38 protein-coding genes (1 of these 38 running past the window's edge) are annotated in these 57,671 nt (G+C 46.8%); 20 read left to right on the plus strand and 18 right to left on the minus strand.

Features of this window, described 5'->3' with window-relative positions:
- Nucleotides 1-638: 638 nt before the first annotated feature.
- Nucleotides 639-1,916: a pitrilysin family protein gene (locus tag H6F63_RS07855; protein ID WP_190636336.1), complete on the minus strand. Its 1,278-nt coding sequence runs from the start codon at nucleotides 1,914-1,916 to the stop codon at nucleotides 639-641.
- A 369-nt stretch (nucleotides 1,917-2,285) separates the two neighbouring features.
- Between H6F63_RS07855 and H6F63_RS07860 the strand changes: the two genes are divergently transcribed.
- From H6F63_RS07860 to H6F63_RS07875, 4 genes are all read left to right on the plus strand, one after another.
- Entirely contained in the window at nucleotides 2,286-4,151 is a 1,866-nt protein-coding gene (locus tag H6F63_RS07860; protein ID WP_190636337.1) for an ATP-binding protein, read from the plus strand.
- A gap of 205 nt (nucleotides 4,152-4,356) precedes the next feature.
- On the plus strand, nucleotides 4,357-5,907 hold the full coding sequence (gene crtD / locus H6F63_RS07865; protein WP_190636339.1) for a C-3',4' desaturase CrtD: 1,551 nt from the start codon (nucleotides 4,357-4,359) through the stop codon (nucleotides 5,905-5,907).
- A 216-nt stretch (nucleotides 5,908-6,123) separates the two neighbouring features.
- Entirely contained in the window at nucleotides 6,124-10,248 is a 4,125-nt protein-coding gene (locus H6F63_RS07870) for a PAS domain S-box protein (RefSeq protein WP_190636341.1), read from the plus strand.
- A gap of 4 nt (nucleotides 10,249-10,252) precedes the next feature.
- Entirely contained in the window at nucleotides 10,253-11,371 is a 1,119-nt protein-coding gene (locus tag H6F63_RS07875; RefSeq protein WP_190636343.1) for a response regulator, read from the plus strand.
- 69 nt (nucleotides 11,372-11,440) lie between these two features.
- Here H6F63_RS07875 and H6F63_RS07880 read toward each other — a convergent pair whose 3' ends face one another.
- Nucleotides 11,441-13,660, minus strand: coding sequence for a chromosome segregation ATPase (locus H6F63_RS07880; protein ID WP_190636345.1), 2,220 nt, complete (start codon nucleotides 13,658-13,660; stop codon nucleotides 11,441-11,443).
- Nucleotides 13,661-13,823: 163 nt separating this feature from the next.
- The gene (gene hslO / locus H6F63_RS07885; RefSeq protein WP_190636347.1) at nucleotides 13,824-14,723 is read right to left on the minus strand and encodes an Hsp33 family molecular chaperone HslO; all 900 of its coding nucleotides are present in this window, start codon (nucleotides 14,721-14,723) and stop codon (nucleotides 13,824-13,826) included.
- A 292-nt stretch (nucleotides 14,724-15,015) separates the two neighbouring features.
- Between hslO and H6F63_RS07890 the strand changes: the two genes are divergently transcribed.
- The gene (locus tag H6F63_RS07890) at nucleotides 15,016-15,405 is read left to right on the plus strand and encodes a hypothetical protein (protein ID WP_190443629.1); all 390 of its coding nucleotides are present in this window, start codon (nucleotides 15,016-15,018) and stop codon (nucleotides 15,403-15,405) included.
- A 388-nt stretch (nucleotides 15,406-15,793) separates the two neighbouring features.
- Here the strand turns inward: H6F63_RS07890 and H6F63_RS07895 are convergent, their stop codons facing one another.
- From H6F63_RS07895 to H6F63_RS07910, 4 genes are all read right to left on the minus strand, one after another.
- Nucleotides 15,794-16,654, minus strand: a complete 861-nt coding sequence (locus H6F63_RS07895) for a DUF928 domain-containing protein (protein WP_190636348.1) — start codon at nucleotides 16,652-16,654, stop codon at nucleotides 15,794-15,796.
- A gap of 39 nt (nucleotides 16,655-16,693) precedes the next feature.
- The gene (locus H6F63_RS07900) at nucleotides 16,694-16,882 is read right to left on the minus strand and encodes a hypothetical protein (RefSeq protein WP_190636350.1); all 189 of its coding nucleotides are present in this window, start codon (nucleotides 16,880-16,882) and stop codon (nucleotides 16,694-16,696) included.
- A gap of 71 nt (nucleotides 16,883-16,953) precedes the next feature.
- Entirely contained in the window at nucleotides 16,954-19,707 is a 2,754-nt protein-coding gene (locus H6F63_RS07905) for a filamentous hemagglutinin N-terminal domain-containing protein (protein ID WP_190636352.1), read from the minus strand.
- A gap of 58 nt (nucleotides 19,708-19,765) precedes the next feature.
- A complete protein-coding gene (locus H6F63_RS07910; protein WP_190636354.1) occupies nucleotides 19,766-22,492 on the minus strand; it encodes a CHAT domain-containing protein in 2,727 nt (908 codons plus the stop codon).
- A 224-nt stretch (nucleotides 22,493-22,716) separates the two neighbouring features.
- On the opposite strand from H6F63_RS07910, the gene H6F63_RS07915 reads away from it, so the two are divergent.
- The 3 genes from H6F63_RS07915 (at nucleotide 22,717) to H6F63_RS29935 (ending at nucleotide 25,117) form a co-directional block, all read left to right on the plus strand.
- On the plus strand, nucleotides 22,717-24,792 hold the full coding sequence (locus H6F63_RS07915; protein WP_199297877.1) for a ShlB/FhaC/HecB family hemolysin secretion/activation protein: 2,076 nt from the start codon (nucleotides 22,717-22,719) through the stop codon (nucleotides 24,790-24,792).
- Between the two features lie 82 nt (nucleotides 24,793-24,874).
- A complete protein-coding gene (locus H6F63_RS29930; protein WP_242019598.1) occupies nucleotides 24,875-25,003 on the plus strand; it encodes a DUF4351 domain-containing protein in 129 nt (42 codons plus the stop codon).
- A gap of 6 nt (nucleotides 25,004-25,009) precedes the next feature.
- Nucleotides 25,010-25,117 carry a DUF4351 domain-containing protein gene (locus H6F63_RS29935; RefSeq protein WP_347276781.1) on the plus strand — a complete coding sequence of 36 codons (108 nt, stop codon included), beginning with the start codon at nucleotides 25,010-25,012 and terminating at the stop codon, nucleotides 25,115-25,117.
- A gap of 176 nt (nucleotides 25,118-25,293) precedes the next feature.
- Here H6F63_RS29935 and H6F63_RS07925 read toward each other — a convergent pair whose 3' ends face one another.
- Complete coding sequence (locus H6F63_RS07925; RefSeq protein WP_190636356.1) at nucleotides 25,294-28,260, minus strand: NACHT domain-containing protein; 2,967 nt, start codon at nucleotides 28,258-28,260, stop codon at nucleotides 25,294-25,296.
- A 191-nt stretch (nucleotides 28,261-28,451) separates the two neighbouring features.
- Between H6F63_RS07925 and H6F63_RS07930 the strand changes: the two genes are divergently transcribed.
- Nucleotides 28,452-28,616, plus strand: coding sequence for a hypothetical protein (locus H6F63_RS07930; RefSeq protein WP_190636358.1), 165 nt, complete (start codon nucleotides 28,452-28,454; stop codon nucleotides 28,614-28,616).
- Between the two features lie 338 nt (nucleotides 28,617-28,954).
- Here the strand turns inward: H6F63_RS07930 and H6F63_RS07935 are convergent, their stop codons facing one another.
- Both H6F63_RS07935 and hisD read right to left on the minus strand, forming a co-directional pair.
- The gene (locus H6F63_RS07935; RefSeq protein WP_190636360.1) at nucleotides 28,955-29,380 is read right to left on the minus strand and encodes a universal stress protein; all 426 of its coding nucleotides are present in this window, start codon (nucleotides 29,378-29,380) and stop codon (nucleotides 28,955-28,957) included.
- A 12-nt stretch (nucleotides 29,381-29,392) separates the two neighbouring features.
- Complete coding sequence (gene hisD / locus H6F63_RS07940) at nucleotides 29,393-30,700, minus strand: histidinol dehydrogenase (protein ID WP_190636362.1); 1,308 nt, start codon at nucleotides 30,698-30,700, stop codon at nucleotides 29,393-29,395.
- Nucleotides 30,701-30,904: 204 nt separating this feature from the next.
- Between hisD and rpsT the strand changes: the two genes are divergently transcribed.
- From rpsT to H6F63_RS07965, 5 genes are all read left to right on the plus strand, one after another.
- Nucleotides 30,905-31,249 (plus strand): 30S ribosomal protein S20, encoded by a 345-nt coding sequence (gene rpsT / locus H6F63_RS07945; protein WP_190636364.1) that lies wholly within the window; start codon nucleotides 30,905-30,907, stop codon nucleotides 31,247-31,249.
- A gap of 120 nt (nucleotides 31,250-31,369) precedes the next feature.
- Complete coding sequence (locus tag H6F63_RS07950) at nucleotides 31,370-32,164, plus strand: TatD family hydrolase (protein WP_190636579.1); 795 nt, start codon at nucleotides 31,370-31,372, stop codon at nucleotides 32,162-32,164.
- Nucleotides 32,165-32,706: 542 nt separating this feature from the next.
- Nucleotides 32,707-36,027: a DNA-directed RNA polymerase subunit beta gene (gene rpoB / locus H6F63_RS07955; protein ID WP_190418868.1), complete on the plus strand. Its 3,321-nt coding sequence runs from the start codon at nucleotides 32,707-32,709 to the stop codon at nucleotides 36,025-36,027.
- 126 nt (nucleotides 36,028-36,153) lie between these two features.
- Nucleotides 36,154-38,031, plus strand: coding sequence for a DNA-directed RNA polymerase subunit gamma (locus H6F63_RS07960; RefSeq protein WP_190418870.1), 1,878 nt, complete (start codon nucleotides 36,154-36,156; stop codon nucleotides 38,029-38,031).
- Between the two features lie 162 nt (nucleotides 38,032-38,193).
- Nucleotides 38,194-42,279, plus strand: coding sequence for a DNA-directed RNA polymerase subunit beta' (locus H6F63_RS07965; RefSeq protein WP_190636366.1), 4,086 nt, complete (start codon nucleotides 38,194-38,196; stop codon nucleotides 42,277-42,279).
- A 128-nt stretch (nucleotides 42,280-42,407) separates the two neighbouring features.
- On the opposite strand, the gene H6F63_RS07970 is transcribed toward H6F63_RS07965, so the two are convergent.
- On the minus strand, nucleotides 42,408-43,625 hold the full coding sequence (locus H6F63_RS07970; RefSeq protein WP_190636368.1) for an HhoA/HhoB/HtrA family serine endopeptidase: 1,218 nt from the start codon (nucleotides 43,623-43,625) through the stop codon (nucleotides 42,408-42,410).
- 200 nt (nucleotides 43,626-43,825) lie between these two features.
- Here H6F63_RS07970 and H6F63_RS07975 point away from each other — a divergent pair, with 200 nt between their 5' ends.
- The 4 genes from H6F63_RS07975 (at nucleotide 43,826) to H6F63_RS07990 (ending at nucleotide 46,389) form a co-directional block, all read left to right on the plus strand.
- Nucleotides 43,826-44,191, plus strand: a complete 366-nt coding sequence (locus H6F63_RS07975) for a metal-sensitive transcriptional regulator (protein ID WP_190418876.1) — start codon at nucleotides 43,826-43,828, stop codon at nucleotides 44,189-44,191.
- 240 nt (nucleotides 44,192-44,431) lie between these two features.
- Entirely contained in the window at nucleotides 44,432-44,992 is a 561-nt protein-coding gene (locus H6F63_RS07980; RefSeq protein ID WP_190636370.1) for a Uma2 family endonuclease, read from the plus strand.
- 132 nt (nucleotides 44,993-45,124) lie between these two features.
- Nucleotides 45,125-45,922, plus strand: a complete 798-nt coding sequence (gene menH, locus H6F63_RS07985) for a 2-succinyl-6-hydroxy-2,4-cyclohexadiene-1-carboxylate synthase (protein ID WP_190636372.1) — start codon at nucleotides 45,125-45,127, stop codon at nucleotides 45,920-45,922.
- An 80-nt stretch (nucleotides 45,923-46,002) separates the two neighbouring features.
- Nucleotides 46,003-46,389, plus strand: coding sequence for a VOC family protein (locus H6F63_RS07990; protein ID WP_190636374.1), 387 nt, complete (start codon nucleotides 46,003-46,005; stop codon nucleotides 46,387-46,389).
- Between the two features lie 274 nt (nucleotides 46,390-46,663).
- Here the strand turns inward: H6F63_RS07990 and H6F63_RS07995 are convergent, their stop codons facing one another.
- Nucleotides 46,664-47,326: a glycoside hydrolase family protein gene (locus H6F63_RS07995; RefSeq protein WP_190636376.1), complete on the minus strand. Its 663-nt coding sequence runs from the start codon at nucleotides 47,324-47,326 to the stop codon at nucleotides 46,664-46,666.
- Nucleotides 47,323-47,985, minus strand: a complete 663-nt coding sequence (locus H6F63_RS08000) for an SDR family oxidoreductase (protein WP_190636378.1) — start codon at nucleotides 47,983-47,985, stop codon at nucleotides 47,323-47,325. The genes H6F63_RS07995 and H6F63_RS08000 overlap by 4 nt, the downstream gene beginning before the upstream one ends.
- A 219-nt stretch (nucleotides 47,986-48,204) precedes the next feature.
- Between H6F63_RS08000 and H6F63_RS08005 the strand changes: the two genes are divergently transcribed.
- Complete coding sequence (locus H6F63_RS08005) at nucleotides 48,205-48,876, plus strand: DUF1997 domain-containing protein (protein WP_190636381.1); 672 nt, start codon at nucleotides 48,205-48,207, stop codon at nucleotides 48,874-48,876.
- A 48-nt stretch (nucleotides 48,877-48,924) separates the two neighbouring features.
- On the opposite strand, the gene H6F63_RS08010 is transcribed toward H6F63_RS08005, so the two are convergent.
- The 3 genes from H6F63_RS08010 to H6F63_RS08020 form a co-directional block, all read right to left on the minus strand.
- On the minus strand, nucleotides 48,925-49,395 hold the full coding sequence (locus H6F63_RS08010) for a DUF4079 domain-containing protein (RefSeq protein ID WP_190418891.1): 471 nt from the start codon (nucleotides 49,393-49,395) through the stop codon (nucleotides 48,925-48,927).
- A gap of 236 nt (nucleotides 49,396-49,631) precedes the next feature.
- Nucleotides 49,632-52,907 carry an efflux RND transporter permease subunit gene (locus tag H6F63_RS08015; protein WP_190636383.1) on the minus strand — a complete coding sequence of 1,092 codons (3,276 nt, stop codon included), beginning with the start codon at nucleotides 52,905-52,907 and terminating at the stop codon, nucleotides 49,632-49,634.
- Nucleotides 52,908-52,947: 40 nt separating this feature from the next.
- Nucleotides 52,948-54,402, minus strand: a complete 1,455-nt coding sequence (locus H6F63_RS08020) for an efflux RND transporter periplasmic adaptor subunit (RefSeq protein ID WP_199297878.1) — start codon at nucleotides 54,400-54,402, stop codon at nucleotides 52,948-52,950.
- A 253-nt stretch (nucleotides 54,403-54,655) separates the two neighbouring features.
- Here H6F63_RS08020 and H6F63_RS08025 point away from each other — a divergent pair, with 253 nt between their 5' ends.
- Nucleotides 54,656-55,264, plus strand: a complete 609-nt coding sequence (locus tag H6F63_RS08025; protein WP_190636385.1) for a hypothetical protein — start codon at nucleotides 54,656-54,658, stop codon at nucleotides 55,262-55,264.
- A 316-nt stretch (nucleotides 55,265-55,580) separates the two neighbouring features.
- Here H6F63_RS08025 and H6F63_RS08030 read toward each other — a convergent pair whose 3' ends face one another.
- Both H6F63_RS08030 and H6F63_RS08035 read right to left on the minus strand, forming a co-directional pair.
- The gene (locus H6F63_RS08030) at nucleotides 55,581-56,309 is read right to left on the minus strand and encodes a tyrosine-protein phosphatase (RefSeq protein WP_190636387.1); all 729 of its coding nucleotides are present in this window, start codon (nucleotides 56,307-56,309) and stop codon (nucleotides 55,581-55,583) included.
- A 14-nt stretch (nucleotides 56,310-56,323) separates the two neighbouring features.
- Nucleotides 56,324-57,671, minus strand: partial view of a serine/threonine-protein kinase gene (locus H6F63_RS08035; RefSeq protein WP_190636389.1) — the 3' portion only. It continues 788 nt past the right edge of the window; the window shows 1,348 of its 2,136 coding nt (coding positions 789-2,136); the start codon falls outside the window, past its right edge; its stop codon occupies nucleotides 56,324-56,326.

The following is a 57,671-nucleotide window of genomic DNA, read 5'->3' on the forward strand; positions in this document are numbered from 1 at the left end:
CTTAATATTTTAAAAAATTATAGCATTTAATATGAGACGAGCTTTAAAAATTGATTTCAATTGAAGATTATGCCAATTGTCAAAGTAACCCCTTGCCGAGGCAAGTGAATAACCACCACAAAGTCTAAAAATGGAATTATTTTTAGTTTATATATTTACCCTTTCACTACATATTTACCACCACCCATAGTATTTGCCTTGGTAGCTGCTATTCTCTGTCTTCAGAAGAATCTATAAGAAATTCTTTAGAGGGACTTATAGCAACAATCAAGTGTATACGTCACTACTTGAAAAACAGCCGATTTGAGTTTCAGTAATTGGCTAACAAGACTTAAAGGGAAACTAAGAGCCAAAGAAAGTATAGTCTTGGCACAGCAAGCATTTCACGCCGAGGTCTGACTAATGAAAAAGACAACTCTGGTTGCTATGCCTCTTTACGTCGATAGATGGTGTCACCGATTCTGTATAGCAAAAGGCAGAGTGCAGAAGGAAAAATATTGACAGGTAAAGGTTTCAGTATTTGGCTTTGTTGTAATCGCCTTGGCGACTGCTGTAACACTTCACTACGATTTACCGCTACGCAAAGAAGAAACCCTCTTTGCGTAGCTAGAGGGTTTCTTCTTTGCGGTGAGAAAAAATTATGCTGGCTTAACGACAACCACACCGTAAGCATCTGCGGAGAGATGCTGTTGAGCAGCTATGCGAAGGTCTTCACCATCAAGGCTTTGAATTCGCGCCGGGTAAGTTAGGGCTGGCTCTAAGTCACCCATTAGAGAATGATAATAACCGTACAAGTTAGCGCGATCGCTTGGCGATTCATTCCCAAAAATAAACCGATTCGCCACTTGTGTCCGGACGCGGGACATCTCAGCTTGGGTTACTAGCTCAGATTGTAAGGTACGGATGTGCTGCGCGATCGCTGCTTCTACCTCTGCCACATTCTCCACAGGTAACTGCGCCCCAATATAAAATACTCCCTGAAGCTGCTGGCTCATATTGCTCACCCCAATATGCGATACCAGGTGTCTATCTTCGCGCAAATCCCTAAACAGTCGCGACATCCGGCCTTGTCCCAAAATCACCGCCAACACATCCAGGGGGTAAGTTTCGGACAGTTGCTTTAATCCTGGCACTCGCCAAACCATCACCAGCCGCGCCTGCTGTACACTTTCGTCAACATACTCGCGCCGCACAATTTCTTTAAAAGCTGCTTCAGGGTTGCTTGTTATTTCTTGTTTGTTGTTTGTTGTTTGACTACCGTGTGTGGAAAATCCCTCTGCCACTATTTCAATTAATTCTTCTACAGGCAAATTGCCCACTACCGCCGCTGTCATCGCCTGGGGTTGATAGTTGCTGGCGTGGAAATCGCGCATCTGCTGCGCCGTCAACTGCTCAATTACCGATGCTGGCCCCAGTACCGGACGGCGGTACGGCAACTGTTCAAATGCCACTTCCATCGCTTGTTGGAAAGTACGGCGACGGGGATTATCTTCCGAACGGCGAATTTCTTCTAAAACTACCAATCGCTCTCTTTCAAAGGCATCATCTGGAATGCTGGGATTCAGTACCACATCCAGCTGCAATGGTGCCAACTGGGCAAAATCTTTAGGGGCAGATGTAATGTAGTAGTGAGTGTAATCTTGGCTGGTAGCTGCGTTTGTCACCGCACCCCGCTGTTCAATCAGTAGCTCAAATTCCCCACTTTTTAGCTGCGGCGTCCCTTTAAAAACCATGTGTTCCAAAAAGTGAGCCATTCCGTTGATGGGATCTGACTCAACACATGAGCCGACGTTTAGCCAAATGTTGAGATTCACAGCCTCAAGAGGCATCTGCTGAGCCACAATGGTTAGACCGTTGGGCAACTTGTGCAGGGTGGGAGCGGGTGCAGGTGCGATTTTGAACAGGGTTGAGGTCATGTGTTGTTCTACTGTTTCTTTTTTATTTTAACCAGTCTGGGGCAGCGTCCCCGTGCCAACTATCTCAGCTTTTGAGATAGCGATCGCTTCTGCAAGGCAAGCATATTTCTCTTCTGATTCAATTCGTCAAGCTACTCAAAATAAATAATTATTATTTTATCTTTCAAAAAATTTTAAATAAATTTGCCACTTATTGTATTTTTCCCTACTTTAAAAATATGAAATTTCCTATCTTTAAACTACTTTTTTTAATGCCCCGTTTTTAAAGTAACCAAAAACTTTAACGTTTTTCTCAACCTCTAGACAGATACTCTTGCTAGTTAGTTAGATTGAAACTAGAATTTATCCTAACAGGAGTAAGTTTTACTGATGCTGAGTGTACTTTATCTAAGTACAAATACTTTCATTGCCGCGTGTTATTATACAATTGCATTCTTAATATTTCAGGGTCTTATACGAAGGCAGCATCTACTCAGCAATCCTCTTTTACTGGCAACTATCGCAGTTTTCTTCAGCGGCGCTCTTGGACATTCAGCCCACGTCGCCCTAGCTGTAGGCGGACATGAAAGCGCCTCAACCATTTTTGCAATTCAAGCAAGCATCGACCTAATAACTGTTCTAGCCGCTGGAACCTTAATTGCTCTGAGGCGTTACTACTCCATATTCAGCGAGGAGCAAGGGGTCTTCGCCGATACCCAAGACCAGCTAGAGCAGGCGAATGCTGATCTTTTCAAAGTAAACGCCAACTTGGAATCTTTGGTAGCAAAGCGCACCGAAGAGCTATTGCAGACCAATCAAAAATTAGAAAGTGAAATTAGAGAGCGCAAGCAGGCAGAAGAAGAAACGCGGCATCTCCAAAATTTCCTTAATTCTGTAGTAGAAAACCTGCCAATTGGGGTTTTTATCAAAGAAGCTAATGACCTGCGTTTTCTCTACTGCAACAAAGCCAGCGAAGAAATAACTGGCTATTTGAAAGAAGATGTAATCGGCAAAAATGACTACGACTTATTTGCAGAAGAACAAGCTGATTTGTTAACAGCTCACGAGCGCAGAGTGCTGGGAAAACAAAAACTTTTGGATATTTCCGAACAACAAATTCAGACCAAACATAGAGGTTTAAGAATATTTCTCACTAGGAAAATACCGCTTCTCGACGAATCAGGAAGACCGCGATATTTACTAGGCATTTCCGAAGATATTACGGAGCGCAAGCAAGCTATTGAGGCGTTGCGGCAATCGGAAGCTGCACAAAAGCAATTAATTGCTTTTCTACGACAACAAACGACTGAGTTAGAAACAGCAGTGCAAAAGCTGCAAAACACTCAATCCCAACTGGTTCAAAGTGAAAAAATGTCTAGTTTGGGGCAATTAGTTGCAGGTGTTGCTCACGAAATTAATAATCCAGTCAGCTTCATTTACGGCAATTTGACTTATGCAGATCAATATACTCAAGATTTGCTGCACTTGCTACACCTATACCAGCATTATTATCCTCAGCCAGTAGCAGAAATCCAAGTTCAAGAGGAAAGTATTGACCTAGATTTCGTGCAAGAAGACTTATCTAAAATGCTGTCGTCGATGAAACTGGGAGCAGACCGCATTCGCCAAATTGTCCTTAGCTTGCAGAACTTCTCTCGCAGCGATCAAGCGGAAAGTAAGCAACTTAATATTCACGAAGGGCTAGATAGTACGCTGCTGATTTTACAGCATCGACTGAAAGCGAAGCTGGGAAATCCGGGAATTGAGCTGATTAAAGAGTACGGAGATTTGCCCCTCGTGCAGTGTTATGGTGGGGAGATAAATCAGGTATTTATGAATATCATCGCCAATGCAATTGATGCTCTGGAGGAGTACAGCTATCAGAATTTAGCTATTAGGACTATAGAAAATTTGCAGCCAAGTTTTGTACATGGATACCAAAAACCTCCAATTTTTAGCACTGAACCCCCAATTTCTATTAAGATTCGCACTGAGGTTTTAGCAAATGACGGCAACCCTCGTGTACTGATTCGGATTCGAGACAACGGCCCAGGTATCCCCCCAGAAGTGAAGCCTAAGCTGTTTGACCCCTTCTTTACTACTAAACCTGTTGGCAAAGGGGCAGGATTGGGCTTATCTATCAGCTATCAAATTGTGGTTGAGAAGCACGGCGGAGTCCTGAAGTGTTTCTCGGAAGTAGGAGAAGGAACCGAGTTCTGGATTGAAATCCCGATTAACCAGAGTAAAGATAGGTAGCTTCGCTAGCAGGAAAACTAAACTTAATGTAATTTACTATTAAGTTTAGCTGGGTTGGCGGGATGCGATCGCTAATAACTTATACCATTTCACTTTTGTAAGGCTACACAACAGCTTATAAAGTTTGGGTAAAGAGAAGGTTATGGAAATTACCCAGGTTTGCTCATATCATTAAGTAGTATGAAGAAATGTAAAAGATAATGTTATGGCAAGCGATCGCATTGTCGTTATCGGTGCGGGAATTGGTGGTTTGACAGCTGCGGCGTTACTTGCTCGTCGAGGCTACCAAGTATTAGTTTTGGATCAAGCGCTGGTGCCTGGGGGATGTGCTTCCACATTTAAACGCAAAGGATTTACCTTTGATGTGGGAGCTACGCAAGTTGCTGGACTGGAACCGGGGGGAATTCATCACCGGATTTTTAATGAGTTAGAAATTGAACTACCAGCGGCGACACCTTGCGATCCAGCTTGTGCAGTGTATCTACCGGGGGAAACCTCACCGATTAATGTGTGGCGAAACCCCGATAAGTGGAAACTTGAGCGAACCCGGCAGTTTCCGGGAAGCGAACCATTTTGGCAACTGTTGGCAACTCTTTTTAAAGCAAGTTGGGCGTTTCAATCTCGCGATCCGGTACTACCGCCGCGAAATTTGTGGGATTTGTGGCAACTGGCAAGAGCAGTTCGTCCGGGTACTTTGATTACTCTGCCTTACACTTTTTTGACGGTGGGGGATGCGCTGCGGCTATACGGGCTGGGCGATAATCAACGTTTGAGGACGTTTCTGGATTTGCAGCTAAAGCTTTATTCCCAGGTGGATGCTCAAAGTACAGCTTTGTTATACGCAGCAACAGCTTTGAGTGTTTCCCAGGAACCGCAGGGATTATTTCATCTAAAGGGTAGTATGCAGGTTTTGAGCGATCGCTTAGTCTCCTGTTTAGAGCGAGACGGTGGCAAACTGTTGATGCGCCACACAGTAGAACGCATCCACACCACAAATGGTAAAGCTACTGCTGTCGTCATTCGCAATCAAAAAACCCAGGAAGTTTGGACAGAACCCGCTGACCACGTTGTAGCAAATGTCACTGTGCAAAATCTGATGCAGCTGTTGGACACACAAACGCAACAAGCATTTTCCCAATCCAAAATCCAAAATCCGATCGATTCGTCCAAAATCCAAAATCGATATCGTCGTCGAGTAGATAAACTTCCCCCCTCATCGGGAGCGTTTGTGGTGTATCTCGGTGTAGATGAGAGCGCTATTCCCCTAGGATGTCCGCCTCACTTGCAGTTTCTTTATGACTATGATGGCCCGATTGGGGAGAATAACTCTTTATTTGTTTCAGTTAGCCACCCATTCGATGGTCGCGCACCAGAGGGGAAAGCCACTATCATCGCGTCTTCCTTCGTTGATACCCGAAATTGGTGGGAATGCGAGGATTATGAAGAACTGAAGCGAAAGTATACTGAGGATGCGATCGCACACCTTGGGCAATTCTTCCACCTGAAACCGGAAACTATTGTGCATCAAGAAGCCGCTACACCTCGCACCTTTGCCAATTTCACAGCTCGCGATCGCGGTATTGTTGGCGGTATTGGTCAAAGAGTTTCCACCTTCGGCCCCTTTGGCTTTGCCAATCGTACACCTGTCAATCATTTGTGGCTAGTGGGCGACTCCACCCATCCCGGCGAAGGTACAGCAGGCGTTAGTTATTCAGCCCTTACTGTAGTAAGGCAAATCGAAAATACCAAAAACTGATCAGCCTCTGAGAGTCACTCTGAACCCAGCTTGCGCGATCGCATATAAAGCAAGCATTTCAGTTTGTTAAAACAAACTTGAGTTTTCAGCCCGTAGACGCGAAGCGGCTTCTCGAAGAGTACTTTAGTTCAGGGCTGATTGCAACAAGTCTATTCTTGCTTCTCAGGTCGTCACAAGGTTAACTTTGACACAATGTAGATAAAAACTCAAAAAAATATGCGTAGATTGAGAAGGCAAGTACGCTCTGTACAGGCTGCGCTAACGCCACAATTAAACCGTCAGCTAAAAGCCGAAAAAGCTAAACTACTGCATTACTACAATACTGAACTAGAAAAACAGGTACAGGAACGCACAGTAGAACAGAGGGCAGTTATCACTTCTTTAAACGCTGCACTCTTGCAACTTCAACAACAACTTCAACAGGCGCAAACTGAACTCGATGAGTATCAGCGAGCATCTGATGCTCTGCGTGAAAGCGAGCCAAGGTTCCGTTCTCTGATTCAGACTGCTGGAAGCGTAATTATTTGCCTGTCACTCAGCTATCAAATTGTCGAGTGGAATCTTCAAGCCGAATGTATTTATGGCTGGAAAAGGGAAGAAGTTCTAGGGAAAAACTATTTTGAGTTATTCTTACCTAAACCAGTTCGGGCTACCTTCATTGCCAATATAAATAACGTACTAGCAGGAGAACTATCCCAAGATTTTGAGAATGTAATTTTGAGCCGTGATGGACGTAAGCATATATTAAATTGGAACATTACCCGTTTAATGAATACCGAAGGCGTACCTTCTGGAGTTATTGTAATTGGGCAAGAGATTCCGGCTTGCAAAGCTGCTGAAAGAAAAATATATTTTCAATCGCGTCTACTAGATGCAGTTGGACAAGCAGTTATTGCAACTAATTTAGATGGCACAATTATCTATTGGAACCGATATGCAGAAACATTATACGGCTGGTTAGCAGCGGAAGTATTAGGACAAAATATTATCAACATTACTCCGGCGCAGGTCTCAAAAGAGCAAGCATTTGAGATTATGTCCCGCTTACAGCTTGGTGAGAGTTGGTCAGGAGAATTTCTAATTCAACGTCGAGACGGCTCTTGCTTCCCAGTGATAGTTAATAACGCGCCTATTCACGATGCAGAAGGGAAATTTATCGGCATTCTTGGTATTTCCGCAGAGATTACTGAGCGTAAGTTGGCTGAGGAAGCACTGGCTGCAAGTGAAGCTAAATTCCGTTCTCTGATTCAAAATAGTTCGGATATTATCACGATTCTTGATAGAGATGGAGTCATTCAATATGAAAGCGACTCGATTGAAAAAATTTTAGGATATAAACCAAAAGATTTGATAGGTCAAAATTGTTTTGATTTAATTCATTTAGAAGATGTTAGTAATATAATTAAAATTTTCCATGAGTTCATTGAAAATCCAGGGATGACCTTAACGGTAGAGTACCGTTGGCGACATCAAAACGGATCTTGGTGTGCGCTTGAGTCAACTGCTAGCAACTTGCTGACTAACCCATTTGTAGCAGGCATTGTCGTCAATTCCCGCGATATTACAGAACGCAAAGCTGCTGAAGCTGCACTCAAGCAAGCTAATGAAAATCTAGAAATCCGAGTTGAACAACGTACTACTGCATTAAGAGAAGCTAACAATCAACTGCGGCAAGAAATTATGGAACGTCAGCAGGCGGAGTCAGCACTATGCCGTAGCGAACAGCAACTTTCTGATTTCTTCGAGAATGCTACTGTGAGTTTGCACTGGGTAGGAGCAAATGGGAACATTCTGCGGGTGAATCAAGCTGAACTAAACCTTCTAGGATACACGCGGGAGGAATATTTAGGACACCATATTAGCGAGTTCCACGCCGATCCTGAAGTAATTAATGACATTTTGGAACGGTTAAATAGAAATGAAACGCTGCATAACTATCAAGCTCAACTTCGTTGTAAGGATGGCTCAATTAAGTATGTTCTTATTGACTCAAATGTGTTATGGGAAAACGGCAAATTTATTCATACACGGTGCTTCAGCCGCGATATTACAGAAAACAAGCTATTAGAGGATGCGTTGCGAGAAAGTGAAGAACGGTTTCGCTGTTTGAGTGCTTGTTCACCTGTGGGGATTTTTTTAATAGATATCTACGGTAACTGTACCTATACCAACCCCTGTTATCAAGCTATCTGTGGCTGCACTTTTGAGGAGAGTTTAGCACAAGGATGGTTGCACTTTATTCATCCGGAAGAACGCGATCGCGTTTTCTCCGACTGGTTAGCATATACTCGTGAAGGCAGAGAATACGCACCAGAGTTTCGCCTGCTTGTAGGAGAGGGAATCGTGCGTTGGGTTCACGTTCGCTCATCCCCCATGTTTTCAGATCAAGACGAACTCATCGGTCATGTTGGCACAGTAGAAGATATAAGCGAAAGCCTACGGCAAACTACGCTACGCAAACTTGCCGAAGCAGAACTACACCGCCGCGAACAAGAATTCAAAGCATTAGCTGAAAATTCTCCTGACATCATTGCCCGATTTGACCGTGAATTTCGCCATCTTTACATCAACTCAGCTGTAGAACGGTCAATGGGAATCTCCCCCCAAACAACTATCGGTCAAAAGCCTTCAGAGTTAGAATTACCCCCAGAAACTTCCACTTACTTTCAACAGAGTATTCAACACGTTTTAGACACCAAAGAAGAATGTATTATTGAATGGAATTTCCCGATACAATACGGTTATAAATACTATCAATCTCGTCTCGTTCCTGAATTTAATCGTGATAATTCAGTCGAGTCAGTATTAGCTGTTTCTCGTGACATCACAACTCAAAAACAGACCGAACAAGCGCTGCGTGATGCACTCCAAAGACTGAACTTTCATTTTGAAAATTCGCCCTTAGCAGTCATAGAATGGGATTCAAACTTTCGTGTGTCCCGTTGGTCGCCGGAAGCCGAAAAAGTTTTCGGCTGGCATAGCGACGAAGTTCTAGGATTAAGTCCGAATAAATGGCAGTTTATCTTTGCCTCTGATATAAAAGCTGTTAATAGCACGATGGCGCGCTTAATCGACAGCAGCGAACAACGTAATGTATCGCGAAATCGCAATTACACCAAGGATGGCTCAGTTGTTTATTGCGAATGGTACAATTCAGCGCTATTAGATGAATCAGGCAAATTAGTATCACTGCTGTCCCTAGTTCTCGATGTGACTGAGCGCAAAAAGATGGAAGAAGCTTTGCGCGAGAGTGAACAACGCTTCCGGACTATGGCTGATACTGTACCTGCAATGATTTGGGTGGCAGAGGTTAACGGTGTTAGTACATTTTTTAACAAAGCTTGGCTAGATTTTACTGGACGCAGCCTCGAACAAGAATTAAACAACGGTTGGATGGAAAGCATACATCCTGATGATTTATATAGTTTTATAGACACCTATTATTCAGCCTTCCATGACCGCCAACAAGTGCAGGCGGAATACCGCCTCAGGCGTGCTGATGGTAATTATCGTTGGGTTATCGATATGGGTATCCCACGCAATACACCCGATGGTAGCTTTGCTGGTTACATCGGCTCGTGCATAGACATAACCGAGCGCAAACGGGCAGAAGAAGAAATTCTTAATGCTTTGAACAAAGAAAAAGAACTCAGCGAACTTAAATCTCGCTTTGTCTCCATAACTTCTCACGAGTTCCGCACACCTTTGAGCGTGATTTTGTCTTCCGCCGAACTACTTGAATATTACGGCGAACAATGGAGTCCAGAGGAAAGAATACAACAACTACATTTGATTCAATCTTCTGTGCAGCACATGAACCAGTTGTTAAATGATGTGCTAACGATAGGTAAGGCAGAAGCAGGTAGACTAGAGTTTAATCCGGCACTGCTTGAGCTAGTAGAGTTCTGCCGCGCCTTAGTCGCCGAGATCCAACTTATAGATGCTGGACACACAATTGTCTTTGTCAGCCAATACCCTGTCCTCAGAGCTTGCATAGATAAAAAACTGTTGCGGCAAATCCTGAGCAATTTGCTCTCGAATGCTATTAGGTATTCACCCCAGGGCAGAGCTATTCGTTTTGAACTCGCTTACCATAATGGAGAGGCTACTTTTCAAATTCAAGACGAAGGCTGCGGCATTCCGGTAGAAGATCAAGGCAGATTGTTTGAGCCTTTCCATCGGGCAACCAATGTTACTAATATTACTGGTACGGGTTTAGGGTTAACAATTGTTAAAAGGTGTGTAGATTTACATCAGGGTAGGATTATGTTAGCCAGTCAAGTTGGAGTTGGCACAACTTTTAGAGTCTGTCTTCCGGTGCATAACCAAATGAGGAGTTAGACCTGTGAAGAAGATTCTGGTGATTGAAGACGAGCCAGCAGTTAGAAACAACCTGCGCCTTCTGTTGAAGGCTGAAGGGTTTGAGTTTATCGGCGCAGAAAACGGTGATGTGGGCGTGAAATTTGCCACCATTCACAAACCCGATTTGATTATCTGCGACATTATGATGCCAGATTTTGATGGTTACGCTGTGCTAAATACATTGCGCCAAGATAAGACTACGGCAATGATTCCCTTCATTTTTCTCACAGCTAAAGCGGATAGAGCAGACTTGCGCCAAGGGATGCAGTTGGGGGCTGATGATTATCTGACTAAGCCATTTACCAGGGCGGAATTGTTAGAAGCGATCGCTATTCGTCTGAAAAAACAAGAAGCCGTTACCAATCTGCAAAATAAAATCCAAGAACTCCAAGAGTTAAATGTTAAGAAAGATGATTTGCTGGCTACAGTCTCCCACGAACTGCGTGCGCCTCTGGCAAATATGAAGATGATGATCCAAATGTTAGAAGTTATCCCTAATGAAGAACGAAAACAGCACTACAGGAAGCTATTAGAAGCCGAATGTGTCCGAGAGATGGATATGGTTAATAATATCTTGGATTGGCAAAGATTAGAATCTGAAATACAGGAAACATCTTTAGAAACTTTAATATTACAATATTGGTTATCTAATATAATCGAGCCTTTTCAATTACGTATAGAACAGCGTCAGCAAATCCTCAAAGTTAATCTTCCTCCCCACCTTCCCCCAATTACCTCAGACCGCGCGTGTCTGGAACAGATATTGAGAGAACTGGTTAATAATGCGTGTAAATATACGCCAAAATATGGAGAAATTTCCATCAGCGTCGAGTTGAATGATTCTGCTAGAGAAAGCAACTCAACGACAACAGTTATTTTTAAGATTGCTAATCAAGCCGAAATAGCGGCGGCGTATTTACCTAAAATATTCGATAAATTTTATCGGGTTCCTGATGCTGATTTTTGGAAACAAGGTGGAAGCGGATTAGGTTTGGCTCTGGTGCATCAGTTAGTGGAAAAACTAGAAGGAACTATTCAGGGAAAAAGCTCCGATGGTTGGACTACATTTACTGTGCAGATACCTACTACAATCAGCCCGTAATAGGATGGGAATTGGGAATTGGGAATTGGGAAGAATCTTACCTAGTCCCCAGTCCCCAGCCCCCAGTCCCTAATTCGACGTTGTTTCGAGGGGAGTTGGAGGCTCTATGCTTTTTTTCCAAGCCTCAATTGAAGCTTGAGCATCAGAGTAGGCGGATGTACCGCTGGGGATATTTTGCGCGATCGCGATCGCTCTTCGCAAGTCGTTCCTAGACTGATCCTGCGCCATCGATAAAAGTTGGTAACTCCAGCGATTAATGGCTTCTCTAGCTTGGGAACCGACTCGCGCCGAGTTACGCACCTCTTGGGCTGTTTGCACGGCTTGGGCGATCGCATCCGGTGTCCCTGGACTCGCTAACTGATAAGCTGATTGCAAAATCTCAGTAGATCGCAGTTCCCGACGCCAGCCTTTAATTTTTTCCTGAGCTTCACCGTAAAGCGCCCTTCCCGCTTTAACTTGTCCAGCGGAGTTAATAGCGCCAGGAAGATTGCCAGAAACCGCCAAAGCTCTTGCTTGGTCGAGGTAAGGCTGATCCTCTATCCGTTGGATTCGGTTAGTCCAGCGGCCGATTTGCCTTTGAGCCTCTTGATACAACGCCCGTCCTGGCTGAATCTGCTCCGCTGTAGCAATAGCGCCGGATAAATCGCCTGCATCAGCCAAGGCTTTCGCTTGATCCATGTAAGGCTGGTCTTGCTGACGCTCAATTCTTTCAGTCCACTGGCGGATTTTGCCCCTAGCCTCGCTATATAGGGCGCGTCCTTGGCGAATTTGACTAGCTTGGTTAATGGCTTCAGAGAGGGAACCAGCATCGCCATAATTCGCGTATTGTTCGGCGCTGTCGAGATAGGGACGGTCTTCTATAGTTTCAATTTGACTTGTCCAGTTACTAATTTGCGCTCTTGCTTGCGAGTAACGGGGATTAGTGCTGGGAATCAGCTGCGCTTCCGCAATCGCTGCTGATAAATCGCCTACAGTTCCACCTTTTGCCAGTTCTCCCGCCCGTTCTAGATGCGCCACATCTTCAATTTCTCGCTGCCAACGAGTTATTAATTCCTGGGCTTTATCGTATAGTGGTCGCCCTAAATCTAGCTTTTGGGCAAGCGCGATCGCTTCTTCCAAATCTGTTACAGTTCCTTGTGCGGCGCGAGACTGAGCATTAGCCAAATCGTTTAAATCTTGAGCCTCTACTTGTAGATTGAGACTTTCGGGAATTTTATTCGTAATTAAAATTACGGTTTGCCAGTCTTTTCTATCTAGCGCCTCTTGAGCCATATCAATTAATTTCCGCCCAAAGTCCGTCACCGCGCCTTGAGCTTCCTTATATGCCAAACTGTTTGCAGGAATTGCCTGTGCTAGTTTGATCGCCTCCAAGAGATTATTTAATCCCCCGCTTCTTGCCAGCTGGAACGCTTTATCTAACTTGGCGCTTTCTTCCCGCGCCGCCTGAATCAAATTAACCAGTTCATCGTACTTGGTAGTAGCCCAGTAGTTATTTCCTAAATAAACCAGTTGCACTGCTTCCCGAAAAGCCTGAGTCCAGTTAGACTCGCGCACTTCATCAGTGGCTTTTTGATAATATCCTTCTGCCTTTGACCAAATAGACTGCCAGCGAGTTACGCGCTCATCTACTAACTTGTAAGCAGGAACGCCAGTGGGAATTTTCCTCGCCACTGCGATCGCTTCCTCCAATTTTCCCGCTTGGAAAGATTCCTCGCCTAATTTCAAGATATCCAGTGACCACTCTTCCAAATTGCGGTCAATTTCTGGACGCAGGGGGTGATCTTTTGGCAGAGAATTCACCAACGCGATCGCTGAAAGCAAATTGTCCGCCGTCTGCTTAGAAGCCGCTATCTGAGCGCAGGTTAGTCGTAGCGAAGCACTAGCAGTAGGCCAAAAAATCGCTGGGCAATTAGGCAAAGCTGGCAGCTTAAACAACAGCGCCACCGCCATAAATCCCATCCCACCAGAGAGCAGGACGACCAACGCCCCCCAAAACGCCCAGCTTGTCGGCAAGCGCAAACCCCTCTTTTTCTTATTAGGTTTCTGGGGTTCTTCTGTCGGTGACTGGGGCTGTAAAGATGGATTAGGCTCAAGCCCTTGTAGAGAACTATTAACCGCCGAACGGCTAGGACGACTATCTTGTGGAGATGAGCGTTTAGGAGCGGGTGCCTTTGGGGAGACGCGATCGCTCGGACTCCCAGAGGCAGGCGATTTCTTATCTCCTGACCAACCGCGATTGGAAGACTTGCCTAAACGCCCGCGCTCTGGAATTTCCGGATTTCTGGTCATAGCTTACTCACACCACAATACGCTTCGCCTCGGACGAATGCTTTTCTAGCACATACAGTAGTTGCAATGCTACTCCTATAAGCTAGAAAAAGCTACCTCTATCCGGAGTTGTTTTCTAATTGCTAATTGTTCATTTAGCCATCTTCACCTTAGCCATTTACAGCTAAACAGACCCTGCTCGTAAATCTTCAATCAGTGCCGCTAATTCGTCACTACTCGCTTGGTAAACTTCTCCGCAAAAATGACAAGTAGCTTCTGCTCCATCATCTTTTTCAATCATGTCTTGCAGTTCTGCTTCACCCAGCATCTTTAATGCACCCAAAACCCGACGCATGGAGCAACCACAGTGAAAACGTACCATTTGGACTTCTGGTAATATTACCAGACCCATGTCTCCCAGTAGCTGTTCAAAAATTTCCGGCAGCGTCTTACCAGCCTGTAACAAAGGGGTAAACCCCGCCAGCGATTGCATTCGAGATTCTAAAGTTTGCACCAGTTGCTCGTCTCGCTCCGCCTTGGGCATGATTTGCAACAGTAACCCGCCAGACGCGGTTACTTTGCCAGCCTCCAGAAATACACCCACCACTAGCGCCGAGGGTGTCTGTTCGGATGTCACCAGGTAATGAGCGACATCATCCCCAATTTCGCCCGAAACCAGCTCAACGGTACTGGAATAGGGGTAGCCGTATCCAACATCGCGCACCACATACAGGTATCCTTCCCGACCTATAGCACCGCCTACATCGAGTTTCCCTTTGGCATTCGGAGGCAGTTCCACAGTTGGGTTTTCCACATAACCCCGCACCGTTCCGTCTAATCCCGCGTCTACAAGCAGCCCACCTAGCGGCCCACTGCCCTTGACGCGGATGTTGACCCTTGACCCCTCACGCTTCATGCTAGAGGCAAGTAATAGTCCCGATGACATAGCGCGTCCCAGCGCCGCACTCGCTACGTAGGATAGGTTGTGCCGCTGTTTAGCTTCTTGTGCAAGGCGTGTTGTGATGACACCAACGGCGCGAATTCCACCCTCTGCCGCTGTAGCCCGAATTAACTGATCAGCCATGAAAAAACCTTACATTTCTTAACAGACTCTATTTTTATTGTAAGCATGGCGGCACGAGTGATGGCGCATCTCTTGTTTCTTATCACTTGAATCGCCCCTGGAACTGCTTTTTAGAAATAAACACTAAACGATTTTTATAATAAAAAAATAACTATAATTGTACAAAATAAATAAAAATATTTATAAAATAGGCTAAAAAAAACATATCAAATTAGCTGTATTCAATACAATTAGTTAGGATAGGTAGATAGAAATTTTTGTACCAGTAACAACTAACAACAAAAAACTCCTTATGCTAGGAACCTTTCAACAAAGCCATCTCAGAATTGAAGTAAATTCCCCAGCAACAGCCATCGGCGACAGCCTGCTGCGTACAAACCTGTTGCGCCAGTGGCTATGGTCGCAGCGCTTTCCCGCTGGACTACCGGAACAACTGCATGAGGGATTAACCTACACGAGTTGGGCGGGACTCGTAGCGATAGAACACAAGGTGGAAATAGCCCAACCCCACTGTCTGCGACTGATTCTGAGTCAAGGAATTGACGGTTATCACGAGTGGTACTGGGGAGAAAATTGGGTGCAGTCGCGTCTGGAAGGGATATCTCTGCTACCGCTGAATGTAGGGCAGACCCTAAGTTTGCTTCAGCTGAAGCAATTTCTGGCATCCCAATCTAAAAAGTAACATTCTCATTCCCAGTTTCGGGCTGGAAATGCAAGTTGTGAGGCTATGCCTCAGGCAATATTATAGGAGGGAGAGCCTCCTTTTTTCGTTCCAAGTCAGAGATTGGGAATTAGGGGATTGAGGAATCTAACCTATAGCAATCCTATTTAAGTTGTGAAAAAGTATTCGCCCTGGTGTAGGAACACGGCACTGCCGTGTCCCTACAGAAGTTCACGAATCATTTAGGATTGCTATACAACTACAACTATTCTTAAGTGAACTAATTTGATAAGAAAAAGGCCGTTTTCTTATTGAAAACGGCCTTTTATTCTAGCGGAGACAAACTTAATTTTGTATTACTAGGGATTGGTCAGGAGGCGATTGAGAAGACGTTACCCCAGTCCCCAGTTTACTGCTTCACCAGTTGTTGCCGCTCCATATCTGTTACTTCCTTGAGTCCAACTGTTTCTAAGAGCAACAGAAAATCATTGCGGATAAATTGATCGTTGGGGTTAGCAGTACGGGCTGCTGAAATTGCTGCTAGAGTGTCATACCATAAACTAGCACCAGCATAGATTGCTGCCTTGTCAAAGTCTGAATTAGCCGCTGCGAGTTGTTCCAATAGAGCAGGTGATGCTTGTACGCGCTTAATCCTTGCCTGAGCTATAGGATTAACAGAGGGTCGATCGGGATTGCAAAGCAGTGTTACTGTCCAGCGGTATTGCCGTCCCGGAACCAGTTCTGGCAGGTCTTTGGGCATTTGGAGCTGATTAATTCCAGCCTTGGGTTTATCTATCTGTTGCTGAATGATTGGTTTGGGTACTCCTGGTTCCACCAGTGTAAAGTTGATCGGTACTCCAGGGTCAGCTGACAGATACCAGAAAAAGGTGGGATGACTTGATGCAGTCAATCCGGTGTGATTTTTCGGAACTAGCAAAGTTAGAGATACAGAGGCAGCTTCACCGCATGAGCCGCGGGAGCCAGTGCCTCTGGTGCCGCTGGGAGCGTCGAGATCGTCGGGTGGCTGATAGCGCACTTGGGTGCCAGTGCCTTTGGTGTCTTTCGGCGCACCTATGTCACCAGGCTCAAACCTAGAATCAGCTTGAGCTTTCAGCACAACATCTGCGTAAGCCATCGAGTTAAACCCTAGATCGCTAGATACACGATTGAATATCGAATTGAGGGGAGTATCGATTAAGCCGAAGAACTGGATCAAAAGAATTGATGCAGTTCCGGTTACTGTAGTAGCGAATTGACGGGAAGTAGCCATAAATATACACAGATGTTGTGATGCCCGTAGTTTTTTTTACTACACGTTGGCGATCGCATTTTCCATATTTCTGACTTTTTCCCGGATTCCTTCGGGTCTTTGGCTGGAAACGAGAATAATCTCACTCAAGCAAAACCTGATATATAGCAATGCTATTTGAGTTGTGAGCCAGCCCTTCAGATACCGGACTTCGAGAGAGAAGTCGGGTATCTCGCCTTCACGAATCATTTAGGACTGCTATCCCTGCCTTGGCAGTGTAAACAATGCTAAATTTTTAACGCATAACTAATGATTTAGGATTAATCAGCTTTTTTCGGCTGAGTGTCTGGATGGCAAATTAAATCCTTAGCACTGGCAGGTTCCAGCTTTTGAGCAGCTGTAGCGACGAGAATGCGTCCATCTGCCGTAGCGGTCATTGCTTGGGCTTCAACAACGCGATCGCCTAGTTTCCAATTTTGGGAATTGGGAATTGGGAATTGGGAATTGGGAATTGCCTCTTGTTCACCTTGTTCCTCTTGTCCCTCCTCAAGGGGTTGGACATCTACGAGACGGTAGCGATCGCTTTGTGCATCATAAGGAGTCGGCTGTAAACCACCCGTACCCGTGACTGTGAAACTTCCCCGTTCCACATTGCGCCGCGCCAGACAACTACCAGCCACCACTTGATCGGGACTAACAAAATTAGCTGCTAACGGCGAAATCGAATTTTGTAAAAAGGTGAAATCTGGCACATCGACTACACCATTGGTGCCAAATCTAGAGGAAGCTGAAATATCAACGCGACCGTTATTACGAAATATCCTGGCATCAACAAAGTCTTTGCGAACCGGAGCATATTTGTCATAGATAAAAGCAGGGATATCTCTACCCGTGATGTTTCCTCCTGGGCCATTTTCAGCAGCCGCCAGAAGGTCGCTATCTTCCAGAGCAATGAATTGTGAAGATTCTGGGTTAGTTCCCACGAGAACGACATCGCCGCCGCCACCGTCGCCATTAAAAACGCTGGTGCTAATCAGGCTACTATTACGCAGGCTGATATCTTTAGCAGAAATCACGATATTACCACCGCCAGTTTGCAAAGACTCGGCTGTAATGCTGCCGCCGTCCATCGTTATGTCTTGGCTCATCGTCATAATAATGTCCCCGGCGCTGCCTGTTGCTGCACTGCTGACACTAACTCCAGCGCCATCAGTTATCGAAAGCGACCGAGAATTAATAATAATCCCGCCGCCTTTGCCGCTGCTTCCCTGGCTTGCCGTACTAGCAATGCCAGTTTGTAATGATGTCGGTGGTGCATTATTACCTTTAAGAGAAATAGAATCTTCAACTACCAAAAGTATAACGCCAGCGTTACCTTGTCCTTGAGTTTCAGTTGTTAATCCACCACCATTAGTAGCAGAAAAAGACTTACTAACCATAATGATACCGCCGCCCGATCCTGTTGCTTCTTGTGCTACACCACTTAATATCCCGATGCCATTTTCTATAGAAACCGAATCTTTTGCTAACACAAATACAGCGCCAGCATTTCCTATTCCTCCAGTGCTGGTATTAATTTGAGCGCCGTTTTTTATGGTAAGCGTTCCAGTTTCGATACCAATAGAAGCAATGAGATCCCCACCTGTGGCTAATGAATCGCCAAAAATATTCCCAGCCAGAGTATCAAGATTTCCCACAGCTCCGGGTTGTATAGTGCTAAGAATTGCAGTACCATTACCTTCTAAAGAAACCGAGTCTGTAGCTTCTAAAAATATCAATCCTGCATTTCCTAAACCATTTTCCCGCACCAAAGTTTGCAGTTGAGCGCCGTCTTGTAGGGAAATTGAAGGAGAGTTAATAACAATACCACCAGCATTGCCGATTCCTGTGGATTCCACAGTGCTGAAAATACCACTTCCATCGCCTGTAAGAGAGACATTGTTTGTAGCTTGTAAAGATATTACTCCGGCATTTCCAATACCACCTCCACGCACTAGAGTTTGTAATTGAGCGCCATCTTTTACTGAAATTGAAGGAGCGGTGATAATAATACCGCCAGCCTTGCCTACTCCTTGAGATTCCACAGTGCTGAGAATTTTACTTTCGCCTGTGATTGAAACGTTTTCTGTAGCCGCAATTAATACTAAACCAGCATTTTCTGGTTCATAGATACTGGTAGCTAGTTCCGCTTTATTTTCTATAGAAACTGTTTTGCCTCTAATGAAAATACCGCCAGCATCAAATTTGTTACCGATTGCAGCACTTGTATTAATCCTTGAGCCATTGGTAATTAATACATCTGCATTTTGGACTCCTTGGGCATCAGCTTGAGCAAAATCTACAAAGGGAACGCTGCCAAAAAACTTTAACCCTAGTTCTCCTGCTCCTGCTAATCCCGTTAACTCGATAATACCGCTTAGGGAAGTTAATACACCGCCATCAAGTGTTACATTGCCGCCTAAAAGCAAGATACTATTACCATCATTTACTCGCAACCCGTTCAGCGAGCCGGGATTTATCGGATTTGCATCTGGAGTTACGGAGCGATTGATGATATTTCCGGCGGCAATTTGATTAAATAGCAGGGCAGAAGGAGCTACATTTAGTATTTGTGATGGTAGTGGTTGAGCGCGATCGCTACTGAAAACATCGCCATTAGCTAACCGGAGAGCATTGGCAGTTGTTGCTACAAAGGAACCACCAATATTGAGCGAAGAATTTTCCCCAAAGATGATGCCGTTGGGATTGATTAGAAATAAGTTAGCTGTACCGTTTGCTCTGAGCAAACCATCAATATTTGAGATAGATGTACCTGTGACGCGATTGATAATGTTCTGAACATCAAAGGCATTGTTGAAATAAGCGCTACCGCCGTTGGGTACAGAAAATTCTGAAAAACTGTGAAATAAGTTGCTTCCAGTTCTGAGTCCTCCATTAATCGTAAAGTTGTTGCCAGGTGTAACTGTAGTAGGAACACTGCCATCAGAAGAGATTTGAGCAATGGCAGGAATGGGGAGAGAAAGGCACAAGGCTAAAGGGAAAAGGGAAAAAGCAAGAAATGGGTAATTTTTCATTTGGGAGGTAATTGGTAATTGTCTTCTTTCTCAGTCCGCAGCTTAGGAACGAGGATTTTTACAGCCAGTTTCCGATGAGGATAAAAGGCGACCAAAGAGCAGGATGGTTGTAGTCGAAATTGGCGATCATTTTAAGTTGAGCTTTTTGAAGTGCTTCTACTTTGGTAATTCCTGGTTGGCTTAGTTGCGTATAAAATTCTTCAATTAGCGGAACTGTAGCTTCGTCGTTGATAAACCACAGAGTAGCAAGTGCGCTTTCCACTCCGGCGCGAACTGCTACGCCAGCAATTCCCAAGGCGGAACGATTGTCACCAGCGGCGGTTTGACAAGCACTCAAGGTTAGGAGTTTGACTGCTGGTTTACCAGGACGCGATCGCAATAAGTTATCAATTTGCTCGATACTAATTTGCTCGTCATACCCTAATAAAAAGGTGTTCTCGGCATCTACTCCAAATTTGCCGTGTGTCGCCATGTGAACGACCGGGTAGCTATCTTGCTGGAGTTGGGTTTGCAAGTTTTCCAGGGTGAAGGCGTTGTCTACTAGGGGAGTACCGCCAAGAATTTGTTTGACGGCTTTCACCTCGGCTTCAACATTCATTAGCGGCGCAAATGGCGGTTTTTCGACAGTTAAGCCCATAATTAAAGCTTTCAGCTTGCGCCTGTCTTGGGATTGACTGTTAGTAAGGTTGATGCTGGGTGTGGTAGCGATCGCATATTTCTGAATTAAAAATTCTTTGCCATCATGCAGCGCTGACATCGGTATCTGTCGCATTACCCCATCATTAATGAAGACTAAGGTACGCAATTTGGAGGCAGCTAAATCTGCCTCCATTGGGCGAATCAGTAAGTTGTAAACTTTTTGGGCTTGGGGGAGATATTCTTCGCTTCCCCGATTTTCTAACAAGTTGCGTAACAGCTCGATTTCTTTTTCTAGTTGCTGTTTGCCAATTTCTACCTTATAGCTGCTCATTGTCCCATTGGGACGTTGAAAAATCATTTCGGTGCGGTCGTCCAAAATGACTGAGTAAATTGCCGCTGCATTGGTGTCAGAAATAGCTCCATTTATCTGGCTATTATTTAGTGCTACTTGCACGCAATCATCGCCAAAGAAATTTTGCAATTCTGCTAACTTCAGGGATTCTAAGGTGCCGATAACAGTTTTGAGAGAATTGTCTTTTTGTAGGGGGTAAGCATTGCGGCTATTATTTTGAGCTACAAGCTTTGAATCTTCTGCTACAATGCTTCGCCCGTAAAGTTGATTCTCAGTTGCTAACAATAACTCCATCAGTCCTCGGTAAACTGGCTCCACGTCGTCGCGGAAGTTAAATTGCAACTCTTTGTTAGCTACAACGATGTCGCCGCGAATACTTTGGAGAGTAGCGATCGCGCCCTTAAAAGATGCGATCGCTTGACTTTGTTTATTGATGGCTTTATAAATCCGCCCCGCCTGCCATTGCCAACGATACAAACTATCCGCAGCATTCACTTTTTGTGCAGCTAATTGAGCTTCACCTGTCAACAAGAGCGCTTTTTCATATCCCCTAGAAACTTCGTACAAATTCCCTAAGCTACCAAGAGCAAAAGATTCGGCGCGACTATCGCCAATATTTTTAGCAATGGTGAGGGCTTTTTCTAATATCCAAACTGGAAATTCTGAAATACGATTCGCCGCTTCTTCTGTGGAATTTTGACGCTTTAAACTGTCGGCAATATTAATTAAGGCGTATGCTTTATCTCGCGAATCTGGCGCTTGTTCTATTAAGGCGAGTGCAGAGTTGCGGTTATTGGCAATTTCTGCCAAATTGGGCGAAGGCGATCGCTCTAACAGGCGGTTCAAATTCAGCAAAGCTTGTATAGCCGATCCGCTTCCCCCTACTTCTACACTTTCTTGAAAAGAGGACTGAGCAGCGTCTACATCATTTTCTGCCAGTTTTGTCAACTCTTTGAACTGCGGATCTCCTTCTAGACGAGCCAAAGTTGCCTGGTAGCGATATCGCTCAGCTCGACTCAGATAAACATTGCCACGATTATTTAGAGCAGTGCTTTGGAGATTATTAGATTGCAGTTCGCGGGAAATTTTCAGGCTAGCGTCGTGAGCTGCTAATGCTTGCTCGTAGTCGCCTAATGCCCAGTAAGCATTTCCCAAAGCTCCTTGGGCTGCGGCTTGCGTGGACTTGTCGGAAATTTTAATAGCAAGCTGTAAAAGTGCGATCGCTTTTCGATACTGTCCTAAATCGCTGTAAGCTTGCGCTTGTTCTGTCAACAATTTCGCTATTTGGCGATCCGACTTGCCATCTTTTGCGTAAATTTGAATCGCTTGCTCCCAGGAAGCGATCGCTCGATCTATTTTGCCAGTCTGGCGATAAGCTACTGCCAGGTTAGTGTGAATAACAGCCCGATCTTTGGCTTGTTTAGTTTGCGCGAGTGCTTCTTGCCAAAGCGCGATCGCTTCTGTAAAATTTCCTACTTGATAGCGTTCAATCCCCTGTTGCACCAGCGCCACAGAGGAAGTAGAAGCGATAACGCTTGTCTGGTGAGTTGTTACCCAATACTTTTCGGTTAACTTCTCCCCTACAAGGAGAGGTTCCGGCAATTTCTCCCCCTTCCCTGATAGGGAAGGGGGTTGGGGGGTTAAGTCTGCCTGATCCGCAACAGGTTGAGTGGCTACCAACACCTCTGCTGACTTGATCGGCAAAGCGTTGAGCGCAAAACAAAGAATAAACCCCGACAAAAATAAAAGACTGAAGCGATGCCAACGCTTGCATATTATGTATAGTTCAGTCATGTATCATTAGGTAGATTATCGTTATTTTAGTGGAGATACTTTCAATTGTCTGTATCTCCACTGAACTATTTGAGTAGTTTTACGGAATCTTACCGAACCAAACCGTAGATTTACGGATGTAAAACCATGAGTTATAAGGATTTGGTGATTCGTACAACTTTCTACACCTCAACTCAATAGTTTTACTGAATCATTGACGAACCGTAGATTTACTGATGGAAGCCATGAATTCTAAGCTGTTTGCGATCAATACAGGGTTGTTATGTCTCAGCTGGAGTTTCCTGGCTCTTACGCGCTCGCCAGCTTGGGCCAGAAATCCAGAAAATACGCTGATGCAACAGGATACAGCAGCTTGCAGTCGGATGAAGTCCAGCCTATGTGGAGAGATACCCGACTTCTCCAAAAAGTCGGGTATCTGTGTACCTTACTCACCCGAAAAGGCCTGTAGTACCATCGCCGCCTCACCGTCTAGCCTTGACCATTACCGAAATTTTTCCAAAGGTGAAATAGTCGGCTCAGACAGCCAGCAATTAAAATTGCACAGCTCAAATTCAGTCCGTTTTAACGGAGGGCTATTAGACGAGGAATTGATTCCCCAAGGGGACAGCAAAGAAGCAGAAAATTCAGAGTGTAGCAAATCTGACGAGCAGGATTGCACAGTTGCACAATTACCACAGACACCGCCTCAAATCCCGCCCGGAACTGTGGAACCCCCAGGCTCTAATCTGGAACCTTTGCCCACACCCCAGGAGACACCAACACCGGAACCTTTGCTCCAAACACCAGAGCCAGAACCAACTGAAACTCCACCGGGTGAAGGAGTGAGAGTCAAAATCAAGAGCATTAAGGTTTTGGGGAGTACCGTCTTTTCGCCAGAAAAATTACAGGAAATTGTACAACCCTTTATCGGTAATGAAGCAACTTTTGAACAACTGTTAGAGATTCGCACTGCGATTACAAATTTATACACTCGCGATCGCTACACTACCTCCGGCGCATTTTTGCCGCCCCAAGATGTAACCAGTGGTGAGATTACAATTCAGGTAATAGAAGGAGCGATAGAAAAAGTTGAAATTCAGGGGTTAAATAGGCTCAGAGAAAATTATGTGCGATCGCGCATCGAACGTGCCTCCCGACGTCCAGTTAATCTGCAACGTCTGGAAGAAGCGTTACAATTATTACAACTGAATCCGCTGCTAAGTTCAGTACAAGCCGAACTGACAGCCGGAACTGCTCCCGGACTAAGTATATTAACGCTCTCGCTGAAGGAAACGCCGCCCATCACCACCGCGTTCCTGTTGGAAAATCGAGAGTCTCCCAGCGTTGGGGAAATCAGAGGAACAGTTGCCGCCAGTCACAATAATTTACTGGGATATGGCGATCGCTTCGCCGTCGAATATGGACTAACTGAAGGTATCCGAAGTTACAGCTTAAGCTACGATATTCCCGTAAATTCCCTTGATGGCACCCTCAGCCTGCGCTATGGGAACAACAGCAGCAAGATTATAGAGGAACCCTTTGCGCCGCTAAATATTGAAGGTGAAGCGCAAACTGTATCACTCTCGTTCCGTCAACCAATTATCCGCACACCTAGTACAGAATTTGCAGTTGCAGTATCAGCTGATTGGCGACAAAGCCAGACTTATATATTAGGTGAGATACCCTTTTCTTTTTCGGAAGGGCCAGAAAATGGCTTGTCCACAGTCACCGCTTTGCGTTTTAGTCAAGAGTGGACAAATCGCTCATCTAACAGAGTTTTTGCAGCGCGATCGCAATTTAGCGTAGGCGTGAACGCTTTAAACGCCACCATCAACGAAGCCGCAGCTGATGGGCAATTTTTCAGTTGGGTAGGACAATTTCAGTACGTTCAGGCTCTCGGACGCAACGTCGTTTTAATCGCCCGTACAGGTATCCAGCTTTCCAACGACACGCTACTTTCCCTAGAACAATTTAGTATCGGTGGCGTTGATACAGTGCGCGGCTACCGACAAAATCAAAGAGTTGCAGATAATGGCTTTCTTGGATCGGTAGAAGTGCGCTTTCCCCTCATCCGCGAACCTGATGGAATTGGAATTATCCAAATAGCTCCATTTTTTGATATCGGAACCGTTTGGAATAACAATAGTGAAATCGCAACTCCCCAAACTCTTTCTAGCGTTGGTTTAGGATTGCGCTGGGAACTTTCCCCATATTTTTTAGCCCGTTTAGATTGGGGAATTCCCCTCACCTCTATCGACAATCAAGGCGGCTCCCTGCAAGACAGTGGACTCCATTTCTCCTTCCGTCTGCAACCGTTTTAAAGAGATTTTGACTTGTACTCAGCTATTAGCGGGTTTACGGTTTAACCAGAATTTAATTCAAAGTTTGTTCAGAGAGGAAGTTATGCGTGAATCCGTAATCTACCAAGATATTATCCAAAAGGGACGGGAAGAAGGAAAGCAGGAAGAGGCGCTAAAGATGGTTATGCGATCGCTTACCCGCCTGTGCGGTACACTTGACTCCAATCTGTAAAGACGCATTGAGGCGCTATCCGTTACTCAACTGGAAGATTTGAATGAGGCGTTGTTAGATTTCGCCGATGCTACCGATTTAGAGGACTGGTTACAGGAATATCAAGGAAGGTAAGGCTTCTGGTAGAGGATGCGATCGCGCTTTACCTTACTCATTCTCATTACGGTGAATTTTGGCGCATAATTTTGCGCGATCGCGCTTGTGTTTTCCTCAATTTTCAGCGATTGAGTGTCGATGGCAATGGGATAGGTTTTGTCACTGAGTATCAGCTCAGAGGAAATGTCTATGGCTTAGTTTTCTAGGATAGACACTATAGGAAATTCAATAACTGTTATATCTTCTTCTGCTTCTGTACGTGTACTGTAAACTCGACCGTGCCAAGCCCGATGAAAGTCTGGGTAATTCATCTTTATGGCACAATACCAAATATCTTCGTAGTAATTTTTTTCTACATAATTTTCCTTTTCCATATAGTGTTTTAGAAGAGCAACTATACATAACCAAGTATCCATGTTTTTTAGATTTAGTACAATTCCTTGACTGGCTAATCTTTCCTGCTTACAGTCAAAAAATGAATAAAGGATGCTTGAGTCAAGTTGCTTCAATTTCTCCAAAGATTGCTGCCATAATTGCCGTTCTTTCTCTAGGTCTGATATTCCGTTTATTAGTTCGCAAAGAACCTTAATAGCTTGCTGTTTGTACTGCTGAGTTCTCCCTAAAGTAGAGGCGGCTTGCAAACGTTCCCAAGGCTCCTGACTAGGGTTGATAAACTTCTTGAGAACCCTAATTGCATCTGGATTTTCTGGGTCAGTTCCTAGCAAGTTACAAGCAGCTAGTAGAGGAATATTTACTATAATATCGCCCCGCTCGCTGTTTAGCATCTCAGTCAGCGTCTTGATAGCCTTCGGGTGGCGGGGAGAGATTTGTCCTAAGGTAGAGGCAGCATTAAGACGTAAACCTTGATTGCGATCGATTAAATCCGTCAAGAAGTCAATCGCCTCCGGGCTACCGCAGTCAAGTTCTCCTAAGAAATTAGCAGCTTCTAGACAAACCCAGTCAGGTAAGTCGGTATTCCATAACTGCTGCTTTAGAAAGTTAACAGCTTCTCGTTTATCTGGGTTAATTTTTCCTAAAAAAAATGCTGCTTCTAGTGGGAGTTCTTTATCGTCGATGTTAGTATTCATCAACTTAGTCAGGGCAGCAATAACTTTTGAGTTACCAGTGCCGATTTGCATTAAGCTGTTAAAGACTTTCCAACGAGCATCATCATCCAAAAAATCGCTGTCTAGCGCCTTAATCAAAACATTGATAACTCTTGTACGATCGGTTTCTAGTAAAGTCGCCCAAATTGCTGGATTAACAACCCTATCAACTCCTGTAGGCGAGTCGTGTTCTGTGGCATACTCGACAAGCCTTGCCACAATCCAATCAGCACCGATACAGTCTCTAAATTCTGCAATGCCAGCAGCGGCTAGAAAAAGCGCTAGATACCAGTAGAAGTCCCAGCACCCATCCTCAAACTCAATCAATGCCCGGATAAAATCCTCCTTTTGCTGCTTTGGTACTTCTTCCTCTGGTCGCCCTAACCACAGCAAAATTATCTCTTTCCACTGTGGCTCAAAAATACGGTAAGAGTTTCGTGCTGGTTTGGGGTTGTTATTGTCGTGTTCGCGGGGTAAAAAATAATCCCAATCATCAATCACACAAGCTGCAAAATATTCCTGAAACGTGGGATGGAAGAAGGCATATACTTTTTCATCGGTTTCTGCATCCTTGTAGACAAAATTCAGCCAATGCAACTTTTCAGTTGCTAACTTAAACAAGTCTTCCCCCATGACATCGAGCGCAAAACTCTCTCGTATTCCAAACCGGGATTTTTCTTTATCAATTGCTTTCCGTGCCAGCAGCCCCAGCGCTGTGTTTAACTCCTTACGCTTTATCGCATTTGTGGAAAATTGTTCTTGTTTCCAATCATAGAAAGCTCGCGTAAATTGCTCGTAAAGCGCGGCTTTAGTTTCTGGTAAATCGCCTTGGCGGAAATACCAGCTTTGACACAGCAACGACAGCCGCAGGGGGTTTTTGACTAAATCTCGGATACGCTGATGTCTGTCTTCATCTAGCTTTTCCCGTAACGGTTCCCCTAGTTCTGGTTTGTCAGTTTGGGAGAACCACTCACAGATAAACTGTCTCACTTGATCTGGTTTATTGCTTTCCCCATAGCTAAAGTCCAAGGTGCGATAAGTATCAAAACCCGGTAAAGCATTAACACTTGCATCCCAGACATTTTGCCGACAAGTCACCACAGTTCGCGCATCAGCAACCCAGCCTGTAAGGTGTTCTTCTCTAATTTTGCGTAAAGCTTCGACGGGTGAGGATGCTGGCATTTCGTCCACTCCATCCAACAGCAGCAACACTTGACCGCTTTTGAACAGATTTTCTAGTTCTTTCTGCTGTTCTGTGACATCTGAAGTTTTAAGCGCGTCTTTTAGCCACTTCTGACGCAGGTATTCTTCTAAACTTTTATCTCTCAAACTACCCAGAGAAACCCAAATTGGGAAACCTGGTGTTTTTGGAGAGAATGCGATCGCTTCTAGCAGAGTAGTTTTCCCGGCTCCCGGTTCGCCAATGATGGCGATGCGTCTCCCTTGGCTCTTTTTGCTTTGTCCCTGCGTAATAACTTGCTCTAGAAACTCGTGATGCTCATAAGTTTGGGTGATTTCTTCCTCATGTAGCTGGAAAAAACCCGATCCTTGCTCTGGTGAAACAGAGAAATCGTCGCTACGTCTGGGTTGGTGTTTGCGCTCGACTAATCCCAGCTCTACATAAAATGCTTTAGAAACTACCTCGGTAGCTTGTCGTCTGATGTTTAGTTTCTGAGACTCCAGCATATCGCGGCAAATTTGTGTCCAGTCATGAGACGCGATCGCGCTACCAGTCTCAGAATCTTTGTGTTGCTGTTGTTCTAAATACACTTTTTCCAGGCAAGCTTGCACTCTCTTAACCTTGCCTTTGTACTCGGAGTTTATTTCAGGAAAACTCTGTGAAAGCTTATCGAATATCTCCTTCATGCGCTTGTTATAGGTCTGAAGAGCTTTCTCAGGTTCACCTCCTATAACTTCATCTGCAATATCCTGATTTTTCTTATCGATGTTCTGCCGAGCAAATCTGACCAGTAAAACTGCTTCCTGCGGCACAGTCAGCTCATGGTCAGAGGCTATCACTTTTAGAAAATTATCCCAGCCATCCCATAATTTCATAACGCGATCGCAGTCTCGACAGGTTCTCAGCTTCTTGATTACGAACTTAACCTATTACTCAGCCAATCTCAACTAGAAGAATTCTTCTACTTTACTAGAAGTTATTAGGGACTAGGAATTAGCAAAAGTTCCTCTTAGCATGAATTTAATGCTAAATCCAGCACTCCAAACTAAGTTAAAGAGGCAAATTTATGGACTGCTTTCAGTATGTAATCCCTGGCTTAGAGCAATTCTTCCCAACGGAAATAGAACGGAATAACTCAAATTCAACTGACGAAAAACTAGAAAGTCAGACTGACATCAAGAACCATTCGGAGTTTCAAAATCTAGAGCCTGAGCCTGAATCTTTTTCCTAATCTGCGTCTAATATACCCTGTGAATAGAATTCACGATTGTAAAAACGTAGGGACGGGTTTGAAACCATCGGTGTCAATTTAAGCCCCGGCGAATGAATTCGCGGCTACAAAAACCAAGTCCGCCTGCCTTGGCTAACGGATCGAGATTCTTATAACCCGCGCAGGCGGGTTTTGTTTGTATAGCTGCGGTTTCAACCGCCAAGCTAACGTTAAGTTGACACCAATGGTTTGAAACCCGCCCCTACCATGCTAAGAGTAATCAACAATTCTAAAACCTGCGTAGGCAGGTTTTGTCTGTGTAGCCGCGACTTTAGTCGCCAGGGCTTCTTTTTTAACTCTTATCCCGGCTTTACCACTAGCACAGAACATGGAGCATCTGTAACAACTTGGCTACTAACAGAACCTTCTAAAATTCGCTTTAACCCAGTTAAACCACGACTGCCAATCACAATCAAATCAACCTGATAGATATTAGCAAGGCGAATAATTTCTTCAGCGGGATCGCCAGTGACAATTTCTAGCTCGCTGTCGCAATTTAGGTCAACCTGATAAGATTGCAGCTGCTTTTCAATCTGCCGATAGGGTAAATCCTCAGAACACGTCTGCGGACGGTCAACGGCAATTTCCACCTCAGACTCAGACGAAGGAATGACATGAGAGAGGATGATTTTGGTCGCTGGCTGTATTTGCAGTTCTTTCAAAGACTCAATCACTCGCTCCGAAAGTTCTGAACCATCCAAAGCCACCAGAATAGTTTTTAGCACCCAAAAATCTCCTTACTCATCAGTCGGCTTCTCTGTTCGCAGTCGCACCGAGTCAGCGTGGGAAGGCAGACCCTCAGCTTGAGCGAGAATCTGAATAGCGTTGCTAACCTTCTGGAGCGCTGTAGGAGAGTATTGTATCAGGCTGGAGTGTTTCATAAAGGTTTCTACTCCCAGCGCTGAGGCGTATCGGGCGGCGCCAGAGGTGGGCAAGGTGTGATTAGGCCCTGCCAAATAATCTCCCACGGCTTCCGGCGTTGAGTTACCCAGGAATATAGCACCAGCGTGGCGAATTTTTTCGAGTATTTCCCAAGGTTCTTGCACCTCAAGCTCTAGGTGTTCCGGGGCGAACTCATTGGAAAGTTCTGCGGCAACATTCAAAGAGTCAACTACAACAATTAAGCCGTAGTGCGCGATCGCTTTCTCTGTCAGTAGCCGTCGCGGATGATTCTCCAGCTGTCGCTCTACCTCTAACTGTACTTTCTTCGCCAACCCTGCATCCGTTGTCACCAGAATTGCCGCTGCCATCGGGTCGTGTTCTGCCTGTGCCAACATATCAGCCGCTACGTATACCGGGTTGGCAGCACCATCGGCAATCACCAGCACCTCCGAAGGGCCAGCCAGGGAGTCAATCCCCACTGTGCCATACACGAGTTTTTTCGCCAAGGTGACATATATATTACCGGGGCCTGTAATGACATCTACCTTTGGGATAGTTTCAGTCCCATAGGCCAAAGCCGCGATCGCTTGTGCGCCCCCTACCCGATAAATTTCCTGTACTCCTGCTTCCTGAGCAGCCACCAGCACCGCCGCGTTAATGGTTTTCCCTTGCCCTGGTGGTGTCACCATCACAATTCGAGGGACACCAGCCACCTTGGCTGGAATGGCGTTCATCAACACCGTACTGGGATAGCTTGCCCTACCGCCAGGAACGTAAAGTCCGGCTTTGTCTACAGGCGTGTAGCGCTTCCCTAGGACTATTTCATCCTCCCCGAATTGCACCCAAGATTTCGGGATGCGCTGTCGGTGGAACGCTTCTATCTGTTGACGTGCCAGCCCAATCGCGTCTAGTAACTCCTTGGACACCTGCTGATAGGCAGCATCCAGTTCTGAGCCACTGACTCGCAATTGTTCAGCCGTAAAACTTTGCCCGTCAAATTCAGCCGTGTAGTGCAGCAGGGCTTTGTCGCCTTGCCGTTTCACAGCCTGTAAGACTTCCCGAACAGTTGCCTCTTTGTGGACAATCTGATCGTCGTGTGTGCGATCGCAAATACGCCGCAGTTCAGTTTTTGCCTCAGCTACCTGAGTAATGATTCGCAGCATGGAGTCGGAATCACCATCTAGGAATTACCCGCACGAGTTCAGGTCAAACATCATTCTCATCAGTTCAGACGATCCAGCGATTCGCCTTTACTCGTTTCTATAGCTTAACTGGATTTTTCCAGGGATCGCTATACTATTTAGAGAGATGCTATATTAATCTATCTAGTTATCTTTCTTACCTGTACTAAAATTTCCCTCAAGACTGTGGCCAATACTAAGTCAGCTCTCAAGCGAGTCCAAATAGCCGAACGCAACCGTGTGCGTAATAAGACCTACAAATCAGCTGTGAAGACGCTGATGAAGAATTACATGAGTGCCGTTCAAACCTACGCAGCCAATCCGTCTCCGGAATTACTGCAAGAGGTTGAGAGTCGGATGTCAGCGGCTTACAGCAAAATTGACAAAGCGGTAAAGCGGGGAGTGTTGCATACCAACAATGGCTCTCGGAAAAAATCCCGTCTTGCCAAAGCTCTCAAACGGACACTTCCCCAAACCGCAACGGGAACAACATCAGATTCAGCGACGACTGAGGATACGGCTGATTCTTAGCTCTCAAGAGCTTGTTGTCAGTTGTCATTAGTCCTTAGTTCATAACACAGGCATCCCGCTTGTGTCCTTAGCCTTAACCAATGGCTAACGACTAACGATCAATAACTAATGACTCAACGTATGCAGTTGATCGACAGCCACGTTCATATAAACTTTGATGTTTTCCAGTCGGATCTGGAGGCATTACAAGAGCGCTGGCGGGAAGCGGGGGTGGTTCGGCTGGTGCATTCGTGCGTCGAGCCTGCTGAGTTTGCTAGTATTCAAATGCTAGCGAACCGCTTTCCCGAACTACACTTCGCTGTGGGGTTACATCCCCTAGATGCCGAAAAGTGGACATCAGAGACTGCCGAAGGAATTCGGTCGCTGGCGATTTCTGACAGCAGAGTTGTAGCCATTGGCGAAACTGGGCTAGATTTTTACAAAGCCCAAGATTGGGCGCAGCAAAAAATGGTATTTGAGGCGCAGCTATTGTTGGCCCATCAACTAGATTTGCCTGTAATTATCCACTGCCGCGATGCCGCCGTCGCGATGCGAGAACTATTGCAAGATTTCTGGAAAGACATTGCTCCGGTGCGGGGTGTTATGCACTGCTGGGGAGGCACACCAGAAGAATCGCAATGGTTTTTGGATCTGGGCTTTTATATAAGCCTCAGCGGAATCGTGACATTTAAAAATGCCACACAGATTCAGGAATCGGCGAAAATTATCCCAAGCGATCGCCTCCTGATTGAAACCGACTGCCCCTTCCTCGCACCAGTTCCCAAGCGTGGCAAGCGCAACGAGCCTGCCTATGTTCGCTATGTGGCAGAATGTCTAGCCTCGCTTCGGGGTGTCTCTCTAGAGACTATAGCAGCGCAAACCACCGAAAATGCTTGTAAATTGTTTCGCCTTCCTGATGAGTCAGGACTCACGTAAAGGACACACATCACAGGAAAATTGAGAATTTCCGGTTGCCTGTTCCTGTTAACTTAGAATTATTAACCTAGTTAGCAGTAAAATGTCAACCAAAAAACTAAATCTGCGTCATAATATTTAATAGACCGGCTATGACCAAAATTCTTTCAGTAAAAGTGCGATCGCATCCTCAGCGTAATGAAGACACTTCAACCGCAAGCCCTACACCGTCCTTATATCAGGTAAATAAGCACTAAATATTTTCTTTGAGCTTTCCTTTAAGACATTCCTGAGACGTTGCGGTACTGCCAACAGCGGTAGTTAACGTCTCAGGATATTATTGCGAATCGCTCGTCCTTGTGTTAGAGAGAGATTCCATACCCCGTCATATTTGGCAGGATGCAGCATGAAGCCAGAAAAAAGAAGGCTCCCGCCAAAAACAAGAAGTTCCTGTATGGAAGCTTTTCTCATCCGCCCATACAACCTACGCTCTGTATGGGCAAAAAGCCATAGCCCTGTTCTCCAAGATTGCTGAGGCCCGAATTGTTAGAGAGAGGAAACGCATGAATAGTCAGACCGAAACCACCGCCGCTTATATGTTGCCAGACCTGGTTGAAATCCAAAGAGCCAGCTTCCGCTGGTTTTTGGAAGAAGGTCTGATTGAAGAACTCGACTCCTTTAGTCCTATCACCGACTATACAGGCAAACTAGAGCTGCATTTCTTGGGCAAAAACTACAAACTCAAGCGGCCCAAGTACGATGTGGACGAGGCGAAGCGGCGGGATGCCAGCTACGCAGTGCAGATGTACGTCCCCACCAGGCTGATTAATAAAGAAGATGGAACCATCAAGGAACAAGATGTTTTCATCGGCGATTTGCCTTTGATGACAGACCGAGGCACCTTTATTATCAACGGTGCTGAGCGAGTTATTGTTAACCAGATTGTCCGCTCTCCCGGAGTTTATTACAAATCCGAGACAGACAAAAACGGTCGCCGCACCTACTCAGCTTCCTTGATTCCCAACCGGGGGGCGTGGCTGAAATTTGAGACAGATAAAAATGACCTGGTGTGGGTGCGAATTGACAAAACCCGCAAACTCTCAGCGCAGGTATTGCTGAAGTCGCTGGGACTTTCTGACTCGGAAATTTTCGATGCCTTGCGCCACCCGGAATATTTCCAGAAAACGATTGAGAAAGAAGGGCAATTCTCCGAAGAAGAAGCTCTAATGGAACTTTATCGCAAGCTGCGTCCGGGGGAACCACCCACCGTGTCCGGGGGACAGCAGTTATTGGAGTCGCGCTTTTTTGACCCGAAGCGGTATGACTTGGGTCGAGTGGGACGCTATAAGCTGAATAAGAAGTTGCGCCTGTCTGTCCCAGATACGATGCGGGTGCTTACTGCCACGGATATTTTGGCAGCAGTAGACTATTTGATAAATCTGGAATTTGACATCGGTCAGACGGATGATATTGACCACTTGGGAAATCGGCGGGTGCGCTCGGTGGGCGAACTGTTGCAGAACCAGGTACGGGTGGGCTTAAACCGTTTAGAGCGGATTATCCGGGAGCGGATGACGGTAAGCGATGCGGCTACCTTGACTCCGGCATCTTTGGTGAACCCGAAGCCTTTAGTGGCGGCTATTAAGGAATTTTTTGGGTCGTCGCAGTTGTCGCAGTTTATGGATCAGACGAATCCATTGGCGGAGCTGACCCACAAGCGGAGACTGTCGGCGCTAGGCCCTGGGGGACTGACGCGGGAACGGGCTGGTTTTGCGGTGCGAGATATTCACCCCAGTCACTACGGACGGATTTGCCCGATTGAAACACCAGAAGGCCCGAATGCCGGACTGATTGGTTCTTTGGCGACTCATGCGCGGGTGAATGCCTATGGGTTTATTGAGACACCCTTCTGGAAGTGTGATAAGGGGCGGGTGATGAAGGAAATTGCCCCCCAGTACATGACGGCGGATGAGGAGGATGATTTGCGAGTGGCACCGGGGGATATTCCGGTGAACGAGCAGGAGATGATTCAGGGCGAATTGGTGCCAGTGCGCTATCGTCAGGAATTCACCACCACAACGCCGGATCAGGTGGACTATGTGGCAGTGTCTCCGGTGCAGATTATTTCTGTAGCGACTTCGTTGATTCCGTTTTTGGAACACGATGATGCGAACCGGGCTTTGATGGGCTCGAACATGCAGCGGCAGGCGGTGCCATTGTTGCAACCAGAGCGTCCTTTAGTGGGGACTGGTTTGGAGGCGCAGGCGGCTCGGGACTCTGGGATGGTGATCGTGTGTCGCGATGAGGGGGAAGTTACTTATGTGGATGCGACGAAGATCAAGGTAAGGGCGCTGGATGGAAACTCCGAACCGACTGGGCCGGAGACTCTGTATGAGTTACAGAAGTATCAGCGTTCTAACCAGGATACGTGTCTGAATCAGCGACCCCTGGTGTATGAAGGCGATCACGTAGTTGCCGGACAGGTGATGGCAGACGGAAGCGCTACTGAGGGCGGAGAACTCGCTCTGGGGCAGAACATCTTGGTGGCTTATATGCCTTGGGAAGGGTATAACTACGAAGATGCTATCTTGATTAGCGAACGTCTAGTTTATGACGATGTGTATACTTCTATACACATTGAGAAGTACGAGATAGAAGCGCGGCAAACCAAGCTGGGACCGGAGGAGATTACGCGGGAGATTCCCAACGTCGGCGAAGATTCGCTGCGGCAACTTGACGAAACGGGGATTATCCGGATTGGTGCCTGGGTGGAAGCAGGGGATATTCTGGTAGGGAAAGTGACACCCAAGGGGGAATCTGACCAGCCGCCGGAAGAGAAGCTGCTGCGGGCAATCTTCGGAGAAAAGGCGCGGGACGTGCGGGACAATTCGCTGCGGGTGCCGAACGGAGAGAAAGGCCGCGTGGTGGACGTGCGAGTTTTCACCAGAGAGCAAGGTGACGAACTGCCGCCTGGGGCGAACATGGTGGTGCGTGTCTATGTGGCGCAGAAGCGGAAGATTCAGGTAGGCGACAAGATGGCGGGACGGCACGGGAATAAAGGAATTATTTCCCGCATCCTACCAGGGGAAGATATGCCTTACCTGCCGGATGGAACGCCTGTGGACATCGTGCTGAACCCCTTGGGAGTACCGAGCCGGATGAACGTGGGGCAGGTGTTTGAGTGCTTGCTGGGATGGGCTGGCGAGAACCTGGGAGTGCGCTTCAAGGTGACGCCCTTTGACGAGATGCACGGAGCAGAGAAGAGCCGGGAGTCGGTACACGGGAAGCTGGAGGAAGGGAAGAAGAAGACGGGGAAAGATTGGCTGTTTACTAACGACTTAAATGCCGGGAAGATTCAGGTATTTGATGGGCGGACTGGAGAGCCATTCGACCGTCCGATAACGGTGGGCAAAGCTTATATGTTGAAGCTAGTTCACTTGGTGGACGACAAGATCCACGCTCGTTCCACAGGGCCGTACTCGTTGGTGACGCAGCAACCCTTGGGAGGGAAGGCGCAACAAGGAGGACAGCGATTTGGTGAGATGGAAGTATGGGCGCTGGAGGCATTTGGCGCAGCTTACATCTTGCAGGAGTTGCTGACGGTGAAATCTGACGATATGCAGGGGCGGAATGAGGCGCTGAATGCGATCGTTAAGGGTAAGGCAATACCGCGACCAGGAACGCCCGAATCTTTCAAAGTGCTGATGCGAGAGCTGCAATCTCTGTGTTTAGATATCGCCGTCCACAAAGTAGAGACCACGGAAGACGGAACCACGGGCCACGTTGAGGTGGACTTGATGGCGGATGTGTCGAATCGGCGGACACCAACGCGACCGACTTATGAATCTCTGACCCGCGAAGAGCTAGAAGAAGACGAAGTGTAAAGAAGGTAAAAGGTAAAAGGTAAAAAAAGAAAAAATATTTCCTTTTTCTTGATTTTTTGCCTTTTGCCTTTTAACTTTTACCTTTTCTTTTTTGCCTTTTAACTTTTTACTTTTGACTTCTTTAGTATGAGAAATCAGCTAGAACAGCGGTTTGATTACGTAAAAATTGCTCTGGCATCGCCAAAGCGAATTCAGGAATGGGGACAAAGAACTCTACCTAATGGTCAAGCCGTAGGTGAAGTTACGAAACCCGAAACAATAAATTACCGGACGCTCAAACCAGAGATGGATGGTCTCTTCTGCGAGCGCATCTTTGGCCCAGCAAAAGATTGGGAGTGTCACTGCGGCAAATACAAGCGGGTGCGTCACAGAGGGATTGTCTGCGAACGCTGCGGTGTGGAAGTCACGGAATCGCGAGTGCGCCGTCATCGCATGGGCTATATAAAACTAGCCGCTCCCGTGGCACACGTCTGGTATCTCAAAGGTATTCCCAGCTATATGTCAATTCTGCTGGATATGCCTCTGCGGGATGTGGAGCAGATTGTCTATTTCAATGCCTATGTGGTGCTTAGCCCCGGCAATGCGGATAATCTGACTTACAAGCAGTTGCTCACAGAAGACCAATGGCTGGAAATTGAGGAGCAGCTGTATAGCGAAGATTCTACCTTGCAAGGTGTGGAGGTGGGAATCGGAGCAGAAGCGCTGCAACGTCTCTTGCAGGACATTAACTTAGAAGCAGAGGCGGAGTCCCAAAGAAAGGAAATTGAGCAAGCCAAAGGTCAAAAGCGGGCAAAGCTGATTAAGCGCCTGCGGGTGATTGACAACTTCATCGCTACGGGATCAAAACCAGAGTGGATGGTGTTGACAATGATTCCGGTGATTCCGCCAGATTTGCGCCCAATGGTGCAGCTGGATGGAGGCAGGTTTGCTACTTCTGACTTGAATGACCTGTATCGGCGGGTGATTAACCGCAACAATCGTCTAGCCCGATTGCAGGAAATTTTGGCACCAGAAATTATTGTCCGCAACGAAAAGCGGATGTTGCAAGAAGCGGTAGATGCTCTGATTGACAATGGTCGTCGGGGACGCACGGTGGTAGGAGCGAATAACCGACCCCTGAAGTCTCTATCGGACATTATTGAGGGTAAGCAAGGACGCTTCCGCCAAAACTTGTTGGGTAAGCGGGTAGATTACTCCGGACGTTCCGTGATTGTGGTGGGGCCAAAGCTGAAAATTCACCAGTGCGGTTTGCCACGAGAAATGGCGATTGAGCTGTTCCAACCGTTTGTGATTCATCGACTGATTCGCGGCGGCTTGGTGAATAATATCAAGGCAGCTAAAAAGCTGATTCAGCGATCCGACGCTGCTATATGGGATGTGCTGGAAGACGTGATTGCGGGACACCCGGTGTTACTGAACCGCGCACCAACGCTTCACCGTCTGGGAATTCAAGCTTTTGAGCCGATTCTAGTAGAGGGTCGAGCTATTCAACTGCACCCGTTAGTATGTCCGGCGTTTAATGCGGACTTTGACGGCGACCAAATGGCGGTTCACGTGCCGCTTTCTCTGGAAGCTCAGGCAGAGGCGCGGTTACTGATGCTGGCATCTAATAACATTCTCTCACCAGCGACTGGACGACCGATTGTTACGCCGAGTCAGGACATGGTGTTGGGCTGCTATTACCTGACGGCGGAAAACCCGGCAGCAACCAAGGGGGCGGGATGTTACTTTGCCAGCTTGAATGATGCCCTCTTAGCCTATGAGCAGTCGGCGGTGGATTTACACGCCTACATCTGGGTACGCTTTGACGGTGTGGTAGAAAATGATAAACCGGATTTGGAGCCGGAAAAGGTGGAAACCTTGGCTGATGGCACGGTGTGGAAAACCTACAAGTTCCGCCGCCTTCGTGAAGATAAGCAAGGGAATGTTTTGACTCAATACATTCGGACTACGCCTGGGCGAATTATCTACAACAAGACGGTTCAAGAAGCCTTAGCAGGCTAAGTAGATTTTGGATTTTGGATTGGGGTTGCTCACCAGGAAGTAAGAAATTGTAAGGGAAACTGAGTAACTTTTTAATCCAAAATCCGAAGTCTTTGCACTGGCTTAATCATCAGAGGCGGAGAAACTCCAACCTCTGCAAAATCCATAAACTAAAATCCAAAAATGGCAGAGCAACCTGAAATCAAAAATATTTTTCACAACCGAATGGTTGATAAAGGGCAGCTGAAGAAGCTGGTTGCCTGGGCCTTTACCCACTATGGGTCAGCCCGGACATCACAAATGGCCGATAGGCTGAAAGATTTAGGCTTCCATTACGCGACCAAAGCGGGTGTTTCTATCAGCGTGGATGACTTGCAGGTGCCGGATTCCAAGCGGGATCTGCTGGAAGCGGCTGAGACGGAAATTCGCGCTACAGAGGCCCGCTATGCGCGAGGAGAAATTACGGAAGTAGAGCGTTTCCAAAAGGTAATTGATACCTGGAACAGCACCTCTGAGTCACTAAAAGATGAGGTGGTTCGCAACTTCCGGAAGAAAGACCCTTTGAACTCCGTGTATATGATGGCGTTTTCTGGGGCGCGGGGAAATATTTCCCAGGTGCGCCAGTTGGTGGGGATGCGTGGTTTGATGGCAGACCCCCAAGGGGAAATTATTGACTTGCCGATTAAGACCAATTTCCGGGAAGGTCTGACGGTGACGGAATACATCATCTCTTCTTATGGAGCGCGGAAGGGATTGGTGGATACTGCTTTGCGGACGGCGGATTCGGGATATCTGACCCGACGCTTGGTGGATGTGTCCCAGGATGTGATTGTGCGGGAAGTGGACTGCGGCACCCCAAGAGGGGTGAAGGTTACGGCAATGACTTCTGGCGATCGCGTCTTGATTCCACTGGGCGACCGTCTTTTGGGCCGAGTTTTGGCAGAGGATGTGATTCACCCCACCACTGGAGAAGTGGTGATGACTAGAAATCAGCCGTTGTCAGAAGAATTGGCACAAGCAGTGGCTGCATCTGGGGTAGAAGAAGTGATCGTGCGATCGCCTCTGACTTGCGAAGCTGCGAGATCCGTCTGTCAGTCTTGTTACGGATGGAGTTTGGCCCACGGACACCCGGTCGATTTGGGAGAAGCCGTCGGGATTATTGCCGCCCAGAGTATCGGGGAACCGGGAACCCAGCTGACGATGCGGACGTTCCACACCGGAGGAGTATTCACCGGAGAGGTTGCCAGACAAGTGAGAGCGCCCTTTGATGGGAAGGTGCGTTTCAGCCGGGGGATGCGGACGCGCCCCTTAAGAACTCGGCACGGGGAAGATGCTCTGTTGGTGGAATCTAACAATGGGGCATTGGTATTGGAACCTGCTTCCGGAGGGGAAGCAACGACAATTCCTCTGACTCAGGCTTCAACCCTATACTGCAATACTGGAGACACAGTAACCGAGGGAGTGCTATTGGCAGAGGTAGCAATTGTTGCCCCGACCAAGGCACACACTGAAAAAGCTGCCAAGGACGTAACAACCGACTTGGCGGGAGAAGTGAAATTTGAAGGATTGCTGCCAGAAGAGAAAACCGACCGTCAAGGGAACACCACCCGAATTGCAGCGCGGGGTGGTTTGTTGTGGATTCTCTCAGGGGAAGTTTACAACTTGCCGCCTGGGGCAGAAGCAGTAGTCCAGAATGGTACGATGGTGGATCACCAAGACGTGCTAGCAGAAACCAAATTGGTGAGTGAGCATGGAGGAGTGGTGCGCCTGAAGGCGGAGACTGGCAGTTCTAGGGGTCGAGAGATTGAAATCATCACGGCTTCTGTACTGCTAGACCAAGCGCGGGTGCGGTCAGAAACGACCGCTGGGCGAGACCACTACACGATTTACACTGGCGAGTCGCAACGCTTTCAGTTGAAGGCGGCACCAGGGACGAAGGTGCAGAATCACGCGGTGGTTGCGGAGTTGATAGACGACCGCTATCGCACCACCACCGGGGGAATTATTAAATACGCCGGGGTGGAAGTTGCCAAAAAAGCAAAAGCCAAGCTGGGGTATGAAGTCATCAAAGGCGGGACGCTGCTGTGGATACCGGAAGAGTCCCACGAGGTGAATAAGGATATTTCCTTGTTACAGGTTGAGGACGCTCAATATGTAGAAGTCGGGACTGAGGTCGTTAAAGATATCTTCTGTCAGACTTCGGGTCTGGTGGAAGTGACGCAAAAAAATGATATTCTGCGGGAGATTGTGATTAAGCCTGGGGATCTGCATCTGGTGGACGACCCAGAGGCAGTGATGGGGAAAGACGCAACTCTGTTTTATCCGGGACAGGAAATAGTTCCTGGGCTGGTGACAAACGAACTGCGGTACGTTGAATTTGTGGAGACTCCAGAGGGCCCAGCATTGTTGCTGCGTCCGGTGGTGGAGTTCCAAGTACCCGATGAACCAAGCGTACCTTCCCAAGCATCGCTTTCCAGCAAAGGACGATATACCATTGAGCTGCGCGCGGTGCAGCGGCTGCCATATAAAGATGGGGAGCGGGTGAAGTCAAAAGAAGCGCTGGAACTGTTGCGGACGCAGTTGGTGCTGGAAATTGGCGCTGGAGGCGAGCAAGATAGCTCAGCGGAAGGGGCGGGTTTGAAACCTGCGTCTATAGCGGGGCTGGAACTGCTGGCAGCGGATATTGAGTTGTTGCCAATCGACAGGACTGATGACTCCGGCGGGAGTTCTGAGCCAGAAGATTCAACTCAAAGCTTAAGCCGAGAAACTCAAAACTATTCCGAGTATCGGTTGCAACTGCTGGTGTCTGAGACGCTGGTGATCCGGCGGGATACGGTGGCAGATCCTTTGAGCGGCAGCACGCACACCCGGATTATGGTGACGGATGGGCAGCAAATAGAGCCGGGGGCGGTTGTGGCGCGAACTGAGATTCAGTGCAAAGACGCGGGAGAAGTGCGCGGGATTCGTCCTGGGGATGCTTCGATTCGTCGGGTGCTGCTGATTCGGGATAGCGATCGCGTAACGATTGAAACATCAGGAGCGAAGCCTACCGTAAAGCCGGGAACGCTATTGGTGTCGGGGACTCCGCTTGCGCCGGGACTGCCAACACCGGAATCCGGTCAAGTGCTTTCAGTAACCGAGAATTCAGTAACTTTGCGTTTGGCGCGTCCTTACCGAGTGTCTTCGGGAGCTGTGCTGCACATTGACGATGGCGATTTGGTGCAGCGGGGGGATAACCTGGTGCTGCTGGTGTTTGAACGAGCCAAGACTGGGGATATCATCCAGGGTTTGCCCAGGATTGAGGAACTGCTAGAAGCTCGGAAACCGAAGGAGGCGTGTATTTTAACACGCCGATCCGGGACGACGCAGGTGGTTTATGGCTCGCAGCAGGAAGCTGAGGAAATTAAGGTAATCGAGGCGGATGGGGTAGTAGCTGACTACCCGCTAGGCCCTGGTCAGAACGTGATTATCGGTGACGGTATGAGCGTGGAGACAGCGGAAGCGCTGACGGATGGCCCTGCGAACCCGCACGAGATTCTGGAGATTTTCTTTGACCATTATCGCGAGACGATGGGCATCTATGAAGCAGCGCTAGGGGCATTGCAGAAAGTCCAGACCTTCCTGGTGAACGAGGTGCAGTCGGTGTATCAATCGCAGGGGATTGATATTTCTGACAAGCATATTGAGGTGATAGTACGGCAGATGACCTCCAAGGTGCGGGTGGATGATGGTGGGGACACGATCATGCTGCCTGGGGAACTGGTGGAGTTGCGGCAGATAGAGCAAGTCAACGAAGCGATCGCCATCACCGGAGGAGCGCCAGCACAATACACGCCAATGTTGCTGGGGATTACCAAAGCTAGTTTGAACACAGACAGCTTTATCTCTGCGGCATCTTTCCAAGAGACGACGCGGGTGCTGACCGAGGCGGCGATCGAAGGTAAATCTGACTGGTTGCGCGGTCTCAAGGAGAACGTGATCATCGGACGACTGATTCCAGCCGGAACCGGGTTCAACGCCTTTGAGGAAGCAAACAACGAGACGGTTGACTTTACTGGGGCATTTGCAGGCGGACTCGATGTTGAGGAAGACGCACTGGATGTGGTGCTGGATGACCGCACAGCACGCGCTTACAATCCCGGAATGGGATTTGAGGAACGACCCACTTACGGAATGGGAAGCGATCGCACTTCCTTCCCCCCGGTTCTAGATGATGACGAACTCGTTGATGATGATGACGATGGCGACTTTGAGGATGACGAGGACTAAAGAAAGGGGCTAGGGACTACGGACTGGCATAAGTCTTGCCCAGTCTCCAGTACAGTACCCCGCAAAGGAAAGGGCGCACAATTAGCTTGTGCGCCCTTTCTTTTTACTTACCGAAGAGCTTGCCTTTTCTAAGATTGTTCTTGCAGTTCGCCAGTGCGGATGCCGATAGACGTAGTCTCTCTGCCGCGTTGCACTTTCATCTCTAGCATCTGACCGATGCGACTACTATCTACGATGCGCTGTAACTCGGCGGCGGTTTCCACTGCTTGTCCGTCAATCTGGACAATTACATCCCCCCGACGCATTCCAGATGCTGCTGCTGGAGTATTTGGCAGAACTCGCACCACTAAAATGCCATTGATTTCCGGCACCTCAAAGGGAGCATTTGGGTCGCTGTTATTTTCAGATGCTACTTCTGGTGTTAGGGTTGCCATCTGGATACCCAGATAGGGATGGGGAACTTTTTCCCCGCGTGCTAGTGCGCTGGAGATTACTTTAGCCTTATTGATGGGAATCGCAAAGCCAATACCCATCGCATCGGCGCGAATTGCCGTGTTGATGCCAATAACTTCGCCTTGCTGATTTAATAATGGCCCGCCGGAGTTGCCGGGATTAATCGCTGCATCAGTTTGAATGAAGTCTATCCGTTTGTCGGGAATACCGACTTGGGCGCTGGAGCGTTTGAGGGTGCTGATAATTCCCAAGGTAACGGTATTATCCAATCCTAGAGGATTGCCGACTGCGATCGCCCAGTCTCCTACTTGCACCTCGTTAGAATCTCCTAGTGGTGCCACTGGCAAATCGCTGCTGTCATTAATCTTAATTACTGCCAAATCTGTCACCGGATCTGCACCTTGTACTTTTCCTTCCAAGGTACGTCCATCCTTGAGTCTCACAGTCACCTTATCGGCTCGATTCACTACATGGGAATTTGTTAGGATAATTCCGCTCTTGTCAATAATGAAACCAGAGCCTTGACCGCGCAGACGCTCTTGCATAGGGCCTCTTGGCAATTCTTCGCCAAAAAAACGCCGGAAGAAGGGATCGTCAAATAATGGATCCGGGTTGCGGTTGACTGTACGCTCGGTATCAATCCTTACTACAGCTTTACCCACCCGATTCACCGCTGCGGTAACAAAACTGCCAGCAGCTGTTTCGGGAATTCTGGAGATAGTGCTTTGTGCCAGTAGCTCCGGGGCCTCTTGATATGATGAAAATTTCTTAGGAGCAACCCCGGCTTGAGATGGCAGGACGCGATAAACGCCAGCTGTCAGAATGGCTCCTAGAAGGATGGAAAATACATAGGTAGCGATTTGACGTGGAAATTGAGAAAATGGAAACTGCATAGCATCAATTTTTAGCTTCGTGATGGTCTAGGCGGCAACAATAAATAGCCCTACAGCTATTTTTACAGTGGAATTGGCTTTCCTCAGACGCGATCGCTGATGCGGTTTTCCCTACATCCCAAATTTCTTTAAACTACCAGAGGTACTGACCCTCAGATAGGTTAGATTATGTTATACAGATGCCTTATGGACGACTCTACATGATTGGATCGAACCCTAAACTTGACCAAAACTTTCCCATTCAGGATCATCCGCATCCGCATACTCATGAGGATCAAGAGTCGCCCCATCATCACGTTCACAGCGAAGAATCACTGCGACGAGTAATTAACCGCCTATCTCGGATTGAAGGACATATCCGGGGCATTAAGACGATGGTACAGGAAAGCCGCCCCTGTCCTGATGTCCTCGTGCAGGTTGCTGCCGTGCGGGGTGCTTTGGATCGGGTGGCGCGGATGATTTTGGATGAGCATTTAACTGAGTGTATCGGTCGTGCTGCCAAAGAAGGCAATATTGAAGTTGAAATCGAAGAGTTAAAGGCTGCTTTAGATAGATTTCTGCCTTAATTTAAGAAATCAATCTCGACTCAGGGTGATGGCTGCATTGCGTTTTTCTCTATATCTACTTGACAAAGAACCCTGTTCGCAGGGTTTTTTTGTATCAAGGATGCTATAGCGGTTCGTAGTTGAGTGGAATACAAACCTAACGATTTTACGCGGTTTCCTACAAGGGGAGAGGTCATGGGTCAAATTCAGAAGCGATCGCGCTAAAACTAAAAAAGTATCATAGCGGCAAGCAAATGACTTATGAGCATAGCTATTAAACCTAAACTGACCTTAGAAGAGTTTCTAAAACTTCCAGAAACTAAGCCTGCATCAGAATTTATCAATGAAGAAATTATTCAGAAGCCGATGCCTCAAGGTGAACACAGCCTACTTCAAGGTAAACTCTGCGAAGTAATTAATCGAGTCGCTAAAAGCCAGAAAATTGCTTATGCTTTCCCAGAATTGCGCTGCACTTTTGGCGGTGATGTAATCGTCCCTGATATTGCTGTATTTCGATGGGAAAGAATCCCCATTGAACCATCAGGGAGAATTGCTAATCACTTTGAAATTCATCCTGATTGGGTGATTGAGATTCTTTCCCCAAACCAAAGACAAACTAAAGTGTTTAGTAAGTTGTTGCATTGTTCGCAACACGGCACCGAGTTAGGTTGGTTAATAGACCCAGAAGAGGCTTCTATTATAGTAATGTTTCCCGGTCAGCGAGTGGAACTATTTACAGGTGCTAATCAGTTGCCAATTCTTACTGGAGTCGAGTTGAAACTAACACATGAACAAGTTTTTGGTTGGTTGACTTTTATTTAAGTTCAGGTGAAAGTGCGCGAAATCTCCTTCATTGCACGCTTCGCCTACTTTGCTGCCTCCGGGAGAATGCGATCGCATTCGTAAAGCCACTTGTTATATATCAAATAGGCTTTCTTAAAGTATTTATATAAAATGAATTTTGACAATTATCAATTTCATTATTCTTTCAGTGGTAGCAAAGATAAGCCACTGATTCTTTTTTTGCATGGATTTTTGGGAGATAGCAATGAATTCAATCAAGTTATATCCTTATTGTCTGACCAATTTTGTTGTCTCGCCGTTGACCTTCCAGGTCATGGAAAAACTAGAATAATCGCTGGAGATGATTGCTACAGAATGGCAAACACTGCCCACGCATTAATCAAACTACTAGATAGTTTAAACATTCAAAAATGTTTTTTAGTAGGTTATTCGATGGGTGGACGTTTAGCTTTGTATCTAGCTCTTAATTTTCCTAAATATTTTCATAAAGTAGTTTTAGAATCGGCATCTCCAGGCTTGAAGACTGAACACCAACAATGGGAAAGAAGTCAACGGGATTTTGAAATAGCCCATCAATTAGAAACAACTAATTTTACATCTTTTCTATCAAACTGGTATAATCAACCGCTTTTTGCTTCTCTTAAAAAACACCCAGAATTTGAGCGTCTCGTAGAGTATCGTTTACAAAATAATCCAATAGAGTTGGCTAAGTCATTGCGTAATTTAAGTAGTGGATGTCAGCCTTCTTTGTGGGAGAACTTAAAAGAAAATAAAACGCTTCTGCTTTTGCTGGTTGGGGAATATGATGAGAAATTTATTAATATTAATTCGGAAATGGCTAGTTTGTGTGAATCAGCGAAGTTGAACATCATTAAAACTTGTGGACATAATGTTCATTTTGAAAATCTGAATGACTTCGTTAAAAATGTTAGACTGTTTTTAAGTTAAGAATCATTGTAATTTTGGTGTTATTACCTCAACGTATGGCAATGGGTACCAAAAAATCGTAAGTTTATGGGAATTAAATTATGGAAACCACAGGAATTCATCACGTCGCCATCATTTGCTCTGACTATAAAAAATCAAAACAATTTTATGTAGAAGTTTTAGGATTTTCCGTTATAAAAGAAACATTCAGAGAAGAAAGAAATTCTTATAAATTAGATTTAAGAGTTGGTAGCAGCGCTCAAATAGAATTATTTTCGTTTCCTAATCCGCCTCAAAGAGTGAGTCGCCCAGAAGCTTGCGGATTGAGGCATTTAGCTTTTGTAGTTGAAAATATAGATAAATCAGTTTGCTATTTAAAATCTAAAGATATACAAGTAGAAGATATTAGAATCGATGAAATTACTGGCAAGCGGTTTACTTTCTTTAGCGATCCAGATGGATTACCTTTAGAGATTTACGAGAACTAGAAAAACTGCCTCAAATCAGAATATTTTGAGAAAGGTGCGTTAAGAATAACGTAACGCACCCTAAGAGGATGTCCTAGAAGTGTCAAAAGTTAGCTTGATCCCCTCAGCCCCCGCGCTAACGCGCCGCTGCGCTAGAGAAAAGGGGGGAGAATTAAGTCTTAGTCCCCCTTAAAAAGAGGGATGCAAGGGGGATCTCGACCGTCTAAGCGTCTCGATTATGACTTTTCAGACATCCTCTAAGAAATCTGGTTTCTTTTTTGGCTTATGCCTTTTTTCACCCAGAGGCTTTTAGTTCCTCTTTCAGCATTTGCTGATAAATCCTCGGCAACTTGCTACTCATGGAATTGTTTTCTATCCCATACCCTAAACTTGTCCAAGTGCCAGAAAGCCGCCGCAAAACCTGATTTATCTTACCTTGCCGCAGTAACTCAGAAATGTTAACACCCCAAGCACCTGCGTCGCTCAACCAAGCATAAACCACCGCATCCTGAAATTCCGCCTCAAAGCTATAAGACTGCCAAAACATAAACTCAAACGGATGTGGATGATAGCGCTTAGCCTTCTCAAACCAAGTCGTGTTGATCATCTGATAGCGTCCCGCCGCAGTTGAGCAATTTCCCATATTTGGGCCATTAACAATTGTGACGCACTGCTGAGGGTGATTGCTGAGGTCGCGGACGCGATCGCCACCGTAGATCACTGAGTAAGGATGAGCCACATTTGCTTCGCTGGCAGAAATTGTCCGCATCAAAGCGCGAATATAAGGATCGCCTCCCTGCATCACCAGAGGCTGTGTCCCGTCTGCCCCTCCAGATGGGTCTAATACTAGGCGCGATAGCGGTTTTTCGCAAGCCCTTATGTAAAAGAGCAAGCATAGCAATCCAATGATGCCAGCGATCGCCGCGGTTCTCTGCTTTTTAGGTGACGTCTCAATCATGCTACCTCAGCAAAAAGTTGCTCCCAGCTTTTTGGAGAAGCTTCCGGCTTAGCAATGACTTCCACAATTTTGTTTTGAGCCGCTGGTTGAAATAGTGCTTCCACACACGTCTGCGCCACTTTCTGACGGGGAATGCTGCCACTCAAAGACAGGGTATCTGCGTTATACATTACCACCGAGTCTGAGCTGTCTTCATTCTTCAGACCCCCTGGACGCACAATTGTGTAAGTCAAACCGCTTTTCTGAATATACTCCTCAGCTTGCTTCTTCCAGACGAGAATCAGCCAGAAAAGGTTCAGCGGATGGAAAAATTGAGAAGCACCAATTGAAGAAACCAGTACAAATTGCTCAATTCCCTTAGCTTTGGCTGCATCTACTAAATTTTTTGTGCCTTCGTAGTCTACCTTGTACGGTGCAGTCGGGTCAAAACCTGGTGCGGCACCAGTAGCACATAACACTACCGTACTATCACCCAAAGCAACACTGAGAGTTTCTGGCTTCAACACATCCCCAACTACTAATTCCGCCGCATCTGGGAGAATTCCCCTAGCTTTTTCCCTGTTCCGTACTAACGCCCGAACAGGTATATTTCGCTTCACCAGTTCTTGTACAATCCGGCGACCAGTTTCTCCCGTTGCCCCTGCTACAAATGCTTTCATCCCTTTCTCCGTATATTACACGTGTCCACTTTTGAATTCGCAAGCTATGCTTATTGGACAGAGAAAATTTTTATTTTGCAGTAAAGTCCAACTTTTCAATTGTATGAACTATGAGGCGTTGTCGTCTTTTAGAAAAAAAATGCAATTTATGGAAACAATTGGACTCTTTGGGGGAATCCTTTATATAGGGAAACGGCAACCATCGCAGGAGAGCAGGTGATGCAGTCACAATTTGTTGATAGTCAAGCGATTGAGATTCAGTCAGCAATGTGCAATCTAGAACCAAGTTTCATGGAGTTAGACAATTTAGTTGTAGAAGCCGACAGTACGATTGAGCCAACGCGGTTTCACACTCGCTTTGAAGACAGCATGGAACTGTATACCGATGCTCACACAGTAGCTAAGTATCTGGATACTCACCAAGGTTGGTTCTGTCGCTGTGCCCACCCGATGGCAGCCCAACCCCTGGGAGAAAACGGCTATTCGCTAGTAATAGGGCGTTTTGGAGCTTTTGGCTATGAGGTAGAGCCAAAAATCGGCTTAGAACTGCTACCCCACGATCGCGGCGTTTATCGTATCCAAACGATACCGATTCCAGATTACGTGGCTCCGGGCTATGAGGTTGACTATAAAGCGGTGATGGAATTGGTGGAAGTACCGACAGATGGGTTAACCATCACCCGCGTTCAGTGGCAGCTGGATTTAACAGTTTACCTGCGGTTTCCCAAGTTTATTTACAAGTTGCCCAAGTCTGCGATCCAGAATACAGGCGATCGCTTACTCGCGCAAATCGTCCGCCAAGTTTCCCGCCGTCTCACCCACAAAGTGCAGGAAGACTTTCACACCACTCTCGGCTTACCCTTACCGAAAAAAGCGAGAAAAAAGGGCTAATGGCTAATGGCTAATAGGTCTTGAACTAGCTATTAGCCATTAGCTAGGTTACATCTTGCTAATAATCCTTTGCAAAATTTCCACACCACTGAAAGCTTGCCAGGCAAACAGCGCCAAGAGAGCAGAATTCAACACAATGTGAGTGTAACGCGCCCAATCGTGACCCTTTTGCATATAGGGAGACAGGGAAGCTGAAACCGCAATCATACCTGTCATGCCTAACCCAGCTAGAAGGTGAGGCCCAAAAAACAGTTTTTCATTGTTGATGTAAGTAGCGCCCATACCGATAAGCGTACCGATTACCATCAACCCTAAAAGCACTGAACCTACCTGGTAGTGCCGGACATTATATCTGCCTTTAATCAGCTCTTTCTTGGCTTCCCCTTCAGCATATCTAGTTTTTCGGAGTTTAACGCCTAAATAGAGGGCATAGACGGATACACCTAGCAGCACCCACATTAAAGCTGGGTGAATGAAATTAAGCCAGGGTTTAATCGAGACGGGGATCTCCAAGCTCATAAGATTCGGATTATTAAGGAACTTTATAAAAATTAGCATAATCCCCATCTGTCCTTGGGTAGTGGCCATTACTTATACAGCGCTTTTCGGGCGAGTGAGGTAAGGTACACAGATACCCGACTTCTCCAAGAAGTCGGGTATCTCTCCAGATAGCCTGTACTTCATTCGACTGGAAGCCGCTGTAAAAACGATTATCTCGTTCCTAGTCAGAGATTATGAACGAGATAATTGCTTGGTTATTTAAGTTTTATCTGTTCCTTTTTGCTTTGTGAAGGACTTGGGTGTTCCTTGCTTCGAAAAGCCTTGCGAGATTTCTTTTTAAAACTAAATCGCGGCAATTTCACAGATGGGAACTGGTGCAGCAGCACGTAGAAGCAGGGAATAATAAACAACGTTAGCAGTGTCGCCAGAGATAGACCGGAAAACACCACAACGCCTAGCGGTTGCAGAAATTCTGAGCCTTCCCCGATTCCCAGCGCCAAAGGAAACAAGCCGAGAACCGTGGTGATGGTGGTCATCATAATCGCTCTCAGGCGCATGGGAGCCGCTTTTAAAATCGCCGCTTGTCGGTCGATGCCTTCTTGTTCGTGAATCTGGTTAGCCAACTCCACCATGATGATGGCGTTGTTTACCACAATCCCCACCAGCAGCACCGCACCGACTAGCACCGTAGCACCGATAGGGGTTTGGGTGATATAAAGCCCCAGAATTCCGCCCGCTAAAGCCAGCGGTACCGTGAGCATAATCACCAAGGGGTCAATTAAGGAGTTGTATTGTACCGCCATAACGACGAAAACCAAGAAAGCAGCTAAACCTCCTAAAATTGTCAAGGAGTTTTGCAACTGCTGATTCGTTTCCGCTGTCGAACTGGGTATCACGCTCACACCTTCAGGTAATCGCAAATTCCCCAGTACCTCGTCTACCTCTGTCAGGGCGTCGCTGAGGTTAGCTCCTTCGCTCAGACTACCCGCAATGATAAAAACCTGTCGTTGGTTAATCCGCTGAACTTCACCGGGGGCTTGACCTTCGGAAATGGTCGCGACATCACCCAACCGAACTAAGCTGTTGTTATTGACAAATAAGGGAATTTGTGCAAGCTGAGAAGCGCGTTCTACAGATTCTTCATTGAATTGTACGCGCACATCTACTAAGCGATCGCCTCTTTGCAACTGAGTCGGGACTGACCCCTCGATTGCCGTCTGGATCGTTTGCCCAATGTCTTGCGTCGTCAAACCCAACTCTTCTGCACGCTCCCAATCTGGTCGAATCTGCACTTCTGGTTGTCGAGAGTCAGCATCAGGTCGGAAAGTTGCACTTTTTACCTGCTCATCCAAGGCTTGCAGCGCTTGCCGCCCCGCTTGTTGCAACCGCTGCTCATCGTTTCCCTGGAGGATGATATCCACATCCGCCCCCCGCACTGGCGAGTTACTGAGGATAATCCCTCGTACCTGACCGGGATTCAATCGCAGACGAATCCCCGCCAAATTAAGTTTGTTAAACTCCTGATTGACTTTTTCGACAAACTTCTCGACATCTGTACCTTGCTTGAGAGTAATCGAGCTGGAAGCTCGGAGGGGATTGGCATTGGTGGTACTGCCGAACAGAGAACCTCCGGCTGTGCTAAATACATAGTCGCTTTCTGGCTGTTTAACCAGGATTTCGTCCACCAGTTTCATCACTTTTTGGTTAGTTTCCACGCTAGTTCCAGGAGGAAACTGGGCAAACAAATTTGCTTGACCTGTATTAATCCGAGGCAGAATTTCTTGAGGAATTTGACCGACCATCCACAAACTACTGCCGCCGAAAAGCAGAATTATCGCGGCGATTACTAACAACCGATAACGCACTACTCCAGTCAGAAAGCGGGTATAGCTGCCAGTCGCTGCCTCAAATCGGCGGTTAAATTCCCGCAAAGGCCAAAACTTACCTACGCCACTCGACCACTGGATTGCCAACAACCGGGAACTGAGTGCTGGCACCACTGTCAGCGCCACCAATAGGGAGGCAGCTACAGAAAAACTAATGGTAAGAATTAATTCATTAAATAGCAGGGAGAAAAAGCCACCAATCAGCAAAAACGGCAGCACAGACACCAAGTTAGTAGTCGTAGAGGCAATTAGCGCCGATTCCACCTCGCGACCACTGCGTTCTGCTTGATCGATTACTTGCTGGCTATTCATGCGGGCTTTGCTATCCTGACCCGGAATCATGCCAGCACCTTCGGCAATTGTCTCCATCATCACGATAGAGTTGTCTACGACAATCCCCACACCCAGCGCCAAACCACCTAAGCTGAAAATGTTGATGGAAAGTCCAAATAGCTGCATTAAGATAATCGCCGCGATAGTCGCTAGAGGAATGGCGATGATAATAATTAAAGTTTGACGGGCGCTACCTAGAAATAGCATCACCGCCACCGCTGCCAACCCTGCACCCAGCAATCCGGAACTGGTCACGTTGGAGATGGAGTTGCTGATAAATTTCGACTCATCCAGCGTTGCTAACAGTTTCATGTCTTCGGGAATTACCCCAGCTTGGCGCAGTTCTTCGATCCGTTTTTTAACTGCATCCACAACCTCGATAGTATTAGCATCCGGTTGCTTTTGGATGCTGAGTTTTACCGCTGGTTGCCCATTCAGATAGACAAATACCCGCTGGTCTTCTGTCCCATCAATGACTTCGGCAAAATCTCTTAGATAAACGCGAGATTGCGGTAAAAGCGCGGGGGTTTGCGCTCCTACTGCGCTGGGGGTTGGGGAACCAACTTCAAAGGAGAGATTGCTAATTTCTTGGGCATTCTGAAAGCGTCCGACGGTACGGGTAAGCGGTTCGGAGTCAGCGCCTTGCAGACGACCGCCAGAGATATCCTGGTTGCGATCGCCCAAAGCATTTAACACGTCTACCAAACTCACCCCTAGCGCCTGTAAGCGATTCAGGTCAATTTGCACCCGCACTTGTTCTTCCACACCACCCGCAATATCGACGGCGGCGACACCATTGACTACACCGAGTTCGCGGGATAATTCTTCATCGGCAAATACTCGTAAATCTGCATCCCCCAAGGAAGCAGATTGCAGCGCCACTTCGTAAACGGGCAGCTGGGAGGGGTCAACTTTAAATAAGCGGGCATCTTCGATGGTACTGGGGAGCCTGCTGCGACCCCGGTTAAAGGCAGCAGTGGCATCGTTTAGCGCTTGGTCAATGTTGCCACCCGGTTCAAAGTACAAGTCTAAACTTACCTGCCCTTCGCGGGTTTGGGAGTAAACTTGCACCACTCCTTGTGTGGCGCTCAAAGTTTCTTCTAGCGGCTTAGTGATTTCGTCAACTGCTACCTCTGGAGAGATTCCAGGGGCTTCTAGCCGCACCCCAATCCGGGGATAGGTGATAGACGGCAACAAATCAACTTGCAGTTGGGAGAGAAAGAAGACTCCTAGCACCAACGTAGTGATGGTGAGCATGAGTGTGCCGATGTGACGGCGGATGGCGATCGCGCTTAAGCTAAATCCAGACATGGTAATTGCTAATTGCTAATTGGTGAATCCCGATTGCCCATTACTGAGTTTCAGAAAGAACACTTAAGCGCACTGGCTCACCATCTTTTAGCGGCTTACCACTACGGCTTACGAATCTCTCTCCTGGTTTTAAACCAGAGAGAATTTCGACTTTTCCATTTGCGCGATCGCCTACTGTCACCGATCGAGCCTGCACTGTTGGCTGTTTCCCGTTTCTGTCCAAAACAAATACTGTCGCTTGGCTAGATTTAGGATTTTCGATTTGGGATGTTGAATTGCGTGCCTGCTCAGGAGCGGTTGCGGCACCACCGCTTCTAGCCTCTCTGCTCCCCTGACCCTCTGTGGGTGAGCTTGCCCCGCCCCTACCGCCGGGTCTCTCTTGCAAGGCAGTTTGTGGCACCAATACCCGTTCGGAGGCAGTTGACGAAAAGCTCACCCGTGCAAGTAGTCCGCTGCTAATCTCGCCTTTAGGGTTGGCAATTGTGACTTCCACTGGGATTTGACGAGCCGCTACATTCGCTGCGGGAGAAATGCGAACTACTTCTCCAAGAAACTCTCTGTTTGCAAAAGCGTCTAGCTGTACTCGTACCGATTGCCCAATCCGAATTTTTGACAGTTCTAATTCTGAAACTGGCACCACCACTGTGACGCGACTGAAATCTCCAATTTTCAAGATTTCACTACCTGGGTTCGCCAAATCGCCTGGTTCTATCCCTTTGGAAACGACAACGCCGCTAATTGGGGAAGTTAATACTGAATAGGATTGGCGTTCGCGACTTTGAGCCAGTACAGATTGTTGCGCCTTAACTCTGCCTTGAGCCGCTACGACTGCTTGCTGTTCTGTACTCACCTGTGCCTGAGCAGAGAGCAAAGCTTGTTGAGCCGTTTGAGCCTCTGTTTGGGCTAATTCTGCTTGTTGCTGAGCGATCGCGCCTTGCCGCGCCAATCCAGCCAGTCGAGCCGCGTCCCTCTGTGCTTGCTGCAATTGAGCTTTTGCCTGTTCTACCTGTGTCCGTGCATTGCCTACCTGAGTTCGGGCGCGTGCCACTTCCGATTGAAGAGTTGCAAGTTCGGCTTGCGCCTGATTGACGTTGGTTAACAATATTGTGTCATCCAACTGGGCAACAATTTGACCCTGCGCCACTGTATCTCCCACGTCCGCTTTGAGAGATAGCAGTCGTCCTTCCACTTGGGGTTGTACCGAGACTTCCCGAACCGGGCGAGTGGTGCCGATAAACTTTATCTCTTCTTGGAGAGTGTCGGTACGAGCGATCGCTACATCCACTGGGGTTATCCCTCCGGCTCCTCCCCGTTGTTGCTGTTGTGGAGCTTGAGCATCCGCTTGCTGCTGCGGTAAAATACCACAACTTGACAAGTAAGGCAATAATAAAAAGGCGAAAGGCAAAAGAAATATTCTTTGACTTTTGCTTTTTCCTTCTTGCTGTGTCTTTTGATTTTTAGTAGATAATTCAGCAGACATAAAATTAAATGGCACGGTGAGGTTCCAATCAGGAGACTATCGGGCTGACCGCCCGACGGGGCGATAAACTAGAAATAGGGTGGCTGTGTATTTAGACTGAAGATACTTTACAAAGGTTTACTTGTAATCATAAATTGCAAATCGAATTTCTTTAGTCAGCCATAAGTCACGGATATTATTCATCTGCTTCTGTTTTCGAGCAGAAAATCTACCTTAAGGTACATGACATCTGCTATTGTTTCTTTTAAGAGTTTGATAAATTTAAAAATTGCTTTACCAAGTTTTACAAATTAACAAATTATTTCCACGCCTGATTCTAGCGATCGCTGGAATCGTAGTAGTAGCGTCTGCAAACAAACCAGTTCAGGCGCGACCAGCTGAAATATTTACTCCCCATCTACAAGAAATTCAAAGCAATTTGCCGCTGGGGTTGGTAATGCGCTTACCATCTCAAATTCAACTTAGTGGCTTTCCAGATATAGATTTTTCTAAGTTAATTGTCCGCGTCTTTCCCTCGGAAACTCCAGCAGGTTTAACAGTTAGCCTGTTTACCTGTATCAGTGGCCCCCAACCCTGCTTACTCGGCAGTTTTTCGGTAGCGAGGAATACTTCGCCCAATGCTATCCGAGATTTAGAAAAACATAAAGCTACAGGCGATCGCATCACCTTAAAGCCCAATATTAAAGGATATCTATTGGAAGGCTCAAAGCAAAAACCCGCCTATGAATTTTCCTCTGTGATGTGGCAGCAGGACAACCTGATTTATCGAGTGAGTCTTCCGCAAGCAGAACGGTTAAGTATGCTGTTCATGGCATATTCAATGGCTAATGAAGCGCCACTACGTCGCGTTGTTTCTCCTCCAATTATTGGAAGATAAGAAAAGTCTGGATATTGCGGATAGCAAAACGAGAAATATAGCGGTTCTCACTTGTAGGCGTTATAGCCACCTTGGTAGGGACATGGCAATGCCCATTAGTGTTAACTTAAGCCCTGGCGAATGGAATTCGCGGCTACAAAAACGAAGTCCGCCTGCGCGGACTAACGGAAAATTAAGACTTTTGAAACCCGCGCACCATCCGGGTTTTGTTTGTATAGCTGCGGTTTCAACCGCCAAGCTTAAATTGACACCGATGGGCCATGCCATGTCCCTACAGATGTATCGCGCCCAATCCTTGAATTGCTATACTCCCTGATTAATCAACAATAATTGTGCGTAAACGATTAATCTGGTCATCCGTAATCCCAATTTTATGTAAGTATGCGATCGCGCCACCATACTTTTCTTGCAAGTAATTTAAAGTGTCCACCATTGTTTCATGCTCACATTCAAATATGTGCGCGTAGCCATTGCGTCTTGCTACTTCCAGGTCTTTTTCAAACAACGGGGCCAGGTAAGATTCACTTAAGGCATAATCTTGGGCGATTGTCTCTGCTGGCACGTTAGCTATACTTAGCAAGAACGCAATGATCAGACCAGTCCGATCTTTCCCAGCTGAGCAATGCACTACCATAGGAAACGAACTGGTTGTTATTGTCTCAAAAATGACTTTCATTTGTTTCTGACAGGAATCCAGCAGTAAAGAATACTGTTCTAGCAGTGTTTTCGCTTGCATCAGAGCAGATACAACTTCATTACCAAATAGTGGCAGGTTTAGATAAGTTACTACTTTTGATTTTGAGAAGACATTGGGAGCATTGTTCACTTCAAACACACGACGCAAATCAACAATTGTTTGCACACCGTAATCTATAAGTGCTTGCTGGCTTTCTGGAGTGAGACGATGCAGACTATCTGCCCGTAAAACTTGTCGCCAGCGCGTATGGCAACCATCTAAAGTAGCATAACCGCCGATGTCGCGGATGTTGTAGCTACCTTGCAGTGGCAAGTGACGTTGTGCAGGTTCCTGTGGAATTAAAGACATGAGGCAAAAGATGATTACTGAGGAGCAGTAGATGTAGAGGGCGTTGCAGCAGGGGTTTCCACGCCGAGGTCGAGTTGATAATCAACGGGTTCAGAGTTTTCAGAAATTACTACAAATTCGTAGTAGCCTGATTGAGGAAGTTTTCCCGACCAAGTTGTTTGTGTCGAGTCTTCCAGCAGTGGGGGAACGGCGGTGGTTGGAGGATAAAGGGAAAGGCGGAGTTTTGGATTATTTGTGAAAGTGAGTGCCAGCAATTGATCTTTGTTAAAGTTGGCGATGAAGGCCTTGCCTTCTCTGGGTTTGAGGGTGCCTCTGACTCGTTTCCCAACCGCGCCAGGATCGAAGCGAATGGTTTCTAAAGCGTCTCCAGCCTGCAATGCCTTGACTTTCTCGGCAACTATCGCGTGCCATACTTGACCAATCGGTTGTGCGAGAAAATCTTTACCGCGCTGCTCTGGGAATAGCTGGAAAAATACTACATCAGCTAGGTCGTAGAGGGCGCGGCTGGAAAGACGCAGCTGGTTGACTTGCTCCTTAAAGCGATCGCGATCTTCCTGCTGGTAGCTTCCCAAGCGCTGGCGCGACGCACCGCTCAAGTTCGCCTGCTCCAACTTATCGAGCAACTGGGCGGCTGTTTGATCCCAACTCAGGCGCAATTGCTCAAATTCTGAACCATTGCCGAGAATTTTCCCCCGTTGTTCTGGGTTTTGTGTCCAGAAAGTTTCATTTACCCAGTTTACGTAGAAATTGTAGTCAACACCCAAACTAATGCGGCGATCGCGCAGCTGTTGCTTGCGATCGCGTTCCGCCGCCGAATACTGCGGCGAAGGATTTTCCTGATCGGTTGGCGCAGTGGAATTATCTGAGGAGTTAGAGTCAGATCCTTTGTCCTCGGAACCAGTCATCGACTGTATCCACAAATTTCCAGCCCACCAGCCGAGTCCAGTAGCACCAGTAATCACCAGCGCCACCAGCAAAATTTTACCTAATATGCCGACAAATGGGGATTGGCGTTTGGGGATTGTAGGTTGGGGTTTCGCAGTAAGCGGCTCCCCTTTCTGTTGATGGGAGGGTTGAGCGTGAAGGTTGGCGATTGGCGGTTGATGGGGGCGGTATGAGGGAGGAGAAACAGCCTGTGTGGGTTCTATCGGTGGTGGCGCTGGGGGCTGAGTAGGAGGCAAATCAGTAGAAGGTATATTGACAGAGAGAGCTTGGAGAACTTCTCTGGCAGATTGGTAGCGATCGCTTATCCTCCGAGACAGCATTTTATCCAGGACATCTCCCAGCATCGGACTAAGATTAATTTCCCGCCGCCAGTTCCACTTCAGCGTCTCGCTATCAATTATCTCGTGGGGTTGTTTG

Origin of the sequence: Trichocoleus sp. FACHB-40 (genome assembly GCF_014695915.1) — a bacterium.
Lineage (GTDB): Bacteria > Cyanobacteriota > Cyanobacteriia > Cyanobacteriales > FACHB-T130 > Funiculus > Funiculus sociatus.

Coding starts and splice junctions, on each gene's coding strand:
- H6F63_RS07855 (WP_190636336.1), bottom strand. CDS start 1,916: ATGACCTCAACCCTGTTCAAAATCGCACCTGCACCCGCTCCCACCCTG.
- H6F63_RS07860 (WP_190636337.1), top strand. CDS start 2,286: ATGCTGAGTGTACTTTATCTAAGTACAAATACTTTCATTGCCGCGTGT.
- crtD (WP_190636339.1), top strand. CDS start 4,357: ATGGCAAGCGATCGCATTGTCGTTATCGGTGCGGGAATTGGTGGTTTG.
- H6F63_RS07870 (WP_190636341.1), top strand. CDS start 6,124: ATGCGTAGATTGAGAAGGCAAGTACGCTCTGTACAGGCTGCGCTAACG.
- H6F63_RS07880 (WP_190636345.1), bottom strand. CDS start 13,660: ATGACCAGAAATCCGGAAATTCCAGAGCGCGGGCGTTTAGGCAAGTCT.
- hslO (WP_190636347.1), bottom strand. CDS start 14,723: ATGGCTGATCAGTTAATTCGGGCTACAGCGGCAGAGGGTGGAATTCGC.
- H6F63_RS07890 (WP_190443629.1), top strand. CDS start 15,016: ATGCTAGGAACCTTTCAACAAAGCCATCTCAGAATTGAAGTAAATTCC.
- H6F63_RS07895 (WP_190636348.1), bottom strand. CDS start 16,654: ATGGCTACTTCCCGTCAATTCGCTACTACAGTAACCGGAACTGCATCA.
- H6F63_RS07900 (WP_190636350.1), bottom strand. CDS start 16,882: ATGATTCGTGAAGGCGAGATACCCGACTTCTCTCTCGAAGTCCGGTAT.
- H6F63_RS07905 (WP_190636352.1), bottom strand. CDS start 19,707: ATGAAAAATTACCCATTTCTTGCTTTTTCCCTTTTCCCTTTAGCCTTG.
- H6F63_RS07910 (WP_190636354.1), bottom strand. CDS start 22,492: ATGACTGAACTATACATAATATGCAAGCGTTGGCATCGCTTCAGTCTT.
- H6F63_RS07915 (WP_199297877.1), top strand. CDS start 22,717: ATGAATTCTAAGCTGTTTGCGATCAATACAGGGTTGTTATGTCTCAGC.
- H6F63_RS29930 (WP_242019598.1), top strand. CDS start 24,875: ATGCGTGAATCCGTAATCTACCAAGATATTATCCAAAAGGGACGGGAA.
- H6F63_RS07925 (WP_190636356.1), bottom strand. CDS start 28,260: ATGAAATTATGGGATGGCTGGGATAATTTTCTAAAAGTGATAGCCTCT.
- H6F63_RS07930 (WP_190636358.1), top strand. CDS start 28,452: ATGGACTGCTTTCAGTATGTAATCCCTGGCTTAGAGCAATTCTTCCCA.
- hisD (WP_190636362.1), bottom strand. CDS start 30,700: ATGCTGCGAATCATTACTCAGGTAGCTGAGGCAAAAACTGAACTGCGG.
- H6F63_RS07950 (WP_190636579.1), top strand. CDS start 31,370: ATGCAGTTGATCGACAGCCACGTTCATATAAACTTTGATGTTTTCCAG.
- rpoB (WP_190418868.1), top strand. CDS start 32,707: ATGAATAGTCAGACCGAAACCACCGCCGCTTATATGTTGCCAGACCTG.
- H6F63_RS07960 (WP_190418870.1), top strand. CDS start 36,154: ATGAGAAATCAGCTAGAACAGCGGTTTGATTACGTAAAAATTGCTCTG.
- H6F63_RS07965 (WP_190636366.1), top strand. CDS start 38,194: ATGGCAGAGCAACCTGAAATCAAAAATATTTTTCACAACCGAATGGTT.
- H6F63_RS07970 (WP_190636368.1), bottom strand. CDS start 43,625: ATGCAGTTTCCATTTTCTCAATTTCCACGTCAAATCGCTACCTATGTA.
- H6F63_RS07975 (WP_190418876.1), top strand. CDS start 43,826: ATGATTGGATCGAACCCTAAACTTGACCAAAACTTTCCCATTCAGGAT.
- H6F63_RS07980 (WP_190636370.1), top strand. CDS start 44,432: ATGAGCATAGCTATTAAACCTAAACTGACCTTAGAAGAGTTTCTAAAA.
- menH (WP_190636372.1), top strand. CDS start 45,125: ATGAATTTTGACAATTATCAATTTCATTATTCTTTCAGTGGTAGCAAA.
- H6F63_RS07990 (WP_190636374.1), top strand. CDS start 46,003: ATGGAAACCACAGGAATTCATCACGTCGCCATCATTTGCTCTGACTAT.
- H6F63_RS07995 (WP_190636376.1), bottom strand. CDS start 47,326: ATGATTGAGACGTCACCTAAAAAGCAGAGAACCGCGGCGATCGCTGGC.
- H6F63_RS08000 (WP_190636378.1), bottom strand. CDS start 47,985: ATGAAAGCATTTGTAGCAGGGGCAACGGGAGAAACTGGTCGCCGGATT.
- H6F63_RS08005 (WP_190636381.1), top strand. CDS start 48,205: ATGCAGTCACAATTTGTTGATAGTCAAGCGATTGAGATTCAGTCAGCA.
- H6F63_RS08010 (WP_190418891.1), bottom strand. CDS start 49,395: ATGAGCTTGGAGATCCCCGTCTCGATTAAACCCTGGCTTAATTTCATT.
- H6F63_RS08015 (WP_190636383.1), bottom strand. CDS start 52,907: ATGTCTGGATTTAGCTTAAGCGCGATCGCCATCCGCCGTCACATCGGC.
- H6F63_RS08030 (WP_190636387.1), bottom strand. CDS start 56,309: ATGTCTTTAATTCCACAGGAACCTGCACAACGTCACTTGCCACTGCAA.